Below are 54883 nucleotides of genomic sequence, written 5' to 3'. Positions count from 1 at the left end.
CTCGGCCCGCGCGTTCTGGGTCGTGTGTGCGGGGTGTGGCCTGGTCGCGTTCCTGGGCATCCAGGTCGTGTCCCAGACCCTGCCGGTGTCGCTCACCTTCGCGATCATGGGCGGCTACCTGCCGGTCGGGCTGGTGACCGGGCGTGCCCGGCGGCGTCAGGCCGAGTTCGCCGAGGTGTGGCCCGAGGCGGTCGACAACCTCGCCTCCGCGGTGCGGGCGGGGCTCTCGCTGCCAGAGGCGGTCGGAGGGCTCGCTGTCCGCGGGCCGGAGCCGCTGCGGCCGGCCTTCGCCCGCTTCGCCCTCGACTACCAGGTCTCCGGACGGTTCGGAGAGTCGCTGGACGGGCTCAAGCGGGTCCTCGCCGACCCCGTCGGTGACCGGGTCGTGGAGGGTCTCCGCATCGCCCGGGAGGTCGGGGGCGGCGACCTCGGCCGACTGCTGCGCAACCTCTCCGGCTACCTGCGCGACGAGGCCCGCACCCGATCCGAGCTCGAGTCCCGCCAGAGCTGGACGGTCAACGGCGCGAGGCTAGCCGTGGCGGCGCCCTGGCTGGTGCTGCTCGTGATGTCCTTCCAGTCCGAGGTCATCGGCCGCTACGCCTCTCCCGGCGGCGTCGTGGTGCTGGTGTTGGCCGCGCTCGCCTGCGTGGTCGCCTACCGCGTGATGATGCGGATCGGCCGGCTCCCGACCGAGCGGCGGATCCTGTCGTGAGCCCCGCCATGCTCGGCGCCCTGCTGGGCGCGGCCGTGGCCGGCGGGCTGCTGCTCGTGCTGGCTCGGGCGCGAGCCCTGCGTCGTACGTCGGTGCAGAGCCGGGTGCTTCCTTACCTCCGCGACCTCCCCAGCACCGCGCCCTCCGCTGCCGCGGTGTCCCAACCGGCCGGGCCCGGCGGCACGGCGGTCCGGGCGGTCTTCGGCCCGGTCCTACGGGCCGGCGCGGACGGCGTCGAGCGGGTGCTCGGGGGAGCCGCCAGCATCCGGCGCCGACTCGAGCGCGCCGGGATCGACCGGAGCGTGCACGAGTTCAGGATCGAACAGGTGCTGTGGGGCCTGGCCGGCTTCGCCGTGGCGGCCGGCTACGGCCTGCTCCGCGCGCTGACCTCCTCGGCCGACGCCTGGACCTCGCTCCTGCTGTGCGCCCTCGGCTTCGTCCTCGGCGTCCTGTCCCGCGACACCCACCTCACCAGCCAGGTCAAGCAACGCGAGCGAGCGATCGTGGCGGAGTTCCCGACCATCGCCGAGATGCTCGCGCTCGCGGTGGCCGCCGGCGAGGGCCCGGCGACGGCGCTGGACCGGGTGGTGCGCCGCAGCGGCGGCGAACTCTCCCGAGAGCTCGCCCGGGTGCTCGCCGCGATCCGCACCGGTGCGCCGGTCGCGGCGGCGTTCGACCAGCTCGCGGCCCGCACCGGGCTGCCGCTGGTGGCGCGGTTCGCCTCCGGAGTCGCCGTCGCGGTCGAGCGCGGCACGCCCCTGGCCGACGTCCTCCACGCGCAGGCGGCCGACGTCCGTGAGGCGGGTCGCCGCGAGCTGATCGAGTCGGCCGCGCGGAAAGAGGTGCTGATGATGGTCCCGGTGGTCTTCCTGGTCCTGCCCATCACCGTCCTCGTCGCCTTCTGGCCGGGCCTGATCGGCCTCAACATCGTCGCGCCCTGAGCGCGCATCAACACCCCTCTCGGAAAGGCACTCGCCATGGATCAGCTCACCCTCCACCTGCTGCGCCTCCGCTACGCGCTCACGCAACCGCGCCCGCGCGACGAGCGTGGCGACGTACCAGGCTGGGTGCTGGTGACGGTGATGACCGCATCGATCGTGGCGGCGCTCTATGCCCTGGCCAAGCCGCAGCTCACCTCGATGCTGCGCAGCGCGCTCAACTCGGTCCAGTGACGCCCAGGCGCCGTCGTGACGAGCGAGGCGCCGCCGTGGTCGACTTCGTCCTCGTCCTGCTGCTGTTGTTGCCGTTGTTCTTCGGACTGCTGCAGTTGGGCCTCGTGCTGCACGTGCGCAACACCCTCACCGCGGCGGCCTCGGAGGGCGCCAGGTACGGCGCGGCGTACGACCGCTCTCCGGCGGCAGGGGCGGCCCGCACCAGGGATCAGATCCGGGGCGCACTCGCGGGCAAGTACGCCCGCGAGGTCTCGGCCCGCCTCGAGGCGGTCGGCGGAGCCCCGACCGTGGTGGTGCGGGCGCGGGCCGAGGTGCCCACCCTCGGCTTCCTCGGACCCTCGGTCTCGCTCGAGGCGGAGGGGCATGCGACGCGGGAGGTGTTCCCGTGACCCGGCGGGGCGCCGACCAGCGGCGCATCGACGAGCGGGGGAGCGCGATGGTGGAGTTCACCTGGCTGGCCCTGCTCCTGATGGTGCCGCTGCTCTACCTGCTGCTCAGCGTGTTCGAGGTGCAACGCGGCTCGTTCGCGGTCAGTGACGGCACCCGGGCGGCAGCCCGGGCCTATTCGCTGGCCCCCTCGCCCGGTGCAGGGCAGGAACGGGCGCGGGCGGCGGTCCGGCAGGCCCTGGCCGATCAGGGGGTCGAGGGGGTGGCGCCCCGGATCCGCATCACGTGTACGCCGAGCGAGGCCTGCCTGCAACCGGGCTCGACCGTCACCGTCCGGGTCTCGGCCCGCGTGGCTCTCCCGCTGGCGCCGGCGGTGTTCGGGTCCGGGGCCCCGGGCGTGCGGGTCTCCGCGGTGCAGACGGTGCCGTTCGGCAGCTATCGTCCCGGCCGGGAGGCGACCGGATGACGCCGCGACGCCACGACGAGCGCGGGTCGGCCACTCCGCTGATCGTGGGGTTCGCCATGATCCTGCTGCTCCTGGTCGCCGTGGTGGTCGACGCCTCGGCGGCCTACCTTCAGCGGTCGGGGCTGAGCAGCATCGCCGACGGGGCCGCGCTGGCCGGCACCGAATCGGTCGACGTCGAGGACACCTACGTCTCCGGGCTCAGCTCCGATCCCCGGCTGGTGGCGGCGGAGGCCGAGGCGGCGGTGGCGGCGTACCTGCGCGAGGTGGGCGCCAGGGGCAGCCACCCCGGCCTGCGGGTCACCCGGCTGGAGGTGACCGAGGACCGGGTCACGGTCAGGATCTCGGCGCCGCTGCGTCTCCCGCTGGGGATGCCCGGGCTGGGGGATGCCAGCACGGTCGCCTCCACGGGGTCGGCCCAGCTCACCACCTACTGACCGCTCACCGACCCGTTCAGGACCCACCGGCACCGACGGCCTACCGTGGTGGGGGCTCACTCTCGGGAGGTCTCGGATGATGACGCGCGTGGCCGGCGTCCTGCTCGTGCTCGTGCTCGGCGCGCTTCCGCCGATCGCCCTGGCGCCCTCGGCGGAGGCGGCCGGTGACGCGGCGCAGCGGTACGGCGAGCGGGCCTTCCAGGTCAGCAACAACGTGCGGGCCCGGCACGGCCGGACGAGACTGCGCCACGACCGCTGCCTCCAGCGCGCCGCCGCCCGGCACGCGAGCTCGATGCGCACCCAGCGCCGGATGTTCCACCAGCCGCTCGGTCCGCTCCTGCGCGGCTGCGGTCTGCGCGGGGTGGGGGAGAACGTCGCGGTCGGCTATCCCACCGGCCGTGCGGTGGTGCGACGCGGCTGGATGCGATCGCCCGGCCACCGGCGCAACCTGCTGCGGCGGGAGTACCGCGTGCTGGCGGTGGCGGCGCGACGTACCCCCTCCGGGGCGTGGTACGCCTGCCAACTGTTGGGTCGGCGTGCCTGACGGGTAGCCTGAAGCTCGTGGCAGGCCCCGACTTCGACGCCGAGCTCAAGCAGCTCCAGGCGACCATGCACACCATCGAGCAGGTGCTCGACCTCGACGCGATGAAGGCCGAGGTCGCTGACCTCGAGCAGCAGGTCGCCGCGCCCGACCTCTGGGACGACCAGGACAACGCGCAGAAGGTCACCGGCCGGCTCTCCCTGCTGCAGAACGACATCGAGCGCTTCGAAAACCTCAACGGCCGCGTCGAGGACCTGGGCGTCTTGGTCGAGCTGGCCACCGAGGAGGGCGACGCCGACACCCTCGCAGAGGCCGGCACCGAGCTGGACCGGGTGCGGCAGGCGGTCGAGGCGCTCGAGGTGCGCACCCTCCTCTCCGGTGAGTACGACGCCCGCGAGGCGCTCGTGACCATCCGGGCCGGCGCCGGTGGCGTCGACGCGGCCGACTTCGCCGAGCAGTTGATGCGGATGTACACCCGCTGGGCCGAGCACCACAAGTACCCCGTCGAGGTCTTCGACACGTCCTACGCCGAGGAGGCCGGGATCAAGTCGGCCACCTTCGCCGTGCACGCGCCGTACGCCTACGGCACGCTGAGCGTCGAGGCGGGCACGCACCGGCTGGTGCGGATCAGCCCCTTCGACAACCAGGGCCGCCGGCAGACCTCCTTCGCCGCCGTCGAGGTGGTGCCGGTGCTCGAGCAGACCGACGAGATCGAGATCGACGAGAACGAGATCAAGGTCGACGTGTATCGCTCCTCCGGTCCCGGCGGACAGAGCGTCAACACCACCGACTCCGCCGTCCGGCTCACCCACCTGCCCACCGGCGTGGTGGTCTCCTGCCAGAACGAGAAGTCGCAGCTGCAGAACAAGGCAGCCGCGATGGTGGTCCTCAAGGCCAAGCTGCTCGCGCTGAAGAAGGCTGAGGAGGAGGCCCACCTCAAGGACCTCAAGGGCGATGTGGCGGCGAGCTGGGGCGACCAGATGCGCAACTACGTGCTCAACCCGTATCAGATCGTCAAGGACCTCCGCACCGGCTTCGAGACCGGCAACCCCACCTCGGTCTTCGACGGCGATCTGGACGGCTTCCTCGAGGCCGGCATCCGCTGGCGGCGGGGCGCGGAGAACGCCGACCAGAACTGATCCTTCCTGGGTCGGTGTCGGCGGACCCGTGTTCGTCCCTCGAGGGATGTCGCCGGGCTCGCCTCCAGGGTGGAGTCCCGCCGGGGGAGTGCGCGTTCGCGCGCACATCTTGACGAACGAGCCTCCGCGCCGCACCCGCCGGCGTCACTCCGGGTCGGTGCGGGGCGCGGTCGCCTGCATCACGGCCACGCACCAGCGCCCGGTGCGGTCGACCAGATCGGCGGGCGGCTCGGCGCGGGTGCCGGTGACCGAGCAGCTGAGCCAGGCGTCCCCGAGCAGACCGCGCATCGTCACGGTGGTGTGCTGCCGATCGGTGCGGCAGCTGGTGGTCACGGTGGGTTGTCCGAGACCGGGCACGCCGGCGACCGGTTCGCAGCCCGTGCCGGCGAGGGTGGAGCGCGCGAGAGCGCGGGCCTGCTGCCGGGTCACCGGCGGGGTGAACACCCAGGCGCGGGCCGACCGTGCGTCGTCGGCGGTCCACGTACAGGAGTACTCGTGCGCGACGTCCCTCACCCGTTCGCTCACCCGGGCGACGTCTCCGTCGCCGTACGACGCTGCGGTGAGCTCGCCCTCCAGCCCCTCCGGCGCCACCGCCGCGGCGATGTCGTCCTCGTCGAGGTGGTCGCAGAACTCGCCGCGCATCACGGTCACCGCGGCGGTGTCGATGTCGGCCAGGGGGGTGGCGAGCGGCTCCGGTGCAGGCGTGGGCGAGTCCTCGGGCAGGACCCAGCGCAGGCCGACGAACACCACCACCGCGGTGAGTGCGGCCGAGACCAGGAGCGCGAGCAGCACGCCACGACGTCGAGACACCCTCTGAGGTTAGGCCGTACCTGTCGAGTCGGTGGAGTCGTGGGCCACGGGCATGGAGTACGGCGCGGCCTGCCCTGGACCGTTCCTCGGGGAAGTGAGCCGCGCCCGCCCTTCGACTACGCTCGGCCCGGTGATTCGCTTCGAGAAGGTCACCAAGACGTATCCGGGCACCGGCCAGCCCGCCCTGGACCAGGTGTCGATCGACGTCGAGAAGGGCGAGTTCGTCTTCCTGGTCGGCCAGTCCGGCTCGGGCAAGTCGACCGCGCTGCGTCTGGTGCTGCGCGAGACCCGCCCCACCACCGGCCGGGTGTACGTCGCCGGCAAGGAGATCGACCGGCTGGCCGGCTGGAAGGTGCCGCAGCTGAGGCGCCAGATCGGCACCGTGTTCCAGGACTTCCGCCTGCTCACCACCAAGACCGTGGGTGAGAACGTCGCCTTCGCGATGCAGGTGACCGGGCACTCCAAGGGCGAGATCACCGACCGGGTGCCCCAGGTGCTGGACCTGGTGGGTCTCGACGACAAGGCCGACCGGATGCCGGACGAGCTCTCCGGCGGAGAGCAGCAGCGGGTCGCGATGGCGCGCGCGGTCGTCAACCGGCCGCAGATCCTGGTTGCCGACGAGCCCACCGGCAACCTCGACCCGCAGACCAGCGATGGCATCATGGCGCTGCTCGAACGGATCAACGGCACCGGCACCACCGTGCTGATGGCCACCCACGACGTGACCATCGTCGACCGGATGCGCAAGCGCGTGATCGAGCTCGAGGACGGCCGGGTGGTTCGCGACCAGGCCGAGGGCGCCTACGACTCGTCCAGCTGAGCACACCCCGGCCCGCCACCAGCCCGCGACCAGCCCGCGACCAGCCCGCGACCAGCAGAGAGTCCTCCCAGTCATGCAGTTGCGTTACGTCTTCACCGAACTCGGCCAGAGCCTGCGCCGCAACGTGTCGATGCACCTTGCCGTCATCCTCACCCTCTTCGTCTCGCTGACCCTGGTCGGGCTCGGCGTGCTGCTCAACGAGCAGGCCGAGAAGACCGAGCAACAGTTCGGCAGTGCCCTGGAGATCACCGTCTTCCTGTGCCGCGATGACGACAGCAACAATGCCTGCACCGGTGCGGCCACCGACGCCCAGAAGGACGCGATCCTCACCGTCCTCGAGGACAGCCCCGAGGTGGAGTCCGTCCGTTTCGAGAGCCAGGCCGAGGCCTTCGACCGGGCCGAGGACATGCTCGGCCCAGAGCAGTTCGAGGGGCCGGACGCGATCATCACCGAGAAGGACATGGCCGAGTCCTACTGGGTCACGCTGACCGATCCGAGGGAGGCCGACGTCGTCACCGAACAGGTGCAGGGGCTGGACGGCGTCTCCTACGTGCAGGACCTGCACGAGATCACCGGACCGCTGCTGGCCTCGATCGACGAGCTGACCTGGTTCTCGATCGGAGTGGCCGTGTTCTTGGTGATCGCCGCCCTGCTGCTGGTGGGCAACACCGTCCGGCTGGCGGCCTTCGCCCGGCGCAAGGAGATCGGCATCATGCGCCTGGTCGGCGCCTCGACGGCGTACATCGCCCTGCCCTTCCTTCTTGAGGCGCTGGTGACCGCGGTGCTCGGGGTCCTGCTCGCGATCGGGGCGCTGGCGGTGTTCTTGGAGTTCGAGGTGATCGGGCGGCTCAGCGACCGAGTTGACTTCCTGCCCTGGGTGGACTGGAGCGACTTCGGGAGTGTGGTGCTGATCGTGGCGGTCGTGGGTCCGATCATCACCGTGTTGCCCACCCTGCTGCTCACCCGCAAGTACCTCAAGGTCTGACCTGGGGGCCTGCGCTGCCCGACCCCTCGTGTGCCGCCTGGCCGGGGTGTCGGGCCGGGCCGTCCGGGCTCTCGACCGCTGTGGTGCTCCTGCCGGTTAACCGGTTGCCCGGCTTTGCGACAATGGGCGCATGCCGAAGGAGAAGGGGCGCACGGTCGTCGCGCAGAACAAGAAGGCGCGCCACGACTATCACATCGAGGACACCTACGAGGCCGGGCTGGTCCTGCAGGGCACCGAGGTGAAGTCGCTGCGCCTGGGTCGGGCGTCCTTGGTCGACGGGTTCGTCGACATCGAGCGCGGGGAGGCCTGGTTGCACGGTGTGCACATCCCCGAATACTCCCAGGGCACCTGGACCAACCACGCGGCTCGGCGCAAGCGCAAGCTGCTCCTCCACCGCGAGGAGATCGCCAAGATCGAACGGCGGGTCAGCGAGAAGGGGCTCACCGTCGTACCCCTCGCGCTCTACTTCAAGGACGGCCGGGCCAAGGTCGAGCTGGCCCTGGCCAAGGGCAAGAAGAGCTGGGACAAGCGTCAGGCGATCGCCGAGCGCACCGCCGACCGGGAGAAGGAGCAGGCCGTCGGGCGGTTCCTCAAGGGGATGCACGACTGAGCCGGAGCTGGTATCCAAGGCCTGACCAGATCCCCGGCAAAGGACCCAGATGACCGCCGACGCGCACACCGACCACGACCCTGCCCTCGAACCGGACCGGCCCGGGATCGCCGCCGAACCGGAGCAGGTACGAGCCTGGTGGCAGGCCCTCGAGCTGCCGGGTCTCTTCGACGTCCACGTCCACTTCATGGCACCGGCCATCCAGCGGGCGGTCTGGGCGGTCTTCGACTCTGCCGGCCCGAAGCTCGGTCGACCCTGGCCGATCCGCTACCGGCTCGAGGTGGACGAGCGGGTCGAACTGCTTCGCTCCTTCGGGCTCCGACGGTTCTCAGGCCTGCCCTACGCGCACAAGCCCGGGGTGGCCGCCTATCTCAACGACTGGGCCCGGGAGTTCGCCCAGCAGGTGCCCGAGTCGCTCTGGTCGGCCACCTTCTATCCGGAGGACGACGCACCCACCTACGTCGGCGAACTGGTGTCGGCCGGTGTCGAGGTGTTCAAGGTGCATGTGCAGGTGGGCGAGTTCCCCCTGGATGCGCCGGAGCTCGATCCGGTCTGGGGCATCCTCGCCGAGGCGGGCACCCCCGTGGTCATCCATGCGGGCTCGGGGCCGGTGCCCGGAGAGCACACCGGCCCGCGGTCCCTGGCCGCGGTGCTGGCGAAGCATCCCGCCCTCACCGCGATCGTCGCCCACCTCGGGGCACCCGAGTACGCCGAGTTCCTGGCGCTCGCCGCCCGGCACCCTCGGGTCCACCTCGACACCACGATGGTCTTCACCGAATTCTTCTCCGAGGGTGGCGGGTTCCCCGCCGACCTCCAGCCCCGGCTGGTCGACCTGCAGGACCGCATCCTGCTCGGCTCGGACTTCCCGGCGATCCCCTATCCCTACCTCCACCAACTCGAGTCGCTCGAACGGCTCGGCCTGGGCGAGGACTGGCTGCGAGCGGTCTGCTGGCACAACGGGGCGCGGCTCTTCGGGGCTGAACCGCGCGCGATCTGAGCGGACCCGCCCGCCTTCGTTTCTTCGGGATCGGGAGCCTCTTCGGCGGCTGTCGCTCGACGCCGCCGAACCCCTCGGCGTGCCCTCCGTGGGCCTCCGCTGCGGCCCTGAGCCGTGGACGGATCGACCGGGTCCTCAGCCCCGACCTGGAGGGGGACATCGGGAGCCTCTCCCAGCCGACGAGTCGGCCCGCGCCGTGGGGGAGCGGTGGCGCTCGGGAGGTGCGCGGCGGACCCGATGCGCGGAACGGAATACCGGTTCGTGTCCGCGGGTTGCACCCGGTACGCTTGGTCGCGTTGACAAATCAAGAGGGGCTGATCGGTTTCGACTTGGGACGTTAGTCCGAAGGGAAGCGGGTCGAGAAGCCAGCGTCATCTCGTAAACGATCGCTGGAAACACATAACTGCCAACGCTAAGCGCAGTTCCTTCGCTCTCGCCGCCTGAGCGGTGATCGAAGCGTCAGACAGAGCGTCCGTCTCCGGCTCTGATCCTGGCGTCGACTAGGAGACTTGCCGCGTCACTTCCGCCGGGAGGGTGACGCGGGACTCTTTCCCGGCTGAGCCTGTCGGTGACGCGTCCGTGCGAGCACCGGGGCTGAGAAAATCGCCAGCGCGGACTGCACCCGGAGAATACTTCGTTCGACGCTCGAGGACCGGGGTTCGATTCCCCGCAGCTCCACTCAACTCTGGGCGACGTGTGCCCGCGCTCTGCGCGGGCCACGTCGTCTCGTCATTTCTGTGCGCGCTGCGCGCGCGAGGTGCGGGGCCCCAACGCCACACCTCTGGTCGCGCGGGCCTCGTCGTCGGCTCACGAGTCATCCGCTTGACCTCAACCCAGGTTGAGAGTGTCGGATGGTGCGACGGAGGGCCGATCGGGCCCTTGGAGAGCGACCGACATGGATCGGGAAGGATGTTCCGGTGACCGCCGAGCCGACGCCGCTGACGCCGACCTCGACCGATGAGCCGCCCGGGTGGCGGCGCAACATCGTCTTGTTCCTGGGCGGTCAGACCGTCTCGCTGCTGGGCTCGATGCTGGTGCAGTACGCCGTGATGTGGCACCTGACGATCCAGACCCAGTCGGGGTCGGTCCTGATGTGGTCGATCGTCTTCGGCATGCTGCCGCAGGCGTTCGTCTCGATCTTCGGCGGTGTTTGGGCCGACCGGCATCACCGCAAACTGCTGGCGATGGGCGCCGATACCGCGATCGCCCTGGCCACCCTCGTGCTGGCACTGCTGATGGTGTCGGGGGTGGACGACCTGTGGATCATCTATGCCGCGCTGGCGGTGCGCTCGACGTTCGCGGGTATCCAGACCCCCGCCGTCTCCGCGATGCTCCCGCAGATCGTCCCCCAGCGGGTGCTGCTGCGGGTCAACGGTCTCAACCAGTCCATCCAGTCCGGGATGATGCTGCTGGCGCCTGCCCTCGCGGCCGCGATCTACGCCAGTCTCTCGATCACCGCCGTCTTCTTCGTCGACGTGGTCACCGCCCTGATCGGGGTCGGTCTGCTCTTCCTGGTGCCGGTGCCGCGGCCGCCTCGGCCGCAGGGTGAGGTCGCCGCCGCCGGCTACTTCGCCGACCTGGTGGGCGGGTTCCGCTACCTCGCCTCGCATGCGTCGGTGCGCTGGGTGGTCGGCCTGATGGCCGTGGTGATGGTGCTGCTGGGCGCTCCGTCGTACCTGTCGCCACTGGTGATCACCCGGGAGTTCGGCACCGAGGTCTGGAAGCTGACCGTCAACGAGGTGTGCTGGTCGGCGGGCATGCTCGGTGGCGGGCTGGCGCTGGCGATCTGGGGAGGCCGGGTCACCCAGCGGATCACCTTGGTCATCGCGACGATGGTCGCGAGCGGTCTGTTCACCGTGGGGCTCGGTCTGGCCGAGGGGCTGTGGGCCTTCTTCGCGTTCGGGCTGCTGATCGGGATCACCTTCGCGCCCCTCACCAGCACCACGATGACGATCCTGCAGGAGAGCGTGGAGCCGGAGATGCTCGGCCGGGTCTTCGGATTCGTGGGCATCGTGATGACCGTCGCGATGCCGCTGAGCATGGTGGTCTTCGGCCCACTGGCCGACGAGGTCGACGTGCGCCTGCTGCTGGTCGTCGCGGGCCTCCTCCTGCTCCTCGCGATCGCCGCGATCCTGGCCAGCCCCTCCGCTCGCCGGTCACTCGCAGCGGTGTCGCGTCCCGACCCGGACGCTGATCAGACCCGGGCCTGACCTGATCCGGCTCGATCGGCGATGCGCGCATCTGGGTCTCGGGACGCGGCGGTTCACCCCGAGAGGGTCGCGATGGCCAGGCTCCGGGTGGCCACGTAGCAGGTGACGGTGCGGTCCTCCTTGACGGCCGCCGTCAGGGTGACGGTGCCCCCGGCGTCCTGCTCGACCTCGACCTGCTCGGGGGAGGGGACCGCGCAGCCGACGTGGACCGTCTGGGCCCACCTCTCCTCTCCGCTGGACACACCGTGCTCGGCGACAGCGCTGAGGAAGGGCTTTTGGAGGGCGTCGGGCAGGGTCGCGGCGTACGACGCCTGCTCGGCCGAGGTGGTGACCCGGGTCGCCTGCTGTTCGGCGGCCCCACCTCCGCTGGCGGGGCCGGTGTCGGGGCCGGTGACCACCTCGATCTCCGGCGCCGCTGACGCCGAGGCGGTGGGACTGGTCGGGGTGCTGGTCGGGTCGACGGCGGTGGGCTCACCCTCCGAGCCGCAGCCGGCGACCAGAGCGACCAGGAGGGGCACCGGCACCAGGACGGTGGGGATCCTCTTCATGCCGATGGGACGCGTCCCGCGGCCGGTGGGTTCCCTCACCGCCGGACTCACTCCCGAACGGCGGTGTCCAGCGCCGCTGAGACGGTGGTCTCGCCTCCGACCAGGTTCCACTGGTGGCCGATGGTGTCGGGCCGGTCGAGCACCGCGGCGAGGACGACGGCGACGTCCGCGCGGGGAATCTCCCCGCGGGCGACGTCCGGGCCGAGCGAGACCAGCCCCGTGGCCGGGTCGTCGGTGAGCCGGCCGGGTCGGAGGATGGTCCAGTCGAGTCCGCTCTCACGCAGGGCGGTGTCGGAGTCGCGCTTGGCTGCGACGTAGGCCGCCCAGACCTCGCTGGTGTCGGCAGGCAGCGGGTCGTCGACGTTGATCGCCGAGATCTGCACGAACCGGCGGATGCCGCGGCTCCGGGCGGCTTCGATCGACTTCAGCGAACCCTCCAGATCGACAGTCCGCTTGCGTTCGACGCTGCCGTCCGGCCCGCCGCCGGCGGCGAACACCACCGCGTCGCAGCCGGCGAACGCCGCGGCGAACTCCTCGCCCCCCTGCTGCTCGATGTCGAGGTGACGCACCTCGGCCCCCGATGCCTCCAGTTCGGCCCGGTGGCCCTCCGAGCGGACCAGCGCCACCGGCTGATGTCCCGCTCGGGCCAGCAGCCGAGGCAGCAGGCGCGCGATCTTTCCGTGTCCTCCGACGATGGCGATACGCATGGGTCCCAACCTACGTCGGGACCAAGCCGGGCCGCCGCGCCCGCCCGGGCATCCAACGTTGGCCGGCTCGCCACCTCCAGGTCACGCCGGTGTCGAACGCCGCCGCCATCGTTCGAGGCGTGTGGACCACCACCGCCCACCGAGGCGCCAGCGCCTACGCACCGGAGAACACGCTCGCCGCCTTCGCGGTGGCGATCGCCCAGCGTGCCGACGCGCTCGAGTCGGACGTCCAACTGTCGCGTGACGGCGTCCCCGTGCTCCTGCACGACGCCACCCTGTCCCGCACCACCGACGTGGAACGGGTCTTCCCGGACCGAGCGCCCTGGAACGTCGGCGACTTCACCCTGGCGGAGATCAAACGGCTCGACGCCGGCTCCTGGTTCGGCGCGGAGTGGGTGGGGGAGCGGGTGCCGACCCTGGCCGAGCTGATCGGACAGGTGCGCCGTACCCGCACCGGAATCCTGATGGAACTCAAGTCGCCCGGGCTCCACCCCGGCCTCGAGCGGGCGGTGGCCGACACCTTCGCCGGCGTCCCCGGGTACCTGCCTTGGGCGCTTGCCCGCGGACGGCTCACGGTGCAGAGCTTCGACTGGAACGCGATGGCGATCTACGCGAGCCTCCAACCCGGCACGCCGGTCGGGCTGCTCGGCACCCCCGCCGTCGACGATCTGCCCGACCTGACCTGGGCGCGACAGATCAACCCGCACGCCAGTGCTCTGAGCAGTGAGTACGTCGCCGCCGTGCACCGGCACGGGCTGGCGGTCCACACCTGGACCCTCGACGATCCCGAACGCATGCACGCCGCCCTCGACCAGGGCGTCGACGGTGTGATCACCAATCGGCCCGACGTCCTCGGCCGTCTCCTCGCGGAGCGCGCCGGAGCGGGAACGCCCGCGGCCTGAGCCTGGGGCCACCGATCCTGCCCCTGCTGCGCGACGGCGACGATCGATGGACCCGGCTGAGCGCGTCGGCCTCGCTACGCTGAGCCGGTGACCTGTGTCTTCTGCGCGATCGCGGCCGGGGACGAACCGGCCGAGATCGTGCTCGAAGGGCCGGAGCTGGTGGCCTTCCTCGACCGCCGCCCGGTCTTCAAGGGCCATGTCCTGTTGGTGCCCCGGCAGCATGTGGTGACGCTCCCGGACCTCCCGCCGGGGCTCCGCGACGGCTTCCTCGCCGCCGGCCAGCAGCTCGCCTCCGCAATGGTGGAAGGGCTCGGCGCCCAGGGCAGCTTCGTCGCGGTCAACAACACCGTCAGCCAATCCGTGCCCCACCTGCATCTGCACGTCGTGCCGCGCACCAAGGGCGACGGGCTGCGCGGCTTCTTCTGGCCGCGACACAAGTACGCCGACGACGCCGAGATGGCCGTGTACACGAACCGGATTCGGACCGCTTTAGCGGGTCACTGAACGATTGTTCTAGAGTGACCGCGGTCGTAGTACCTACCACCAATCCCTGATCAGCGGAGGTCACACAATCATGGGTCGTTTCGACGGTCGCGTTGCAGTCATCACCGGTGCCGCCCGAGGCATCGGCTTCGGGGTCGCCACCCGGTTCGCCGAGGAGGGCGCGTCGGTCGCCATCATCGACCTCGACGAGCAGGCGGCCAGCGACGCCGCGGGCAAGCTGCCGGTCATCGGCGACGCCAAGGCGATCGGCATCGGGTGCAACGTCGGCGACGGTGCCTCGGTCGACGCCGCGATCGCGCGCGTCGTCAGCGAGCTCGGCGGTCTGCACATCCTGATGAACAACGCCGGGGTCACCCGCGACAACCTGCTGTTCAAGATGACCGAGGAGGACTGGGACCTCGTCATGAACGTCCACCTCAAGGGCGCCTTCTTGATGAGCAAGGCCGCGCAGGCCCACATGTCCGCGCAGAAGTACGGCAAGATCATCAACGTCTCCAGCACCTCGGCCACCGGCAACCGCGGGCAGGCCAACTACTCCACCGCCAAGGGTGGCATCCAGAGCTTCACCAAGACCCTGGGCATCGAGCTGGGCAAGTTCGGCATCAACGTGAACGCCATCGCCCCCGGATTCATCGCCACCGAGATGACCGACGCCACCGCCGCCCGCCTCGGCGTCGACGTGGAGACCTTCCGCGCCGGTGCCGCCGACCGCAACCCCGTCAAGCGGGTCGGCTTCCCCGAGGACATCGCCGCCGTCGCCGCCTTCCTGGCCAGCGACGAGTCCTCCTACGTCACCGGCCAGACCCTCTACGTCGACGGTGGCGCCACCCTGCTGTAACCAGTCGGCACGAGCGTGTCGCCGCTCGCTGGTGCGTGCAAAGGAAAGGATGCACCTGCGGCGGCGCCACGCTGCCGTGCTGGGCGGTCGGCACGAGCGTGTCGCCGCTCGCTGGTGCGTGCAAAGGAGAGGATGCACCTGCGGCGGCGCCACGCTGCCGTGCTGGGCGGTCGGCACCAGCGTGTCGCCGCTCACCAGTGTGCGCAGGACCTAGGTGGCGCTGAGTCAAGGGTTTGGCTCAGCTGGCTATCGTAAGGCGCGCTCGGCCGAGGGCCGGGCGCGCCTTCCTGTGTGTACCGCCATCGCGACGCACACTGAAGTGCGCCGCCCGGACTTGCCGGGACCTCCCCTCAGACGTCCGAAGATTCGATCGGAGCCTTCATCGTGCGCATCTCCCGCGCCCCTCACCGCACGTTCGCGCGAGCCGTGACCCCGCTGCTCGCCGCCGGCCTGCTGCTGTCCGCCTGCGGAGGCGACGACGACCCCGAACCCAAGGCCGACGACGGCGCCAGCGCCGCACCCAGCGAGCCCGACCACTGGCCCCTGACCGGCGTGGCACTGCCCGACGGCGAGAGTGCGGCCAAGTCCCACCCCGTGTACGTCGTCAAGGTGGAGAACACCGACGGCGGAGCCCCCCAGGTGGGCCTGAGCCAGTCCGACCTGGTCGTCGAGGAACTGGTCGAGGGCAACCTCACCCGGCTCGCCGCGTTCTACTACGAGAACCTGCCCCGCGAGGTGGAGGCGGTCCGCTCGATGCGCCCCTCCGACGCCGGGATCGTCGCCCCGGTCGATGGCACCATCGTCACCAGCGGCGCGGCGGGCTTCACGAAGGAGACCCTCGACGAGGCCGGCGTCAGCTACATCGAAGAGGGCGCCGACGGCTTCTCCCGAGACGACAGCCGCCCGGCGCCGTACAACGTGATCGCGGATCTGAAGACCATCTCCAAGTCGGCCGAGGGCGAGGACGCGCGGCCGGACGACTACTTCACCTGGTCGGACGCCGAGAAGTTCCCGGCCGGCAAGAAGGCCAAGAACTTCACCGCCGACTTCGGCGGGCACGCGTCGCAGTGGTCCTACGACGGCAAGGGGTACGTGCTGGAGAACGGCCACATGCCCGAGGACGATGCGTTCACCCCCGACACGGTCGCGGTGCTCAAGGTGCGCACCTCGCTGGCTCCGTACAAGGACCCGGGCGGGGCCGACGTGCCGATCTCGCACTTCGAGGGCAAGGGCAACGCCTGGGTCTTCCACGACGGCCGGATGGTCAAGGCCACCTGGGAGAAGTCCGCCGAGGACGCACCGGTCTCCTTCTCCCTGGCCGACGGCACCGAACTGGCCGTCCCGGTCGGCAAGGTCTGGCTGGAACTCCTCCCCAAGAACGCCGGCCAGGTCAGCCTCGGCCAGTGAATATCGGCGAGTGAGCTTCGGTCAGTGAGCCGCGGCCACCGTCCGCAGGCCCGCGAGCACCAGGCCCACCGCGGCCTCGACCCGGGCCGCCTCGGCGTCCGGGTCGGCCGCGTCGCCCACTGCCGAGCCCACTGAGGACAGCGCGCCGACGAAGAGTCGCGCGAAGGTGTCGGCGAGGCCGGGATCGAGGCCGCGACCGTCGTGCGCGAACACCTCTCCGACGATGTCGGAGACCACGGCATAGGCGGTCCGCTCCTCGCGCTCGCGATAGCGCTCGTAGCCGAGCACGGCGGGCCCGTCCTGCACGACGATCCGGAGGTAGTCCGGCGTGCGGACGATGTCCAGGAAGGTGCGCAGGCCGGCCTCGGCCCGCAGCCACGGGTCGCGCTCGGCGTCGATCACGCCCTGGATCCGCTGGGCCGCCCGCTCCTCCACGCGCGCGAAGACCGCCTCGAAGAGCGCCTGCTTGCCGGTGAAGTGGTGGTAGAGCGCCCCCTTGGTGACCTCGGCGCCCGCCACGATCGCCTCCAGCGACGTGCCGGCGTACCCGTGCAGGGCGAAGAGTCCCTGGGCGACGTCGACCAGGGACTGCTTGGTGGCGGCCGAGAAGTGTTGCCGACGCTCGCTCGCTGAGGTCACCCCGGTGAGTCTAATCTCGGAGGCATGGACGAGGTCCGGGCAGGAGCGCTGGTGGTGGCGACCCCGGGCCTGCTCGATCCGAACTTCGCCGACACCGTCGTCCTCATCCTCGACGCCGACGACGACGGCAGCCTCGGGGTGGTGCTCAACCGGCCGACCGAGGTCGCGGTGGGCGATGTGCTGGACGGCTGGGGGAGTGCGGTCGTCGGGCCGGGCGTGCTGTTCCAGGGCGGGCCGGTCGGCACCGAGGCGGCGCTCGCGGTCGCGCTCCTGCATGACCCCGCGGAGTTACCGGTCGGGTTCAAGCAGGTCGCCGACCGGCTGGGGCTGATCGATCTCGACACGCCCCAGGAGCTGGTCGACGGCTGGCTGGACGGCCTGCGCGTCTTCGCCGGGTACGCCGGGTGGGGAGCCGGGCAGTTGCAGTCGGAGATCGCGCGCGGCGACTGGTACGTCGTCCCATCGCAGCCCTACGACCCCTTCCGCGCCGACCCGGACGGGCTGCTTCGCGACGTCCTGCGCCGCCAGCCCGGCGAGCTCGCCTGGCGCTCGACCCGGCCGATCGACCCGGAACTCAACTGACCGGTGCTCGTCCCGCTGACGTAGGCTGACGCCATGGCTTTCCAGGGATTCGGCAATGGCGGCACCGCCGTGGACGAGGAGGTCCGCGAGCGGACGGTCCCCACCGAGGAAGGCGATCACGAGCGGTTCTCGCACTATGTGCCGAAGGAGAAGCTCACCGAGGCGATGGTGATGGGTACGCCGGTCGTCGCCCTGTGCGGCAAGGTCTGGGTGCCCAGCCGCGACGGCAGCAAGTTCCCGGTCTGCCCCGAGTGCAAAGAGGTCTGGGAGGGTCTCAACGACTCCTCCGGCGAGGGTGACTCGGGGAGCAACCCGGAGTGACCGGGCGGCCGACTGAGGCCGCTACCCCCGACGCACTGCCCCCGGCCTGGCCGGAGCGGGCAGCGTGGGGCACGGCCACGAAACTGCGTGCCTGGCAGCAGGCCGCGATGACCAGGTACTTCACCGAGCACCCCCGCGACTTCCTCGCGGTGGCCACCCCCGGCGCCGGCAAGACCACCTTCGCCCTGTCGGTGGCGGCCGAACTGCTGGGCCGCCGTCAGATCGACCGGGTCATCGTGGTGGCGCCCACCGAGCACCTCAAGACCCAGTGGGCCCAGGCGGCCTCCCGGGCCGGGATCCCGATCGACCCCACCTATTCGGCCGGTCAGGGCAAGACCTCGGCGGACTTCGTCGGCGTGGCCGTGACCTATGCGGGTGTGGCGGTCAACCCGCTGGCGATGCGGATCCGCACCGAGCGGTTCAAGACCCTGGTGATCCTCGACGAGGTGCACCACGCCGGCGACGCGCTCTCCTGGGGTGAGGGGGTCCGCGAGGCGTTCGACCCGGCCGCGCGGCGACTCGCCCTCACGGGTACGCCGTTCCGGTCCGACGTGAACCCGATCCCCTTCGTCACCTACGCCCCCGGCGACGACGGCATCCCCCGCTCGGTGGCCGACTACACCTACGGGTACGCGGACGCGCTCAAGGACCACGTGGTCCGCCCCGTGCTCTTCATGGCGTACTCCGGTGAGATGGCCTGGCGGACCCGCGCCGGCGACACCCTCTCCGCCTCGCTGGGGGCGCCGCTCACCAAGGATCTGTCCCAGCAGGCACTGCGGGCGGCACTGGACCCGAAGGGCTCCTGGATGCCGGCGGTGCTCGAGGCCGCCGACAAGCGGCTCTCGGAGGTACGCCGGCACGTCCCGGACGCCGGTGGTCTGGTGATCGCGACCGACCAGGACTCCGCGCGCGCCTACGCCAAGATGCTCAAGGGGCTCACCGGCACGGCCGCCACCGTGGTGCTCTCCGATGAGAAGGCCGCCTCGAAGAAGATCGACACCTTCGCCAAGAACGAGGACCGCTGGATGGTCGCGGTCCGGATGGTCTCCGAGGGAGTCGACGTCCCGAGGCTGGCGGTGGGGGTCTATGCCACCACGACCTCCACGCCGCTGTTCTTCGCGCAGGCGGTCGGTCGTTTCGTCCGGTCCCGCTCACGCGGCGAGACCGCCTCGGTCTTCCTGCCCTCGGTCGCGAACCTGCTCGGGTTCGCGAACGAGATGGAGGTCGCGCGCGACCACGTGCTGGGCAAGAAGGTCACCGACGAGAACGACCTCTTCGCCGAGGAGGACGGCCTGCTCGCCCAGGCCAACGCCAGTGAGGCGGCCAGCGCCGAGGAGGCCTTCGGTCCCTGGGAGGCGCTGGGTTCGGAGGCCCGGTTCGACCGGGTGCTCTTCGACGGCGGCGAGTTCGGCCATGAGGGCGAGGTGAAGGTCGGGTCGGAGGAGGAGATGGACTTCCTCGGCATCCCCGGCCTGCTGGACGCCGACCAGATGCGTGACCTGCTGCGTCAGCGGCAGAGCGACCGCGCCCGCAAGCAGAGGCCCGCGGCCGCAGCCCCGGAACGCACTGCGTCCGAGGCGGCCGCCGACTCCCTGGCCGACGTTTCCGCCCACGAGCAACTGGCGGTGCTACGTCGCGAACTCAACGGGCTGGTCGCCGCCTGGAACCACCGCACCGGCCAGCCGCACGGGGTCACCCACTCGGCGCTGCGCAAGGAGTGCGGCGGCCCCGCCGCGGCGGTCGCCAACGGCGACCAGTTGCGCGCCCGGATCGACCGGATCCGCGACTGGGCCGCTCGCCGTACCTCGTGACCCGCGCACCGGGACGGGGCGTCGGAGGACGTCCCATCCCGGTGCCGAGTCGGGTCGAGCGTGGCGGAGACACGCTCGCGCCGAGGGATCAGTCCAGGTCGGCGAGGGCGAGGTCCTCGGCCTCTTCGGCCGAGCGGGCCGTCGGGGCCTCGCCGTGCAGGGCGCGGGTGACGACGCGGTAGCCGCAGGCCAGCAGGACGACGCCGAGGGCGACGGAGGCGGCGCCGAACCAGAAGGGGGCGTGCAGGTCGACGTTCTCGGCCAGTTTGAGGGCGACGTAGGGGCCGACCGCGCCGCCGGTGAAGCGGACGAACGAGTACGCCGCCGAGGCGACCGGCCGCTCGACCGGGGCGGAGCCCATCACGGCCTCGGTGACCAGGGTGTTGGTGATGCCGAGCAGTGCGCCGGCGGCGACGATGCCGAGCACCACGACCGGTTCGTGCATCGCACCGAGCGCCATCATCGCCAGATCGAGCGCGAACAGCGCGAGGACGCCGACCAGGCAGGGCACGGTGCCGAACACCCGCTGCACCAGCGGGGCGACCCACACCGAGGTGATCGCGAGCAGGATGCCCCAGCCGAAGAAGGTCCAGCCGACCTGCATGATGTCGAAGCTGGGCAGGGCGAACGGGCCGGCCGCCATCAGGGTGAAGAAGCCGATGTTGTAGCAGATCGCGACCAGGGCGAGGATCAGCAGGGCGCGATGCCGAAGGGCCCGGAACGGATCGAGGATCGAGGTACGCCGGCCGGTCGCCGGGGTCTTCGGGAGCAGGAACGCGGTGGCCACCAGGGCGAGGCACATCAGGCCGGCCACGCCGAAGAAGGGGGCCCGCCAGGAGTGCTCACCGAGGAAACCGCCGACCAGCGGCCCGGCGGCGATGCCGAGACCCAGGGCGGCCTCGAAGAGGATGATCGCCTGGGCGACCGAGCCGGTCGCGGCGCTGACGATGGTCGACAGCGCGGTGGCGACGAACAGGGCGTTGCCCAGCCCCCAGCCCGCACGGAAGCCGATCACGGCGCCGACGGAGTCGGACATCCCGGCGAGGGCGGAGAAGACGATGATCAGCGCCAAGCCGGCCAGCAGGGTCCGCTTGGCACCGATCCGGCTGGAGATCACGCCGGTGATCAGCATGGACACGCCCATCACCGCCATGTAGCTGGTGAACAGCAGGGACACCTGGCTGGGGGTGGCCTCGAGTTCGGCCGCGATCTCCTTGAGGATCGGGTCGACCAGGCCGATCCCCATGAAGGCGATCACGCAGGCGAAGGCGACCGCCCAGACCGCGCGGGGCTGCTTGAGGATGGACTGTTTCGTCGCGGGGGAGGGCCCCGTGCTGGTGGCGGGGTCGGTGGCGCTGTCGCTCACTTGTTTCCTTTCTCGGTCCGGGTCTCGGCCGCCGTCGCGGCGGGCTGAGGCTCGATCAGGTCACGCAGGAGCGCCACGGTGGTGGCCAGCTCCTCGGCGGTGTGGTCGGTCGGGACCAGTCGCTCGCGCAGCAGCCGGGAGACACCGGCCCTGGTGGTGGCGAGGGACTCCCGGCCCTGGTCGGTCATCGTGATCAGGCTGCTGCGGGCGTCCTCGGGGTGCGGCGTCCTGCTCACCAGGCCGCGCTCGACGAGGTAGGCGATCTGCCCCGACATGGTCGGCTGGGAACAGCCGTCGAGCCGGGCGAGCGCGGTGATGCCCTGGGGCCCTTCGGCGTCCAGGATCGAGAGCACCCGGGAGCCGGCCGGCAGGTCGAGCTCCCGGCGTAGCAACCGGACCAGGCGGACGGCGTAGATCGCGAGGTCGCCGGTCGGGTCCGGCGTCGCGCCGCCCGTCGGGGAGGCGGAGCGGTCGGGCTCACTGGGCTGGGTCACCTCATCACTATGCATAGGTTCCCTATATAAAGTCCACCTGAGAGAATCGTGAAGGTGACCACATGGATCGCCTTCCTGCGCGCCATCAACCTCGGCAGCACCCGCAAGTTCCCGAAGGCCGACGTCATTGCGAGCGTCGAGCGCGCCGGCGGGGCCGAGGTGGCGACGTACCTCAACACCGGCAACGTTCGGGTCGACCTGGACACCGGGGAGCGGGCCGAGGCCGAAGCCCTGCTGGAGGAGTCCTTCGCCGCGGACCGCGGCTTCGAGGTGCCGACGGTCTGTTTCACCCCGGCGGAGCTGGCCGGGGTGGCCGAGGACGCGGAGCGGCTCGCCGCCGAGCTCGACTGGTCGGGGCGGCGCTACGTCTCACTGCTCAAGCGCGATCCCGAGCCCGAGGCGATCACCGCCTTCGAGGCACGCTGGAACGGCGCCGAGGTCGGCCGGATCCGCGGCCGCGGCGTCCACCTGCTGCTGGGCGAGGACTTCCACACCAGCAAGCTCACCAACGCACCGGTGGAGAAGGTGTTCGGCGTCTCCACCAACCGCAATGTGACCGTGATCGGCACCCTGGCCCAACGGTGGTGCGGCCGGTCCTGAGTCGGTTCGGCCCGCCCGGCAGCCGGGTGGGCCCGGGGCCGGATTCAGGCCCGGGCGAGATGACGCACGGCCGGGCTGGCGAGGGTCAGGACGCAGATCGTGACGTAGGCCAGGCCGGCGAGGAGGAGCACCTCGGACATGCCGTGGGCCGCGGCGAGCGGGCCCATCGCCAACTGGCCGATCGGGATGGCGACGAACGAGCCCAGTTGGTCATAGGAATAGGCCCGGGACAGCATGTCCTGCGGGACGTTCTCCTGCATCGCCAGGTGCCAGCCCAGGCTGAAGGTCTGGACGCCGAAGCCGGCCAGGAACGTACTGATGAGCAGCGGCCAGGTGGAGGGCCACAGCGCCAGGACGATCATCGGCAAGCCGTACAGGATGTTGCCCAGCACGCCCACCACCAGCGGACGCTGCAAGGACCAGCGCATGAAGATCAGGGTGGCGGCCAGGGCGCCGACAGCCTGGGCGGACAGGGCCAGGCCCCAGCCCCCCTCGCCGATCCCGGTCTGGGTCGCGCGTGCCGGACCGAGAGTGGTGATGCCGCCCTCGTGCAGGGCGTTGAGGATCGCGAAGGCGCCCACCATGAGCCACAGCCAGGTGGTGGCCCGGAAGTAGCGCCACCCGTCGCGCAGTTCGGCGACCATGCTGGCGCGCACCGCGGCGGGCGGCGGGATGCGCACGGGGATCAGCAGGGCGGCCGAGAGCAGCCAGGTGAGGGAGTCGACGGCGAGCGCCCAGCCGGGCCCGACCGTGACGACGAGCAGGGCCGCGAGGCTCGGCCCGAGGATCATCAGGGACGCCCGGGTCAGCGAGAGCAGCACGTTCGCCTGTTGCAGGAGTTGCCGCGGGACCAACTGCGGCACGAGTCCCATCAGCGCCGGCATCGCGGCTGCCGAGGCCACGCCGTTCAGCGCGGACAGAGCGACCAGGTGCCAGATCTCGGCGTTGCCGGTGAGCATCAGAAGCGCGATGCTGCCCTGGGTCAGGCCGGAGAGGATGTTGGAGGCCTGGATGACCCGGCGACGGCCGAAGCGGTCGGCGATCACACCGCCGGCGAGCAGCAGCGCCACCATCGGGACCATGTGCGCCGCCAGCACCGCGCCGAGGGCTCCGGGGGCGTCGGTCAGCGCGAGGACGCCGAACGCCAGGGCGACCGGTGCCATCGTGTGCCCGGCCTGGTTGACGGCGCGAGCGCCGAAGTACCAGGCGAAATGGGGTACGCGAAAGGGTGCCAACGCCGAGATCGATGCCACTCGCGGACCCTAACCGCAGTTACACCCGCGCGGGGCGGCCGTTGGCGGATCGTTATAGAGCTGGATCGGCTGCCTCTACGGCCGGAGCGGCTCGGGGACACGGGGGAGGGACACGGGGGACGGACACGGGGGACGGCCGGGCCGGCAGCCGCCCCGCCCGCGTCGGCCTCACCCGATCAGGACCCCCGCCGTGCGCATCTCCTCGACCGCGCGCTCGGTGGTCTCCTCGGCGACCCCGGCGCACAGGTCGAGTCGGAGGGTGGTCCGGAACCCCTCGCGGACGGCGTCGAGGGCGGTGGCGCGGACACAGTGGTCGGTGGCCAGACCGCACACGTCGAGGGCCTCGATCTCCCGGGCGCGCAGCCAGGCGGCCAGCCCGGTGCCCCCCTCATCGACCCCTTCGAAGCCGGAGTAGGCGGCGGTGTACTCGCCCTTCCGGAAGATCGCGTCGAACGGCTCCGGGTCCAGGTTGGGGTGGAACCGCTCGCCCTCCGTGCCGACCTGGCAGTGCACGGGCCAACTGGTGCGGTAGTCGGGCTCCCGGGCGAAGTGGTCGCCCGGGTCGATGTGGTGATCCTTGGTCGCCACGACGTGGTCGTAGGCAGGCACCTCAGGCGCGCCCGCGGACCACGCGTGGATGAGCGCGGCGATCGCGTGCGCCACCCCGGCCCCGCCTCGGACCGCCAGGGACCCGCCCTCGCAGAAGTCGTTCTGCACATCGACCACGATCAGTGCCCGCTTGGTCATTCCCCGAATGTAGTGGACGGCGGTGACGGCCCGACCCGGTCGGCGACCGTGTCCTAAGACTGCGAGCGGTCCGGACGGTCCGCTTCGTGGGCGACGCTGTGGAGGCGGTCAGGCGAAGACCGTGTCGATCGCCGGCTCGCCCCGGCTCATCGCGTGGATGGCGAGGGGGAGCTCGGCGCGGGCGGCCTGGTGCCGGGCCCTGGCGGCGTCGAGGGGCTCGCGGCCGACGACCTCGCCGGACCGGACCAGGGGGCTGAGCAGCGGCCGGTCATCCTCCTCGCCCACCGGGGGAGTGCCGACCCCGATGATCTCGGCCTCGGCGACACCGGCGGCCGAACGCCGGCGCAGCGCGAACTTGCGCCCACCGACGGAGGCCTTGTCCTTGCTCTTCTTGGCCACCGGCTCGAGTTCGCCGGAGGCGCCCTCGCGGGCGACCAGCTTGTAGACGAAGCCGGCGGCCGGGTGGCCACTGCCGGTGACCAGCTGGGTGCCCACGCCGTACCCGTCGACCGGCGCCGCGGCCAGGGCCGCGATGGCGTACTCGTCCAGGTCGCTGGTGACGATGATCCGGGTGTCGGTGTTGCCGAGGTCGTCGAGCTGGCGGCGCACCTGGACGGCGAGCGCGGCCAGGTCGCCGGAGTCGATCCGCACCGCGCCGAGCTCGGGACCCGCCACCTGGACCGCGAGCCGCACCGCCCCGGCGACGTCGTAGGTGTCGACCAGCAGGGTGGTGCCCCGACCCAGTGAGTCGACCTGCGCGCGGAACGCCTGCTCCTCGGTGTCGTGCAGCAGCGTGAAGCTGTGTGCGCTGGTGCCGGCGGTGGGGACGCCGTACCGGGCGCGGGCCGCGAGATTGGAGGTCGAGACGAAACCGGCGATGTACGCCGCGCGCGCGGCCGCCACCGCGGCCTGCTCGTGGGTGCGGCGCGACCCCATCTCGATGCACGGTCGTTCGCCGGCCGCGAGCGTCATCCGGGAGGCCGCCGAGGCGATCGCGGAGTCATGGTTGTAGATCGAGAGCAGCAGGGTCTCGAGCAGGACGGCCTCGGCGAAGGTGGACTCGACCACCAGCAGCGGTGAGTGCGGGAAGTACATCTCGCCCTCGGGATATCCCCAGATGTCGCCGGAGAACCGGTACTCGGCCAGCCGGTTCAGCGTCGGTCCGTCCAGCACCTCGGCCAGCACCGCCAGTTCGGCATCACCGAAGGTGAAGGATTCCAGTGCCTCGAGGGCGCGCCCGACACCCGCCACCACGCCGTACCTGCGGCCCTCGGGAAGCCTGCGGGGGAAGAGCTCGAAGACCGCCCGGCGGTCGGCCGTGCCTGCCGCGAGCGAGGCCTGGAGCATGGTGAGTTCGTAGTGGTCGGTCAGCAGCGCGGTGCTGTCGGCCGCTGGTCCGGACGGGGGGACGGTCACGGGGACAGTGTGGCAAGCCGCGTCGAGATGCGCTCGCAGCGGTGTGGAACCATGGGCGGCATGTCCGCTCCCAGCCCCACCGAGGTCGCTCCGACGGAGCAGGAGAGCCCGGTCACCGATCCGTTGGTGGCGTCGACCAGTCCGTGGGTGACGATCGTGTGGAACGACCCGGTCAACCTGATGTCCTATGTCACCTACGTCTTCCAGTCCTACTTCGGCTACGCCAAGAAGAAGGCGGAGAAGCTGATGCTGGAGGTCCACCGGGACGGGAAGTCCGCGGTGAGCTCGGGGAGCCGCGAGGAGATGGAGCGCGACGTCCAGGCCATGCACGAGTTCGGGCTGTGGGCCACGCTCGAGAAGCAGGGGAGCTGATGACGGGGTTCGCGCGGCACCGCCGGAGCAAGAGGGTCATCGCGACCTTCACCGGGTTCGAGGCCGACCTCCTGCGTTCCCTCGCCGGACAGCTGGTCGAGTTGCTCCGCAACGAGGCCGCCGTACCGGAGGAGCGTGACCCGCTCGAGGCGATGCTCGACTTCACCGGCCCCACCACCGAGCCGGAGGACCCGGTGCTCGCCCGGCTCTTCCCGAGCGCCTACCCGCACGACGACGAGGCGGCCGCGGAGTTCCGTCGCTTCACCGAGGGCACCCTGCGGGACGGGAAGGCGAGGGCGGCCAGCAGCATCATCGACGCCCTCGAGGAGGCCGGCCTTCCGGCCGAGCTCGACGACGACGGGTTGATGATCGACGTCGAGCTCCCCGAGGAGGAGGCCCAGGTGTGGCTGCGCTCCTTCACCGACCTCCGCCTGGCGCTGGCCACCAGGCTGGGCGTCGAGGAGGACGACGAGGCCCGCTGGGCGACGATGCCGGAGGACGACCCGCGCAACCAGGCACACGACATCTACGAGTGGATCGGCTACCTGCAGGAGACCCTGGTCCGGGCGCTGATGCGCTGAGCGCGCAGATCGGAGGGGCGGCCCGGGCCGGGTCCGCGCCGGACGACCGTACCCAGGTCCGTCCCGGGTCGCCCTCGCTCAGGCTGGTCCTGGCGCGCGCCGCAGGAGGTGCGTGACCAGTTCGCGGAGCTCGGCCTCGGCGGGTACCGACTGCTCGAAGACCACCCGGTAGAGCACGTACCCGGTCCAGCTCTCGAGGATCAGTGCGACGGGCAGGTCCGCGGGGAGTTCCCCGCGCTCGATCCCTCTGCGGAGCAGGGCGTCACCGGGCTCCTGGCGGGCGCGGAGGATGGCGTCGAGATCCCGGCGCCCCGCTTCGCCGCGTTCGGCCAGCGCCCCTGCCACGACGGTGGGGTCCCCGAGCAGGGTGAGGGTGTGCAACAGCTCGCTCACGTGCGCGAGGGCGTCCTCGACGACGTCGCCGGTGTCCGGTGCGGAGGACGGGGCGAGTCGATCCGCGACGGCCTCGGTGATCACCGCGGCGCGGTTGGGCCATCGTCGGTACACCGTCGTCTTGGCGACGCCGGCACGCGCGGCGATGTTCTCCATGCTGACCCTCTGGTAGCCCAGCTCGCCGACCAGGTCCCGCGCTGCGCGCAGAATGCGAGCGTCTGCGTCCGTGGATCGCGGGCGGCCGCGCGTCCCGCCCCGCGCCTGGGGTCGGTCCTGCGGTCGGTCCTGGGGTCGGTCCTGGGGTCGGTCCTGCGGTACGCCGCGCGGCTCGCCCGCCGACCCATCCCGGTCGCTACGGCGCTGGGTCGACCCCATCGGTACTCCCTCGTCTCGTCGGTCACAGTGCGGAATGACGATACGCTACGACGCGTTTCGAATATCGTCGCGAACGCGGCGTCAGAGACAGAGGAGGAGTCATGCAGGACCGTTTCACCGACAAGGTCGTTCTCATCACGGGCGGAGGATCGGGGCTGGGTCGCTCAGCCGCGCTCGCCGTGGCAGTCGAGGGAGCCAAGCTCGCCCTGGTCGACGTGAGCGAGGCGGGGCTGGCCGAGACCGCGGCCGCCGTCCGTGAGATCGCCCCCCAGGCCGAGGTGCGCGAGATCCTCGCCGACGTGAGCAAGGAGGAGGACGTCACCCGCTACGTCTCCGAGACGGTCTCCGCCTTCGGACGCGTCGACGCCTTCTTCAACAACGCCGGCATCGAGGGCAAGCAGAACCTCACCGAGGACTTCGGCAGCGAGGAGTTCGACAAGGTGGTGGCGATCAACCTCCGTGGGGTCTTCCTCGGTCTCAAGCACGTGCTGCCGCTGATGCGCGAGCAGGGCTCCGGCAGCGTGGTCAACACCGCGTCGGTCGGTGGGATCCGCGGCGTCGGCAACCAGTCCGGCTACGCCGCCGCCAAGCACGGCGTGGTCGGCCTGACCCGCAACTCCGGGATCGAATACGGCCGGTTCGGGGTCAGCGTCAAGGCGATCGCGCCCGGCGCCATCATGACTCCGATGGTGGAGGGCTCGCTCAAGCAGATCGACCCGGAGAACTGGGAGGAGGTCGGCCGCCAGTTTGTCAGCGTCAACCCGATGAACCGGTTCGGCAGGCCCGAGGAGGTGGGCCACCTGGCCGCCTTCCTGCTCTCCGACCAGGCCGGATTCATCAACGCAACGGTGATCCCCATCGACGGTGGTCAGTCCGAGAAGTACTGAGGCCCGCCGGCGCCTGCCCGGGGCTGTGACATCCCTCATGCCCCCTGGGATGTCCGGCCCCCGGGCATCGCCGTACCCGTCCGGCCCACCGCCTAGGCTGGGCGCGTGCTGACCATCGACCAGGCGACCTACGACGCGATCGTCGCGCACGCCAAGCGCGACCACCCCGACGAGGCCTGCGGCATCGTCGCCGGGCCCGAGGGCAGCGACCGGCCGGAGCGCTTCATCGAGATGGTCAACGCCGCCGGGAGTCCCACCTTCTACGAGTTCGACAGCACCGAGCTGCTCGAGCTGTACAAGCAGATGTGGGATCGCGACGAGGAGCCGGTGATCGTCTACCACTCCCACACCGCGACCGAGGCCTACCCGAGTCGCACCGACATCGGGCTGGCCAGCGAGCCGAACGCCCACTACGTCTTGGTGAGCACCCGGGAGCACGGGAATAACGACGGCCCGGTCGAGTTCAGGTCGTATCGGATCGTGGAGGGCGTGGTGACCGAGGAAGAGGTCGCCGTCGTCCCCGGGCTCGCAGCCTGACCCACCCCCGACCCCCAGCCCAACCAGTCACCGAGGAGAAGTCCCCCATGGCCATCGAGGTCCGCATCCCCACCATCCTCCGCACCTACACCGGCGGAGAGAAGGCCGTCACCGGCGCCGGGGACAACCTGAGCGCGCTGATCGACGACCTCGAGGCGAACCACCCGGGCCTCAAGGAGCGGCTGATCGAGAACGGCGACCTGCGCCGCTTCGTCAACGTCTACGTCAACGACGAGGACGTCCGCTTCATCGGCGGCCTCGAGGCCGAGCTCACCGACGGCGACCAGGTCGTCGTGCTCCCCGCCGTCGCCGGCGGCTGCTGACCTCCGCCCCCGGTTCCGCGCCGGCCTCGGCCGGCGCCGCCGGGGGACCGGCCGACCTCACCCCAGGATGCCGCGCTCGTACGCCGTGGCGACGGCCGCGGCACGATCGGTGACCCCGAGCTTCTCGTAGACGTGGCCGAGATGGGTCTTGACGGTGGCCTCGCTGACGAAGAGCTCCTGCGCGATCGCACGATTGGCGCGGCCGCGGGCGACCAGCACCAGCACCTCGCGCTCGCGGGCGCTGAGCTGGGCCGACCGGACGGGTCGGCGTACGTGGGTCGCCAGTCGGGTCGCGACCGTCGGCGAGAGCACGGTCTCACCCTGGGCGGTCGCCCGGACGGCGTCGACCAGCACCGCGGTGGGGGAGTCCTTGAGCAGGTAGCCGGTCGCGCCGGCCTCGATCGCTGCGACCGTGTCGGAATCGGTGTCGTAGGTGGTGAGCACCAGCACGGCGGCGCGCAGACCCCGGCGCTGGAGTTCCCGGACGGCGTCGACCCCCGAACCGCCCGGCATGCGCAGATCCATCACCACCACGTCGGGGTCGAGGGCAGCGCTCGCGGTCACCGCGGCGGGGCCGCTGTCCGCCTGGCCGACCACCTCGAAGTCGGCCACCGCGGAGAGGATGCCGACCACGCCGTCGCGCACGATCGGGTGGTCGTCCACCACCAGGATCCGGATCATGCCGCGCCCCTGTCCAGGGCCGGCAGGCGGAGGGAGACCGCGGTGCCGCCGCCCGGCTCGGCCTCCACGTCGAGCGCGCCGGCGAGACGCTCGGCCCGCTGGCGCATCCCGCGCAGGCCGAAGGAGGCCGGGGGTGCCTGCTGGTCCGGGTCGAAGCCGACCCCGTCGTCGCGGACGTCCACGATCACCGACTCGTCGTCGTAGGACAGGGTGACCCCCACCCGATCGGCGGCCGCATGCTTGGCCACGTTCGACAGGGCCTCCTGGGTGACCCGCAGAACCGTGGCCTCGACCTCGGGATGCAGCGGCCGCACGACGCCGGTGACGACGACCTCGGCGCGGGCCGGCTGCTCGGCGTCCCAGGAGCCAACCAGCCCGGTGATCGCCTCGGCCAGACCACTGCCGGTCAGCGGGGCGGGGGAGAGGTCGAGCATGGAGCGCCGGGCCTCGGTGAGCGCGTCTCGGGTGAGCTCGGTGGCCCGGGCGATCCGGCGACCGGAGTCGGGTTCGTCCTGAGCCGCCTGGAGCTGGGCCAGCGCGGCGGCCAGGGACTGGGCGATCCCGTCATGGATCTCCCGCGCCAGCCGCTGCCGCTCCTCCTGTACGCCGGCCGCCCGGGCCTGCGCGACGACGGTCTCCTGGAGCGCGGCGTTCTCCGCGGCGGCCTGCTCCAGTTCGGTGTTGAGTCGCTCCAGTTCGGCGATCATCTCGCCGCGCCGGTCGCTCGTCTCGGCGATGTGGACCGCCCACCTGCTCATCGTCGCCGAGAGACCGAAGTTGACCCCCACGAGGATCACGAAGAGAGCGACGTGACCCACCGATCCGAACGGAACACCGCCGGACTGGCCGAGCGCCAAGATGACCGAGGTCGCCCCGAGCGCGCCCCAGACCGCCCGTCCGCGGAAGTGGTCCTCGGCGTCGATGAAGCCGATCCAGGCGAAGATGCAGAACAGCGGGTTGAGCAGGGTCAGCAGCAGGGCCAGTGCGGTGCGCCCGAGGTAGAACGCGACGCCCTGGGCCCGGCTCGCGCCGTGCCGGTGGATCCAGGTGCCCCAGGCCAGACACGCGAAGGTCACGGCGAGGACGACGAGCTGGGCGATCAGGCGCCACGCCGGCGACGTGGCGCCGGTGTAGGGGCCGGTCAAGAGTGCGACCAGCGTGGCGACCGCGAGCACGACGTAGGGGATGTGGGCGAACAATCGCCCCCACCGCTCCTCGAACGACTCTGTCGGGCTGATCGCGGGGCTCATCGGCATCAGCCTCTCACTCCCAGCGGAAGGCGCGCACCGCGATGAGTGAGAGCGCGGCGGTCCACGCGGCCATCACCCCGAGGTGGATCAGGTCGGGGACCTCGCCCAGGACGGCCTGGTTGAGGGCCTCGGCGGCCGCGCCCATCGGGAAGAACGACACGATCGTCTGGAGGGCGTCGGGCATCGCCTGCACCGGCAGATACACACCAGCGGTGAACATGAACGAGAACATCACCGCCATGCTGAGCACGTTCGCGACCGTTGCGTTGGGTGCCACCGCGCTGATGACGGCGCCGACCGCCATCATCGAGGCCAGCGCGAGCAGGTAGACCAACGCGTAGCCCACCGGAGCCTCAGGCAGGGGCGTACCGAAGGCGACCCGGCCGACGAGCAGGCAGAGCAGGGCGGCCAGGCTGACCACCGCGGCGTGCACGACGACCTGGGCCAGGATCACCCGGCTCGGCCCGAGCGGGGTGGTGCGCAACCGGCGGAGCACCTTGCGCTGCCGGTAGCTGATCAGGAACTCCGGCATCGCCTGGGCGCCCGAGAAGATCATCGAGAGCAGCACCACGACCTGGACGTACAACTCGATCACGCTCTGCCCGCCGAGGTTGGGGTCGGGCTCCCGGAAGGAGGGGATCAGCCCGAGGCCGGCGAGCAGGATGCTGGGGAAGGCGAGCATCCAGAACACGGCGACGGGCTCGCGGGAGAACAGCCTCGCCTCGTTGCGGATGATCGCGGTGGTGGGGGAGCTCATCGGATCTCCTCGACGTCGTCGGTGGACTCGGCCGCGGCGGCGGTGGCGGTCGCGGTGGCGGTGAGGTCCAGGTACGCCGTGTCGAGATTGCCCTCGACCACCCGCAGGTCGCGCGGGCGGACCCCCTGGCGGTGCAGTTCGTCGATGACCTGCACGGCTGCGTCCTCGGTGCCCTGCACGACGATCCGGCCGACCTCGCTGCGCACCTCGCTCACCGTCGCGAGTTCGCGAAGCGCCTGGAGATCGACGGCGACCTCGGCCCGGAAGGTGGTGACGGTGGCCGAGCTGGTGGCTCGGATCAGCGCGTCGGGCGTGTCCAGGGCCGCGATCCGGCCGTGCTGGACGATCGCGATCCGGTCGCACAGCTCCTGGGCCTCATCCATCGCGTGGGTCACCAGCAGCACGGTGACGCCCCGGGTGCGCAGGTCGCGGACGATCTGCCAGACCTCGCGGCGGGCACGCGGATCCAGGCCGGTGCTGAGCTCGTCGAGGACCGCCACCCGGGGGTTGCCGACCAGTGCCAGCCCGATCGAGAGCCGCTGCTGCTGACCGCCGCTCAGCTTTCCGAATCGCCGGTCGACGTGCTCACCGAGACCGAGGTTGTCGGCGAGTCCGGGCCAGGGCACCGGATCGTCGTACAGGGCCGACCACAACTCGAACGCCTCGGAGACCGTGATCTTCTCGGGCAGCTGCGCCTCCTGGAGCTGGATGCCCAGCACCTTGGTCAGGGCGGCGCGGTCGGTCCACGGATCGATGCCGTGGACGCGGACGCGACCGGCGTCGCCACGGCGCAGTCCGGCGATGGCCTCGACGGTGGTCGTCTTCCCGGCACCGTTGGGACCGAGGATGCCGAAGACCTCGCCCTGTCGGACGGTGAAGGAGACGTCCTGGACGGCGACCTTCTCGCCGTACCTCTTGTGCAGTGCGGTGACCTCGACGGCCGCGGTGGTGGTGTGCATACCTCGACCCTGCCAAGCGGCGGCGTCCCGCACATCGGACAGCAGGCTCGAAGGGCCATCCTCCGATCGGTGGATGCGACACTGATCCCATGCGTTTCGACAACCTGCTCGCCTCCGTCGGAGGTACGCCGCTGGTGGGCCTGCCCCGGCTCTCTCCGGGACCCCAGCCGAACGGCTCCGAGGTGCGGCTGTGGGCGAAACTCGAGGATCGCAACCCCACCGGGTCGATCAAGGACCGTCCGGCGCTGCGGATGGTCGAGCAGGCCGAGAAGGACGGCACCCTGCGGCCGGGTTGCACGATCTTGGAGCCCACCTCGGGCAACACCGGGATCTCGCTGGCGATGGCGGCCAAGCTCAAGGGCTACCGGATCGTGTGCGTGATGCCGGAGAACACCTCCGAAGAACGCCGCCAGCTGCTCCGGATGTGGGGTGCCGAGATCGTCTCCTCGCCCGCGGCCGGCGGGTCCAACGAGGCGGTCCGGGTCGCCAAGAGGCTGGCCGTCGAGCACCCCGACTGGGTGATGCTCTACCAGTACGGCAACGACGCCAACGCGCTGGCACACGAGGAGGGCACCGGGCCCGAGCTGCTCGCCGACCTGCCCTCGATCACCCACTTCGTCGCCGGCCTCGGCACCACCGGCACGCTGATGGGCGTCTCCCGGTTCTTCCGCCGGGCCAAGCCGGAGGTCAGCATCGTGGCCGCCGAGCCCCGCTACGGCGAGCTGGTCTACGGACTGCGCAACCTGGACGAGGGCTTCGTGCCCGAGCTGTACGACGCCGAGCTGATCGACCGGCGCTTCTCGGTGGGGCCGCGCGACGCCGTACGTCGGGTGCGGGAGCTGCTCGAGCTCGAGGGGATCTTCGCCGGCATCTCCACCGGCGCGATCCTGCATGCGGCACTGGGCCAGGCGGCCAAGGCGGTCAAGGCCGGTGAGTCCGCCGACATCGCCTTCGTGGTCGCCGACGGCGGCTGGAAGTACCTCTCCACCGGCGCCTACGAGGGCACCATCGACGACGCCGAGGACCGCCTCGAGGGCCAGCTCTGGGCCTGACCCGGCTTCCCCCGCGGAGGCGGCCGCGCAGATCGGGGATCCGCGTCGGGTTCAGCGGTGGACGTCGAGCCGCTGGTCGTGGTTGAACTCGCTGCCACGGACCGAGCGGAGGTCGAGGAAGTCGGCGGCCAGGTCGGCGAGCATGGCGTTGCGGATCGGCTGGCGGCCGCGGTAGTCGGACTGGCGGCGACCGGGCCTGCGGAACTCCGGGTTGATCCGATACAGGTCGGCCCGGCGGATCGAGCGTCCCCACACCAGGAACGGGATGCGGTAGTTGCCCATCCGATCGGCGTCGTGCGCACGCCGTCCCGGGGCGAAGCCATGGTCGGCGGTGAGGATGACCCGGACCTGACGGCGGAGACGTGGTCCGCTGTGGACGGCGCGCAGCATCCGGCCCACCTGAGCGTCGGCCTCACGGACGGCGGCGAGGTACTTCGGTGACATCCCACCGTGGGCGTGCCCGGCCGCGTCCGGAAGGGAGAGATGGACGAAGGTGAAGGCACGTCGCGCGGGACGGAGGTCCGCGATCGCGGCGGTGACCAGATCGGCGTTGTCGTGGTCCACCACGAACCGGCCGATGGGCCAACTGCGGTCGAAGAGGGAGAACTTGTCCTTGGCCGCGAACAGGGCGGTGCGGCCACCGGCCCCGTGGACCCGGCTGAAGATCGAACCCACCCGGTGCCCGGCCGCGCGGTGCACCGTGCTCCCGGGGCGATCGTGGTTCCAGGTGACCCCGTGCCCGCCACGGTCGGCGTCGACCCGGCGGCCGGTGAGCATCCCGGTGTGGTTGGGGAGGGTCACGTACGTCTCGCGGGCGGTGCGGGCGTTGAGGGTGCCGGCACCGTGGCCGAGCATCCGGTGCAGCGCGGGAGCCCCGCCGCGGCCCAACCGCCGGATCGCCTGCACGCTCAGCCCGTCGACCGACACGGCCAGGACACGCACGCGCGGACCCGAGCGGCCCGTTCCCGAACCGGACGAACGCGGCGCATCGATCCGCGGCACCCCGGCAGAGGCGGATCCGGCGCCCTCGGCCTGCTGGCTCGACCGTGCGCCGCCCTGCGGGGCGCCGGGGGCGGAAGGGGAATCCGCATCGGCGCACCCGGCGGAGGCCAGCGAGGCCACAGTGGTCAGGGCGATGGCTGCGGTCGTCGTACGTCGGGGGCGAACGGCCATGGACCCGACGCTACCGCCGCCCTCGCCGGCCGGACCAGGACTCCGGGCGGTCCGGCACGGACGGGCGGCGGGCAGCACGTGACGACGGTCTCGCGTCATGTCGGTCACCTCGGGATGCGCCGGTAGGGCCGCCTTCCCTAGCCTGGGTTCCGTGGAATCCCCCGGCCTGCCACCTCGTGCCGACCTCGACGTCGACGCACCGATCGGCATCTTCGACTCCGGCTTCGGCGGCCTGACCGTGGCCCGGTCGGTGATCGACCAACTGCCGCACGAGTCGGTGCTCTACGTCGGTGACACCGCGCGGGCGCCGTACGGCCCCAAGCCGATCGCCGAGGTGCGCGAGTACGCCCTGGAGTGCCTCGACCATCTGGTCGAGCAGGGGGTCAAGGCCCTGGTGATCGCCTGCAACTCCGCCTCGGCGGCGATGCTGCGCGACGCCCGCGAGCGGTACGACGTCCCGGTGGTCGAGGTGATCCTGCCGGCGACCCGGCGCGCGGTGGCGGCCAGTCGGACCGGCCGGATCGGGGTGATCTGCACGCATGCCACCGCGGAGTCGATGGCCTACGACGACGCGTTCGCGGCCGCTCCGCACGTCGAGCTGAGCACCCGGGTGTGTGCCCGCTTCGTCGATTTCGTGGAGGCGGGCATCACCGGCGGTGACGAACTGCTCGCCTCCGCGCACGAATACCTCGACCCGCTGACCACCGCGGGAGTCGACACGCTGATCCTCGGTTGCACCCACTACCCGTTGCTCACCGGCGTCATCTCCTATGTGATGGGAGACAACGTCACCCTGGTGAGCAGTGCCGAGGAGTCGGCCAAGGAGGTCTACCGGATGCTGGCAGCGACCGGACGGATGCGGGAGAGCGGTGAGCCGTCCTACCGGTTCTGGACGACGGGGGCGCCGGAGGCCTTCGAGACGATCGGCCGGCGGTTCCTCGGCCAGGAGATGGTGGCCGCCTCCCAGTTCGCCGGGGGGCTGGCATGAGCGCCGACCCGCGCGGCTGCTCGCCCGCCACGGATCGGGGATCCCGATGAGACTCACCGTGGTCGGCTGCTCCGGCTCCTACCCTGGTCCCCAGTCGCCGGCGTCGTGCTATCTGCTCCAGGCCGACGGGGTCGACGCCGAGGGACGCAGTCGCACCTGGTCGCTGGTGCTCGACATGGGCAACGGCGCGCTCGGCCTGCTCCAGCGTTACATCGACCCACTCGCCGTCGACGCCGTCCTGCTCAGCCATCTGCATGCCGACCACTGCGTCGACATGACCAGCTACTACGTGCTGCGCAAGTACCACCCCTCCGGCACCCAGCCCAGGATCCCCGTGTGGGGACCGCAGGGCACCGCCGGCCGGCTGGCCAACGCCTACGACCTCCCACGTCGCCCGGGGATGCGGGAGGAGTTCGAGTTCCACCGCTACGACGAGCAGGGGACCGGTTCGTTCACCCTCGGCCCGTTCGAGATCACCGCGGCCGAGGTGGACCACCCAGTGCCGGCGTACGGCCTGCGGATCAGCGCGGAGGGCCGCACCCTGGCCTACAGCGGTGACACCGGTCCCACCCCCGCGCTGCTCGATCTGGCCAAGGGGGCCGATCTGTTCCTGGTCGAGGCCTCCTTCCGGGAGGGCGACGACAACCCGCCCAGCCTGCACCTCACCGGTGCCGAGGCCGGGCAGTACGCCACCGAGGCGGTCTCCAAGCGGGTCGTGGTCACCCACGTGCCGCCGTGGCACGACGCCGCCGAGATCCTCGCCGAGGCTAAACAGACCTACTCCGGACCCATCGAGCTGGCCCGGAGCGGGGCCGTCTACGAGATCTGAGGTAGCTCGCGCGAGCCGACCAGCGCGCGGCAGCGAGGCGTGGCGGCCGGTGCACGATCTCCCTGGAACGCACCGGCGAAGCGCCGACACCCGCGTGCCGACGGAATCAGAGCAGCCCGGCGTCGTGCACGCAGATCGCGATCTGCACGCGGTTGGTCGTGCCGAGCTTCTCGAACAGCCGGGAGACGTGCGCCTTGACGGTGGGCACCGACAGGTAGAGGCGGGCCGCGATCTCGGCGTTGGAGAGCCCCTCGCCGACCGCGAGGGCGACCTCGCGTTCCCGGTCGGTCAGGGCGGCCAGCCGGGATTGCGCCGACCGGAGCCGGTCGTCGGTGTCCGGGTCGTGCCGCACCCGTCCGATCAGCGCACGGGTGGCGGAGGGGGAGAGCATCGGGTCACCGGCGGCCACCGTGCGGATCGCCTCGACGATTTCGGCGGGCGAGGTGTCCTTGAGCAGGAACCCGTCGGCGCCGGCCGCGACCGCGCTGACGACGTGCTCATCCGCGTCGAAGGTGGTCAGCACGATGATCCTCGGCGGGGAGGGCTCGCGCTGCAGTCGGCGGGTCGCCTCGAGCCCGTTGAGCCGGGGCATCCGGATGTCCATCAGCACCACGTCGGGCCGCACCCGGGGGATGAGCGTCATCGCCTCGGCCCCGTCGGGGGCCTCGCCGACCACCTGTAGGTCGGGCTGGCCACCCAACATCAGTCCGAGGGCCGACCGCACCAGCGGATCGTCGTCCACCACCACCACCCGCGTGGGTCGCTGTTCGCTCACGACGCCCACGGTATCCAGGCACGCAGGATGAACAGGTCACCGTGCCGCCCGTGATCCAAGGAGCCGCCGGCAAGGGTGGCCCGCTCGGTGAGGCCGATCAGCCCGAGCCCGGCACCCGGCGTACCCGAGTGGAAACCGAGCGGGTTGCGTATCTCCAGCTGGACGCCGTCCTCGGGCGAACCCGTCAGACTCACCGTGACGCGGCTCCCCGGGGCATGCTTGCGAGCATTGGTGAGCCCCTCCTGCACCAGGCGGTACAGCGTCCGACCGGTGGGGTCCGGGAGGTCCGGGGCGACCCGGTCGACCACGTCGACACTCATGCCGGCGGTGCGGGCCTCCTCGATCAGCCGGTCGAGGTCGGCGTAGGTCGGCTGCGGGGCGAGTTCGCCGTGGTCGTCGCGGAGGACGCCGAGCACGGTGCGCAGATCGGTGAGGGCCTCGTGCGACTTCTGCCGGACCAGCCCGATGCCGTGCCGCAGTTCATCGGCGGAGAGGTCCTCGCGGAACTCCATCGCGCCCGCCTGGACGGCGATCTGCGAGATCCGGTGGGCCAGTACGTCGTGCATCTCGCGAGCGATCCGACGCCGCTCGGTGGCCCGTGCCTGCGCCACGCGGAGCCCCTGCTCCGCCTCGGCGGTCTCGGCACGGTGCCGGAGCGTCCAGACCAGTTCGCGGCGGGAGCCGATGAACATGCCCCAGCCGATCATCGCGGCGGTGAGAAGGGCGTTGAACAGCATGTCGAACCAGACGGGATCGTCGGCGTCCCTCGGCTGGATCCAGTAGAACGCGGTGCCCGAGAGGAAGGAGACCGCGGCGGCGAGGACGAGCTCGCGGCTCCTGCGCCGGGTGGCCACCGAGACCGTCGCGAGTACGGCGGGCCCGGACGCGATCGGGCTGAAGATCGACAGGAGGTTGACACCCACCGCCACCACGAGGGGGTGGGTGCGCCGCCACCGGAGCACGCCGTAGGAGGCCACCCCCGTCACCGCTCCCACCCAGAACCACAGCGGGTGGCGCTCGGCCTGGTAGAACGCCAGTTCGATCGTCGCCAGGATGGAGATGGCGACACACCCGCCGAGCCGGCCGAGGGCACCCCACCAGCGGATCGGCGGCTGGTAGTCGGGCACCGTGGACACGGCTCGACCCTAGTGTCCTCGGTAGGCGGCGAGGGAGAGTCCCGGGACGGCCGCCACCCCCTACCGAAGTCGGAGAGGATCCACACCTGGGTCCGATGCCCGGAGCCATCGGGTCGGTCAGGATGGATGCATGATCAAAGTCGAAGGAGTGACGAAGGTCTACGGCGGCTTCACCGCCGTCGACGACGTGAGCTTCGTGTGCCAGCCCGGCCGGGTGACCGGGTTCCTGGGGCCGAACGGCGCGGGCAAGTCCACCGCGATGCGGATGATGGTCGGGTTGACCCCGACCACCCGGGGCCGCATCACGATCGGCGGCCACGCCTACACCGACATCCCGAACCCCGCCCGGCACGTCGGCGTCCTGCTGGACGCGTCGGCCCAGCACAAGGGGCGCAGCGGTCGCGAGATCCTCAACCTCGCGGCCATCACTCTCGGTCTGCCCAGCTCGCGGGTCGACGAGATGCTGGACCTGGTCTCACTCTCGCCGAAGGAGTCCAAGCGCCGACTGAAGAACTACTCACTCGGCATGATGCAGCGCCTCGGCATCGCTCACGCCCTCCTCGGCGACCCGGAGGTGCTCATCCTCGACGAGCCGGCCAACGGGCTCGACCCGGCCGGCATCCGGTGGATGCGCGACCTGCTCAAGTCCTACGCCGACCGTGGCGGCACCGTGCTGCTCTCCTCGCACCTGCTCAACGAGGTGGAGCTGATCGCCGACGAGATCATCCTGATCGGCCGGGGCCGGATCGTCGCCCAGGGCACCAAGAAGGAGCTCCTCTCCCGAGACGGTCAGGAGACGGCGTACGTCACCGCCGTGGACAACGCCGCCTTCGCCGCGGAGCTGGCCCGGCGCGGCTTCCCGGTGGAGATCGCCGGTGACGGCCTGGCGGTCGGCACCAGCCCGCTCGAGGTCGGCCGGGCCGCCGCGGAGAGCCAGACCGTGCTCACCGACCTGCGCAGCGCCAGCACCGGTCTCGAGGACCTCTTCCTCGAGCTCACCGCCGACACCCAGCGCGAGAGCGCCGTCGCCGTCCAGCCCGCACCGGCCACCGTCGGGACGTCCAACGAGGGAGTCGCCTGATGTCCACCACCGCCTCCGCCCCGCTCCACATCGACACCACGCCGACGGCGCCCATCCCGTTCCTCCGGCTGGTCCGGGTCGAGTGGCGCAAGATGATCGACACCCGTGGTGGGCGCTGGCTGCTCGCCATCACCGCGGCGCTCGTGCTGCTGGCCTTCGGGCTGACCCTCCTGGTGGTCGGCCTGGACGACGCGGTCGTGAGCGCCGGCGTCTTCGCCCAGGTGATGGCCGTCCCCCTCTCCCTGCTGCTCCCGGTGCTGGCGATCCTGATCGTCACCAGCGAGTGGAGCCAGCGCACCACGATGGTGACCTTCGCCTTCGAGCCGCACCGGTTGCGCGTCGTGCTCGCCAAACTGGTGGCGGTCGTGTGCCTCGCGCTGGTCACCCTCGTGCTCGCTCTCGCCCTGGGAGCGCTCGGCACCGTGGTCGGTGCCGAGATGATCGGCGGCGAGCCGATCTGGGATCTCGGCTGGAACGACGTGGCCTGGCTGACCGGCCTCCAGTTGGTCTACCTGGTGATGGGCTTCGCGCTCGCCCTGCTCTTCTTGAACACGCCGAGCACCGTCGCGGTCTACTACGTGGCCTCGCTGCTCCTCCCGTACATGGTGTGGGGCATCCTGTTCAGCCTCTTCGACTGGGCCCAGACGCTGCTCCCGTTCCTCGACATCACCTACGCGGTGACGCCGTTCCAGACCGGCAATGACGTGATGGGACAACCCGTCGACACCGGGTTCTTGGAGGTGCTCCAGTTGCTCAGCGCGCTGACCATCTGGGTCTTCGGTCCGCTCGTGCTGGGCACCCTTCGGGTGCTGCGCTCCGAGGTGAAGTAGCTCCCGACCGGCTCGTACGGCGCCACCCCGACCCCGGGGTGGCGCCGTTCTTGCTTAGGCTGGCGTCATGACGATTCCTGCTGCCGGACGTGCCGACGGGCGCGCCGACGACGAGCTCCGCCCGATCAAGATCACCCGCAACTGGCTCGACCACGCCGCCGGTTCGGTGCTGGTGGAGTTCGGCCGTACCCGCGTGTTGTGCGCCGCCTCGGCCTCCGAGGGCGTGCCGCGCTGGCGCAAGGGATCTGGGCTGGGCTGGGTCACCGCGGAGTACGCCATGCTGCCGGCCGCCACCAACGAGCGCTCCCAGCGCGAGTCGGTCAAGGGCAGGATCGGCGGCCGCACCCACGAGATCTCCCGGCTGGTCGGGCGGTCGCTGCGCGCGGTGATCGACTACCAGGCGCTCGGCGAGAACACCATCCAGCTGGACTGCGACGTGCTCCAGGCCGACGGCGGCACCCGCACCGCGGCCATCACCGGGGCCTACGTCGCCCTCGCCGACGCGGTCGCGCACCTGCGGTCGACCGGCGCGATCACGGGCGAGCCGCTCACCGGCTCCGTGGCCGCCGTCTCGGTCGGCATCATCGACGGAACGCCGCGGCTTGACCTGCCCTACGAGGAGGACGTGCGAGCCGAGACCGACATGAACATCGTGATGACCGGCGCCGGTTCGTTCGTGGAGGTGCAGGGCACCGCCGAGGGCGTCCCGTTCGACCGGTCCGAGCTCGACGCGCTGCTCTCGCTGGGGGAGAAGGGCTGCGCCGACCTCACCGTGCTGCAGCAGGCCGCACTGGCCGAGACCGCCGCGAGCTGACCGCACCATGGCCTCCATCCACGTCGCCTCCCGCAACGCCAAGAAGATCCACGAGATGGAGCGGATCCTGGCCGAGCACCTGCCGGCGGTCCAGGTCGTCGGGCTCGACGACGTCCCCCACTACGACGAACCGGTCGAGGATGCCGCCACCTTCGAGGGCAACGCGCTGATCAAGGCCCGGGCCGGATACGCGGCGACGGGTCTCCCCACCGTGGCCGACGACTCCGGTCTGTGCGTCGACGCGCTGAACGGCATGCCGGGGGTGCTCTCGGCCCGCTGGTCGGGTCGCCGCCGCGACGCGGCGAGCGGCGTGGAGGTGAGCGGTGTGGTGGTGAGCGGCGAGGCGGACGAGGCACGCGCCGGCCAGGACGAGCGCAACAACCGGCTCCTGCTCGACCAGCTCGCCGACGTGCCCGACCAGCGCCGCGGTGCCCACTTCACCTGCGCGATCGCGTTCGTGCACGGGCCGTCGGAACGCGACGCGATCCTGGTCGAGGGTCGGATGCCCGGGCAGGTGATCCGGGAGACCCGCGGCGAGGGCGGCTTCGGCTACGACGTCCTCTTCGTCGCCGACGCCCTGCCCACCGGCACCACCGCCGAGCTCACCCGCGACCAGAAGGACGCGATCAGCCACCGCGGTCATGCCCTGCGCGAGATCGCCCCCCTGATCGCGGGTGTGCTGGGCGGGTGAGACCGCCGCGGACGTTTCCCCGGTGAACCGGGGAAAGGTGCGCTTCCAGGCCGAAAACCGCCCAACAAGTGCACCTTTCCCCTGGGTCGTGTGTCGCGTGGGACACCAGAGACAGCCGGCCGAGGCCACCAGTAGCCTCCCGAGCATGGCGTTGTACCCGGAGGCGAAGAAGGCGGTGGCCCAGGCGGCGGGCGAGCCGGAGGTGTGGAAGGTGGACATCGAGTCCGCTCGCGCCGCCGCCCGGCTACAGGCGCGTAGCGAGGCGAGGGAACACGTCGCGGAGGTCCGTGACCTGGAAGCGGCCGGGGTGCCGGTGCGGCTCTTCGTGCCCGAGCACTCCCGGCCCGGCGTCGTCGTACACCTGCACGGAGGCGGGTTCGTCTTCAACGACGTGGAGGTGCACGACGCGGCCGCGCGCAAGCTCGCCAATCGCACCAGGCTGCGGGTGCTCTCGGTGGACTACCGCAGGCCGCCGGAGCACCCCTTCCCGGCGGCCCCGGACGACGTCGACGCGGTGCTGGGGTGGCTGGCCGAGGACGCCGAACTGGGCGGGATGGCGACCCACGTCCACGGCGACAGTGCCGGCGGCAACCTCGCCCTGGTCGCCGCGCTGCGCAACCCGGACAGGTTCGCCGGCCTGGTGCTGATCTATCCCTTCCTCGATCCCGAGCAGGGCTTCGACTCCTACCGCACGGCGGCGGACGGCTTCGACCCCGCGGAGGCCGCCTGGTACTGGCAGCAGTACGCCGCCAACGAGGCCGACCTCCGCGACCCCGACCTTGCCCCGCTGCTCTCGGACCGGCTGCACACCCTGCCGCCGACCCTGGTGGTGACCGCCGAGCACGACCCGCTGCGGGACGAGGGCGAGCACCTCGCCGCCCTGCTCGCGGAGGCCGGCGTACCCGTCCTCGGCACCCGCATCCTGGGCAACGTGCACGGCTTCTGGCGGCACGGCGAGGTGTTCCCGGCAGCGGAGAACGTGCTCGCGCAGACCGCCGCGTTCCTCGCCGCCCACCCCCGGGTGGAACACTGACCCTCATGCGCGTGCACCTCGGCTGCGACCATGCCGGCCTCGACCTCAAGAGCCACCTCATCGACCGCCTCACCGAGCTCGGTCACGAGCCGGTCGACCACGGTCCGTTCGTCTACGACGCCCTCGACGACTACCCCGTGTTCTGCATCCGCGCCGCCGAGGCCGTGGCACGGGAGCGCGCCGCCGGGCTCGACAGCCTCGGTGTCGTGATCGGCGGCTCCGGCAACGGCGAGCAGATGGCGGCCAACAAGGTGGCGGGCATCCGCTGCGCCCTGGTCCATTCCGACGACACCGCCCGGCTCGCCCGGGAGCACAACGACGCCCAGGTGGTCGCGGTGGGCGGCCGGATGCACAGCCTGGAGGACATGACCCGCTTCGTGGAGCTGTTCCTGGCCGAGCCGTTCCCCGGCGACGGGCGGCACGTACGCCGGATCGGCCAGCTCGAGCACTACGAGCGGACCGGGGAGCGACCGCCGCTGCCCGCCTCGGCCGCCGGCCTCGGACCCGCCGAGGACCAGGACCCCGCCGCAGACCAGGATGCCTGAGGGCCACACCCTCCACCGGCTGGCCCTGGACCTGACCAGCGCGTTCGCGGGGCAGCAGGTGCGGGTGGGCAGCCCACAGGGGCGATTCGAGGACGAGGCGCTCCTGCTCGACGGCGAGGAGGTGGGCGGTGCCCAGGCGTGGGGCAAGCAGCTGTTCGTGCAGTTCCCGGCGGAGCGGTACGTCCACATCCACCTCGGCCTGATCGGGAAGTTCCAGATCACGACCGGCGCCGCCGACCTACCCCCACCTGTCGGCCAGGTACGTCTCCGGCTCGTCGGCCGGCGACCCGACGGCTGGGCGTACGCCGACCTGCGCGGCGCCACCGCCTGCGACCTGTGGGGGCCGGACCAGGTGGCGGCATGCGTGGCCAAACTGGGGCCGGACCCGCTCCGCCCCGAGGCCGACCCCGACCGGGCCTGGGCCAGGATCCGCCGGAGCGACCGGTCCATCGGCGCCCTGCTGATGGACCAGAAGGTGTTGGCCGGCGTCGGCAACGTCTACCGTGCCGAGCTGCTCTTCCGCCATCGCATCGACCCGCAACGGCCGGGGAGCAGCCTGCGCCGTACCCAGTGGAGCGCGATGTGGGAGGACCTGGTCGCGCTGATGGCCGAGGGCGTGCGGCTCGATCGGATCGACACCGTGCGGCCCGAGCACACGCCCGAGCAGATGGGTCGGCCCCCGAGGGTCGACGACCACGGGGGAGAGGTCTACGTGTACCGGCGGGCCGGGCTGCCCTGCCACGTCTGCGGTCGGGAGATCCGGACCCGCATCCTCGAGGGGCGCAACCTGTTCTGGTGCCCGGGGTGTCAACGCACCTACCGCAGCCGGGCCGGGGCGACGAGGGCTTTACAGTAGGAGCCCGAACGCCAACCGGACACGAGCGAGCATGACGAACCAGACCGTGCGCACCCAGCGTCCCCGCCTGCGCAGGCGCCTGGCCGCCCCGGAGACCCGCGTGATCGGCTGGCTGGCGCTGTTCGGGCTCGCGATCCTGGTCGCCGTCCTGCTCGCACCCGGCGCCGTGCCCGTCGGCTGCTTCGCGGTGCCTCTGCTGCTGGGCAGCATGACCCTGGGACCGCGGGTGCTGCCGTGGTACGTCGTCTACATCATGGCTCTGCTGCTCGTCTCTGTGGTCGTGGTGACCGCTCGGGATCTCGCGATCAGCGAGCTCACCATGGGTGCGATCGGGGTCGTGTTCCTGTTGGGCGTGATCGTGCTGATGGTGTCCTTCCGCCGGGTCAGGCTCGGGGTGGCGGGCATCATCGGGGAGTCGATGTTCGTGGAACTGCGCGACCGGATCCTCGACCAGGGAGCTGTCCCGGACCTGCCCCGTGGGTGGCAGGCACACTCCGCCCTCGCCTCGGCGGGAGGCACCCTGTTCGCCGGCGACTTCGTCGTGGCGTCCTGCCCGGCCCCCGGTCGGTTCGAACTCGCCCTCGTCGACGTGTCGGGCAAGGGGCAGGACGCCGGCACCCGGGCGCTGCAGCTCTCCGGCGCCTTCGGGGCGCTGCTGGGTGCGCTCCCGGCCGACCGCTTCCTGCCCGCGGCCAACGACTATCTCAACCGGCAGGGGTGGGACGAGGGGTTCGCCACCGCCGTCCACCTGTCGGTGGATCTGTGCAGCTCCCGCTTCGAGGTGCGTACGGCGGGCCACCCGCCGGCCGTCCTGCTCGGCCCGGCCGGCTCGTGGCGGGTGTTGGAGACCGAGGGGCCGGTCCTGGGCGTGATCCCCGAGGCCGAGTTCGGCGTCGTCCGCGGCTGCCTCGCCCCGGGCGACACCCTCCTGCTCTACACCGACGGGATGGTGGAGGCGCCCGGCACCGACATCGACGCCGGGATCTCCCGGATGTCGGAGCGGGCGGTGTCCGCGCTGTCGGGGGACCTCGACGGGGCGGCCGCCCGGCTCGTCGACGACCTCGGCTCCCGTGAGGACGACCGCGCCCTGGTGCTCCTGAGCCGCGAGTGAGCCGGGTGCCTGAAGCGGGGTGCCGGGCGGGGCGGGTTGTCGGATCGGCCGGTGGGTGTGGCACCATACGACCGGCCGGTGACGGCCACGCGGATGTAGCTCAATGGTAGAGCCCCAGTCTTCCAAACTGGCTACGCGGGTTCGATTCCCGTCATCCGCTCCAGACCTCCCTCCTCGGGCCTCTCGCTCGGGTGATCCCGCCGCCCCGAGCCCGGCCGCGGTCTCCCGGATCCGGGCGGCCACAGGCCCGCGGTCCTCCCGTGATGTCCCAGGGGGCGCCTCGGTTACGCCCCCGCCGGGGTGCTCAACTACTCTGTGCCGGTGGAGAGATCGGTGTGCCGGCGCGTCCGGCCCTCATCCTCCGCACCAAGCCGGCCCCCATCTCGATGAGGGCCTCGTTTGGCGGGGCGTAGCGTAGTGGCTAGCGCGCCTGCTTTGGGAGCAGGAGATCGCAGGTTCGAGTCCTGTCGCCCCGACGGATCGTGGTGTCGGTCCACCCGGACCTTCACCCATGCACCACCTACCCGATGAACAACGACAGGAGAAACCCTGTGAAGAGCGCCGTCGAGACCTTGAACCCCACCCGGGTCAAGCTGACCGTCGAGGTGCCCTTCGAGGAGCTCAAGCCGAGCCTCGACGCGGCGTACAAGCAGATCGCCCAGCAGATCAACGTCCCCGGGTTCCGCCGGGGCAAGGTCCCGCCGCTGGTGATCGACAGGCAGGTCGGCCGCGGCGCGGTGCTCGACCAGGCCGTCAACGACGTCCTCCCGCAGAAGTACATGGAGGCGCTCCAGGAGAACGACCTCGAGCCCCTGGCCCAGCCGGAGGTCGAGCTGACCAAGCTGGAGGACAACCAGGTCCTCGAGTTCACCGCCGAGGTCGACGTCAAGCCCGAGATCACCCTCCCCGACTACGAGGGGCTGGAGGCCGAGGTCGAGGACGCCGAGGTCACCGACGAGGACTTCGACGAGCAGATCACGGCGATGCGCGAGCGCTTCGGCACCCTGAGTGACGTGGAGCGGGCCGCGCAGGACGGCGACTTCGTCGTCATCGACCTGGTCGCCACCAAGGACGGCGAGACCGTCGAGGGCGCCGAGGTCTCCGGGATGAGCTACCAGGTCGGTCGGGGCGGCATGCTCGACGGCCTGGACGAGGCGATCACCGGGCTCTCCGCCGGCGAGGAGAAGGTCTTCACCAGCCAGCTGGTGGGTGGCGACCTGGTCGGTCAGGACGTCGAGGTCACCGTGCGGATCTCGCAGGTCCAGGAGCAGGAGCTTCCCGAGTACGACGACGAGTTCGCCCAGCTCGCCAGCGAGTTCGACACGGTCGAGGAGCTCGCCGCCGACGTGCGTGAGCGGCTCGCGAACGGCAAGCGCCTGGAGCAGGCGGCCGCCGCCCGCGACGCCGTCCTCGAGGTGCTGCTCGACAAGGTCGAGATCCCGCTCCCCGAGGCGATGGTCACCTCCGAGCTGAACGCCCGCCGGGAGAACATCGAGCAGCAGCTCGTCATGGCCGGGATGACGATGGAGAAGTACCTCGAGGACGAGGGCCAGACCGTCGACGAGTTCGAGGCAGACCTCCAGCGCCGGGTCAGTGACGCGGTCGCCGCACAGTTCATCCTCGACGCGATCGCGAAGAAGGACGAGCTCGGCATCGACCAGCAGGAGCTCACCCAGCACATGCTGCGCCGTGCGCAGCAGTCGGGTCAGGACCCGCAGGAGTTCATCAACCACATGTTCGAGCACAACCACGTGCCCGAGCTGGTCCAGGAGATCCTGCGCGGCAAGGCGCTGGCCTCGATCGTCGAGTCCGCGGTGATCAAGGACGCCTCGGGCAACGTCGTGGACCTGAAGAACCTGCAGCCCGACGGCAGCATCGGTGAGCCCGAGGCGACCGACGCTGCGGAGACCGAGAACGCCGAGGAGTCCGAGGAGTCCGAGGAGTCCGAGGAGTCCGAGGAGAAGGCCGAGGCCTGATCCGCTCCCTCCACGTCACGACGCCGCCCCCGCACGAACATCGTGCGGGGGCGGCGTCGTGACGTGGGCCACCCGGGGAGGGCGGGCGGCGGCAGCGGAGGGCCGGTCCTGTCTGCTGTCGGCGAACAGCACCGCAAGACCCGTGGAACTGTCCGTCCTTCCGGCTAGTGTCGGCGTCGTGACTCAGTACTCCAGCCTCCCCGACAACGCAGGGCCGGCTCGTTCCGGGACGGGGCCGTCCATGAGCGGTGACTCCGGGATCAACCTGCTCGACGACAACATCTACAACCGGCTGCTGCGGGAGCGCATCGTCTTCCTCGGCTCCGAGGTCCGCGATCAGAACGCGAACGCCATCTGTGCGCAGCTGCTGCTGCTCTCGGCGGAGGACCCCGAGGCCGACATCTTCCTCCACATCAACAGCCCCGGCGGCTCGGTGGATGCGGGCATGGCGATCTACGACACGATGAACTACATCCCCAACGACGTCGCCACCGTCGGGATGGGGCTGGCCGCCTCGATGGGCCAGTTCCTCCTCTGCGCCGGAGCCAAGGGCAAGCGCTACGCCCTCCCGCACGCGCGGATCATGATGCACCAGCCGTCCTCGGGCATGGGTGGTTCCGCCTCCGACATCAAGATCCAGGCCCAGCAGTCGCTCCACATCAAGAACGTGCTGCTCAACCTGATCGCCACGCACACCGGTCAGAGCCTGGAGCAGGTCACCACCGACGCCGACCGTGACCGCTGGTTCACCGCCGACGAGGCGAAGGAGTACGGCCTGGTCGACCAGGTCATCGCCAGCGCCCGCGAGGCTTCCGCCGAGGGCCGTCCGGCCCACAAGAAGGACTGAGCATGAGCTACTACATCCCGCAGTGGGAAGAGCGCACCTCCTACGGCGTGCGCCGGATCGACCCCTACGCCAAGCTGTTCGAGGAGCGCATCATCTACCTCGGCACGCCGATCAGCGACGATGTCGCCAACGCGGTGATCGCGCAACTGCTGTGCCTGCAGTCGATGAATCCCGACCAGGACATCAGCATCTACATCAACAGCCCCGGCGGCTCATTCACCGCCTGCACGGCGATCTACGACACGATGCAGTTCATCAAGCCCGACGTCCAGACGGTGTGCATGGGCCAGGCCGCCTCGGCCGCGGCCATCCTGCTCGGCGCGGGCACCCGGGGCAAGCGGATGGCCCTGCCCAACAGCCGGATCCTGATCCACCAGCCCTACACCGAGGGCACCTTCGGGCAGACCTCCGACATCGAGATCCAGGCCAACGAGATCCTGCGGATGCGCGAGCTGCTGGAGAAGATGATCGCCGACCACACCGGCCGTTCGCTCGAGGAGGTCAGCTCCGACATCGAGCGCGACAAGATCCTCACCGCCCAGCAGGCGGTCGAGTACGGCATCGTGGACTCCGTGCTCGGCAGCCTCAAGACGCCGGCGATCGCCTGACGTCATGCGTGATCGCTCCCCGTGTCCGTCCTGCCCGCCGGGCCGGGCACGGGGTAGCGTCAGCGAGGTCGACCGGTCCGTGCCGAGGACGATCGACCACCCCCAAGTTCGACCCAGTGGTGAAATGGCCGGTGACGACCGGCACTCGAGAGGATGACCGCCCGTGGCACGCATCGGTGACGGAGGCGACCTGCTGAAGTGCTCCTTCTGTGGGAAGAGCCAGAAGCAGGTCAAGAAGCTGATCGCCGGCCCAGGCGTCTACATCTGCGACGAGTGCATCGACCTGTGCAACGAGATCATCGAGGAGGAGCTCGCCGAGGGCACGGAGGTCGGTCTCGACGAGCTGCCCAAGCCGCGTGAGATCTTCGACTTCCTCAACTCCTACGTGATCGGCCAGGAGCAGGCCAAGAAGTCGCTCGCGGTGGCCGTCTACAACCACTACAAGCGCGTCCAGGCCGGCCTGCAGCCGCTCTCGGGCAAGCACACCAAGGACGAGCAGGTCGAGGTCGCCAAGTCCAACATCTTGGTCATCGGCCCCACCGGCTGCGGCAAGACCTATCTGGCCCAGACCCTGGCCCGCATGCTGAACGTCCCCTTCGCGATCGCCGACGCCACCGCGCTCACCGAGGCCGGCTACGTCGGCGAGGACGTCGAGAACATCCTGCTCAAGCTGATCCAGGCCGCCGACTACGACGTCAAGAAGGCCGAGACCGGCATCATCTACATCGACGAGATCGACAAGGTGGCCCGCAAGGCCGAGAACCCGTCGATCACCCGCGACGTCTCCGGTGAGGGCGTCCAGCAGGCCCTGCTGAAGATCATCGAGGGCACCACTGCCTCGGTGCCGCCGCAGGGCGGCCGCAAGCACCCGCACCAGGAGTTCATCCAGATCGACACGACGAACATCCTCTTCGTCGTGGGCGGTGCCTTCGCCGGACTCGAGCACATCATCGAGCAGCGGGTCGGCAAGAAGACCCTGGGGTTCACCGCCGAGGTGCGCGGCCAGGCGGAGAAGGACGCCGAGGACCTGCTCGAGAAGGTCCGTCCGGAGGACCTCACGAAGTTCGGCCTGATTCCCGAGTTCATCGGGCGGTTGCCGCTGATCGCCAGCGTCAACAAGCTCGACCGTGAGGCACTCGTCCAGATCCTCACCGAGCCGCGCAACGCGTTGGTCAAGCAGTATCAGAAGCTCTTCGACCTCGATGAGGTCGAGCTGGTCTTCACCGACGACGCGGTCGCCGCCATCGCCGAGAAGGCCCTGGAGCGCGGCACCGGCGCTCGGGGTCTCCGCGCGATCATCGAGGAGGTCCTCCTCCACGTGATGTACGACGTCCCCTCCCGGGGTGACGTCGCCAAGGTCATCGTCACCGGCGAGGCCGTCACCGGCGAGGCAACCCCCACCCTGGAGCCACGCGCCGTGGAGACCAAGAAGAAGAAGTCCGCCTGAGCCACGTCTGACGCCAACGGGCCGCCCTCCTGCATCGGAGGGCGGCCCGTTTGTCTTGCGCCGTCGAGTTGGTCGTGCCGGACGGTTGAGTTGGTCGTGCCGGACGGTTGAGTTGGTCGTGCCGGACGGTCGAGTTGGGCAATTCGGACACCCTGCCGCGGCCCCAGAGGTGATGGACCGCGGGGACGGAGTCGATCGTCCATGGGGACCGACTCGATCGTCCATGGGGACCGACTCGCTCGTCCGCGAGGACCGACTCAACCGTCCACGAGGACCGACTCAACCGGCCACGGGGCCCGACTCAACGGAAGAGGGGCCCCGGGGGCGGGCGGTGAGGGGTCAGTCGGTCACTGGAGCGATCTCGGCCTCGGCGGAGAGCTCGCCGGCCGCGGGGTCCACGGTGAAGACGAGGTCGCCTTCGATCACGCCAGTACGACGCAGGTCGTCGGCGGCGATGCGGGCACCCTCCACCAGGGGCTCCGGGCCGGTGATGACCACCCGGCCGAGCGGGGTGCGCATCTTCACCTTGGCGGCCGACTTGGCGCCGCGGATGCCGGACAGGGCAGCGGCGACGGCGTCCAGGGGGGCCGGGTCGGCGGCGGCGGCGGAGCCCAGCTCCAGTTCGGTGGGCCAGCTGCTGCGGTGGATCGAGCCCTCCTGCCACCACGACCAGACCTCTTCGGTGACGTAGGGCAGGGACGGTGCGAGCAGGCGCAGCTGTGCGTGCAGCGCGATCGCGAGGGTGGCCTTGGCCGACGCGGTGCCGGAGCGTGCCGCGGAGTCCTCCTCGTCGGGCTGGGCGTAGGCCCGCTCCTTGACCAGTTCGAGGTAGTCGTCGCAGAAGTCCCAGAAGAACTTCTCGGTGGTCTCCAGCGCGGTGGTGTAGTCGTAGGCCTCGAACGCCTCGGTGGCGCGGGTGATGACGGTGCACAGCCGGCCGAGCAGGGCACAGTCGATCGGCTCGGACACCTCGAACGGGTTGATCTCGGTCGCCTGCACCCGGTCGAGCACGAACTTGGAGGCGTTGAGCACCTTCATCGCCAGTCGGCGGCCGACCTTCATCTGGGTCTCGTCGAACGGCGAGTCGAGGCCGGGGCGGGCCATCGCGGCACGCCAGCGGACGGCGTCCGCGCCGAACTTGTCGAGGGTCTCGGTCGGGACGACGACGTTGCCCTTCGACTTCGACATCTTCTTCCGGTCGGGGTCGAGGATGAACCCGGAGATCATCGCGTGCGACCACGGGACCGCACCGTTCTCCAGCCTCGCCCGGGCCACCCGGCTGAACAGCCAGGTTCGGATGATGTCGTGCGCGTTGGTGCACAGGTCCATCGGGAAGACCCGCTCGAACAGGTCGGGGTCGGTCTCCCACCCGCCGGCGATCTGCGGGGTCAGCGAGGAGGTGGCCCAGGTGTCCATCACATCGGGGTCACCGATGAAGCCACCGGCCTGACCGCGCTGCTCCTCGGTGTACCCCTCGGGCGCGTCGGTGGACGGGTCGATCGGCAGCTGCGCCTCGGTGGGCAGCAGCGGCTGGTCGTAGTCGGGCTCGCCGTCGGCGTCCAGGCGATACCAGACCGGGAACGGGATGCCGAAGAAGCGCTGGCGGGAGATCAGCCAGTCACCGTTCAGGCCGCCCACCCAGTTGTCGTAGCGGTGCCGCATGTGCTCGGGCACCCAGGTGATGGACTCGCCGTCCTGGATCAGGGCGTTGCGCAGGTCGGCATCGCGGCCGCCGTTGGTGATGTACCACTGCCGGGTGGCGACGATCTCGAGCGGCTTGTCGCCCTTCTCGTAGAAGTTGGCCATCCGCTGGGTCGGCTTGGGCTCGCCGTCGAGGTCGCCGGACTCCTTCAGCTTGGCGACCATCGTCTCGCGGGCGCTGTGCACGGTCTTGCCCTGCAGTTCCTCGTACGCCGCGGCAGCCGCCTCACCGGAGAGCCACTCCGGCGTCTCCCGGCTGAACCGCCCGTCGCGGCCGATCACGGTGCGGACCGGGAGCTGGAGCTCGCGCCACCACTGGACGTCGGTGAGGTCGCCGAAGGTGCAGCACATCGCGATGCCCGCGCCCTTGTCCATCTCGGCGGCGGGGTGGGCCAGCACCGGGATCTGGACACCGAAGATCGGCGAGGTGACGGTGGTGCCGAACAGATCGGCGTACCGCTCGTCGTCGGGGTGGGCGATCAGGGCGACCACGCTGGCGATCAGTTCGGGACGGGTGGTCTCGATGTGCACCGGGGTGCCGTCCGGCCGGTGGAACGCGACCCGGTGGTAGGCGCCGGCGTACTCACGCGCCTCGAGCTCGGCCTGGGCGACGGCGGTCTGGAAGGTGACATCCCACAGGGTGGGGGCCTCCTGCAGGTAGGCCTCGCCGCGGGCCAGGTTGCGCAGGAACGCGCGCTGGGAGGCGACCCGGGCCTTGGCACCGATGGTGGTGTAGTGCTGCGCCCAGTCGACCGAGAGCCCCAGGGTGCGCCACAGCGCCTCGAAGGCCTGCTCGTCCTGGGTCACCAACTGCTCACACAGTTCGATGAAGTTGGGGCGGCTGATCGGCGTCTGCCGCTTGCCGTCCGGCTTCTCCGGCGGGGTGAAGTCGGGGTCGTAGGGCAGGGTCGGGTCGCATCGGACCCCGAAGTAGTTCTGCACCCGCCGCTCGGTCGGCAGGCCGTTGTCGTCCCACCCCATCGGGTAGAAGATCGTCTTGCCCCGCATCCGCTGGAAACGGGCGATCAGGTCGGTGTGGGTGTAGGAGAACACGTGGCCGACGTGCAGGCTGCCGCTCACCGTGGGCGGGGGCGTGTCGATCGCGTAGACGTTCTCACGGGGCTGGGTGCGGTCGAAGGCGTAGGTGTCGTCAGCCTTCCACTGCGCGCTCCACTTACCCTCGAGACCCTCGAGCGCGGGCTTCTCGGGTACGACGACGGCGCGTGGTGCGCTCGTCGTGTCGGTGCCCCCGGGCGCCTGCGTGCTGTTCTGGATCTCCGTCATGGACGAAATCCTAGGCGTCGGGGGCCCCGGCCCCGAAACCGGTTGTGATTCCGGCCGCCGGACCACTGCCGCCTAGACTTGCCCGGCGATGACCGAGTCCGATGCACCGATGCAGTCCCCCCGTCCGGCCGAGACCCTGGCGGAGGTCGAGGACGCGCTGTTGTCCCGTTGGCCGGAGACCCGGCTGGAGGCGTCCCTGGACCGGATCCGTGCCTTCACCGAGCTGCTCGGCGATCCGCAGGCGGCCTACCCCGTCATCCATCTCACCGGCACCAACGGCAAGACCTCGACCAGTCGGATGATCGACTCCCTGCTGCGCACCCTCGAGCTGCGCACCGGTCGCTTCACCAGTCCGCACGTGGAGAAGATCAGCGAGCGGATCAGCGTCGACGGCGAGCCGCTGAGCGACGAGGAGTTCGTGCGCGCGTTCAACGACGTGGCGCCGTACACCCATCTTGTCGACGCCGACCAGCCGTACCCGTTGTCCTTCTTCGAGACGGTGGTCGGCATGGCCTATGCCGCCTTCGCCGAGGCGCCGGTCGACGTCGCGGTCGTCGAGGTGGGCATGGGCGGCTCGTGGGATGCCACCAACGTGATGGATGCCAAGGTCGCGGTGGTGACTCCCATCGCGGTCGACCACAGCAGCTACCTCGGTACGACGCCGGCTGCGATCGCGACCGAGAAGTCCGGGATCATCAAGCCCGGCGCGGTCGCGGTGCTGGCCCAGCAGGAGCCCGAGGCGGCCGAGGTGCTGCTGGCGCGTGCCACCGAGGTGGGGGCCACCGTGGCCCGGGAGGGGGTCGAGTTCGGCGTGGTCTCCCGTACCCCCGCGGTCGGCGGCCAACTGGTCTCGCTGCAGGGGCTGCGTGGTCGCTACGACGACCTGTTCCTGCCGCTGTACGGCGCCCACCAGGCCCAGAACGCAGTCCTCGCGCTCGCCGCCGTCGAGGCGTTCGTGGGCGGCGGGGAGCCGCTCGGGGACGACCTCGTCCGGGCGGCCTTCGCCGAGGCCACCTCGCCCGGTCGCCTCGAGGTCGTCCGGCGCTCGCCGACCATCGTGCTCGACGCCGCGCACAACCCGCACGGGGCGGCGGCCGCCGTGGCGGCACTGGACGACTCGTTCTCCTTCCGCCCGCTCGTCGGCGTGCTGAGCGTGATGGGGGACAAGGACGCCGAGGGGTTGCTCGCCGCGTTCGAGCCCGCCCTGGACATGCTGGTGGTGACCCGCAACTCCACCGACCGGGCCATGCACGCCGAGCGGCTCGGCGAGCTCGCCACCGAGATCTACGGAGAGGACCGGGTGCGCGTGGTTCCTGGGCTCGCCGAGGCGATCGAGGCGGCCGTGACCCTGGCCGAGGAGGGCACCACCGACTCGATCGGCTCGGGTGCCGTGCTGGTCACCGGATCGGTGGTCACCGTCGGTGAGGCGCGAGTGTTGCTGGGCGGTGCGAAGTGAGCGCAGAACGCGAGAAGTCGCCGCGGCGCGGCATGTGCGCCGCCGTCCTGGCGCTGGAGGCGATCACCGTCGGCCTGGCCACCCCGGTGCTGATCTCGATCGAGAACGTCGGGGTGG

Annotated in this window: 61 protein-coding genes, 2 tRNA genes and 1 other RNA gene (2 of these 64 running past the window's edge); 46 read left to right on the top strand and 18 right to left on the bottom strand. The window is 70.9% G+C overall.

What is annotated here, in order from left to right; translation table 11 throughout:
* The 8 genes from G515_RS0103925 to prfB all read left to right on the top strand — a co-directional run.
* Positions 1-712, top strand: partial view of a type II secretion system F family protein gene (locus G515_RS0103925; protein ID WP_028659100.1) — the 3' portion only. Its footprint begins 152 nt before the window's first position; only the last 712 of its 864 coding nucleotides appear in the window; its start codon lies off the left edge, out of view; it ends in the stop codon at positions 710-712.
* Positions 709-1653: a type II secretion system F family protein gene (locus tag G515_RS0103920; RefSeq protein ID WP_028659099.1), complete on the top strand. Its 945-nt coding sequence runs from the start codon at positions 709-711 to the stop codon at positions 1651-1653. Before G515_RS0103925 ends, G515_RS0103920 begins: the two co-directional genes overlap by 4 nt.
* 36 nt (positions 1654-1689) lie before the next feature.
* The gene (locus G515_RS0103915; protein ID WP_028659098.1) at positions 1690-1884 is read left to right on the top strand and encodes a hypothetical protein; all 195 of its coding nucleotides are present in this window, start codon (positions 1690-1692) and stop codon (positions 1882-1884) included.
* On the top strand, positions 1881-2273 hold the full coding sequence (locus G515_RS0103910; protein WP_028659097.1) for a TadE/TadG family type IV pilus assembly protein: 393 nt from the start codon (positions 1881-1883) through the stop codon (positions 2271-2273). The genes G515_RS0103915 and G515_RS0103910 overlap by 4 nt, the downstream gene beginning before the upstream one ends.
* Positions 2270-2737: a hypothetical protein gene (locus G515_RS0103905; protein WP_028659096.1), complete on the top strand. Its 468-nt coding sequence runs from the start codon at positions 2270-2272 to the stop codon at positions 2735-2737. Before G515_RS0103910 ends, G515_RS0103905 begins: the two co-directional genes overlap by 4 nt.
* Positions 2734-3171, top strand: coding sequence for a pilus assembly protein TadG-related protein (locus tag G515_RS0103900; protein ID WP_028659095.1), 438 nt, complete (start codon positions 2734-2736; stop codon positions 3169-3171). Before G515_RS0103905 ends, G515_RS0103900 begins: the two co-directional genes overlap by 4 nt.
* A gap of 76 nt (positions 3172-3247) precedes the next feature.
* Positions 3248-3715 (top strand): CAP domain-containing protein, encoded by a 468-nt coding sequence (locus G515_RS0103895; protein ID WP_028659094.1) that lies wholly within the window; start codon positions 3248-3250, stop codon positions 3713-3715.
* A 17-nt stretch (positions 3716-3732) separates the two neighbouring features.
* Positions 3733-4851, top strand: coding sequence for a peptide chain release factor 2 (gene prfB / locus G515_RS0103890; protein ID WP_028659093.1), 1119 nt, complete (start codon positions 3733-3735; stop codon positions 4849-4851).
* A gap of 144 nt (positions 4852-4995) precedes the next feature.
* Here prfB and G515_RS0103885 read toward each other — a convergent pair whose 3' ends face one another.
* Complete coding sequence (locus G515_RS0103885) at positions 4996-5661, bottom strand: hypothetical protein (RefSeq protein WP_157570978.1); 666 nt, start codon at positions 5659-5661, stop codon at positions 4996-4998.
* A gap of 130 nt (positions 5662-5791) precedes the next feature.
* Between G515_RS0103885 and ftsE the strand changes: the two genes are divergently transcribed.
* From ftsE to G515_RS0103860, 6 genes are all read left to right on the top strand, one after another.
* Positions 5792-6481: a cell division ATP-binding protein FtsE gene (ftsE, locus tag G515_RS0103880; RefSeq protein ID WP_028659091.1), complete on the top strand. Its 690-nt coding sequence runs from the start codon at positions 5792-5794 to the stop codon at positions 6479-6481.
* A 73-nt stretch (positions 6482-6554) separates the two neighbouring features.
* Positions 6555-7466 carry a permease-like cell division protein FtsX gene (gene ftsX, locus G515_RS0103875; protein ID WP_036553854.1) on the top strand — a complete coding sequence of 304 codons (912 nt, stop codon included), beginning with the start codon at positions 6555-6557 and terminating at the stop codon, positions 7464-7466.
* Positions 7467-7596: 130 nt separating this feature from the next.
* Positions 7597-8076: an SsrA-binding protein SmpB gene (gene smpB, locus G515_RS0103870; protein ID WP_028659089.1), complete on the top strand. Its 480-nt coding sequence runs from the start codon at positions 7597-7599 to the stop codon at positions 8074-8076.
* A 49-nt stretch (positions 8077-8125) separates the two neighbouring features.
* Positions 8126-9073, top strand: coding sequence for an amidohydrolase family protein (locus G515_RS19380; protein WP_051217825.1), 948 nt, complete (start codon positions 8126-8128; stop codon positions 9071-9073).
* Positions 9074-9383: 310 nt separating this feature from the next.
* Positions 9384-9754: a transfer-messenger RNA gene (ssrA, locus tag G515_RS22970) on the top strand.
* A 236-nt stretch (positions 9755-9990) separates the two neighbouring features.
* Positions 9991-11283: an MFS transporter gene (locus G515_RS0103860; RefSeq protein WP_051217821.1), complete on the top strand. Its 1293-nt coding sequence runs from the start codon at positions 9991-9993 to the stop codon at positions 11281-11283.
* 53 nt (positions 11284-11336) lie between these two features.
* On the opposite strand, the gene G515_RS0103855 is transcribed toward G515_RS0103860, so the two are convergent.
* Positions 11337-11870 (bottom strand): hypothetical protein, encoded by a 534-nt coding sequence (locus G515_RS0103855; RefSeq protein ID WP_157570977.1) that lies wholly within the window; start codon positions 11868-11870, stop codon positions 11337-11339.
* A gap of 8 nt (positions 11871-11878) precedes the next feature.
* Positions 11879-12538: an SDR family oxidoreductase gene (locus G515_RS0103850; protein ID WP_028659086.1), complete on the bottom strand. Its 660-nt coding sequence runs from the start codon at positions 12536-12538 to the stop codon at positions 11879-11881.
* A 119-nt stretch (positions 12539-12657) separates the two neighbouring features.
* Between G515_RS0103850 and G515_RS19375 the strand changes: the two genes are divergently transcribed.
* The 4 genes from G515_RS19375 (at position 12658) to G515_RS0103830 (ending at position 16189) form a co-directional block, all read left to right on the top strand.
* The gene (locus G515_RS19375; protein ID WP_245565188.1) at positions 12658-13440 is read left to right on the top strand and encodes a glycerophosphodiester phosphodiesterase; all 783 of its coding nucleotides are present in this window, start codon (positions 12658-12660) and stop codon (positions 13438-13440) included.
* An 87-nt stretch (positions 13441-13527) separates the two neighbouring features.
* Positions 13528-13944, top strand: coding sequence for an HIT family protein (locus G515_RS0103840; RefSeq protein ID WP_028659085.1), 417 nt, complete (start codon positions 13528-13530; stop codon positions 13942-13944).
* 70 nt (positions 13945-14014) lie between these two features.
* The gene (locus tag G515_RS0103835; RefSeq protein WP_028659084.1) at positions 14015-14782 is read left to right on the top strand and encodes an SDR family NAD(P)-dependent oxidoreductase; all 768 of its coding nucleotides are present in this window, start codon (positions 14015-14017) and stop codon (positions 14780-14782) included.
* Between the two features lie 384 nt (positions 14783-15166).
* The gene (locus tag G515_RS0103830) at positions 15167-16189 is read left to right on the top strand and encodes a DUF3048 domain-containing protein (RefSeq protein WP_028659083.1); all 1023 of its coding nucleotides are present in this window, start codon (positions 15167-15169) and stop codon (positions 16187-16189) included.
* Positions 16190-16210: 21 nt separating this feature from the next.
* On the opposite strand, the gene G515_RS0103825 is transcribed toward G515_RS0103830, so the two are convergent.
* Positions 16211-16828: a TetR/AcrR family transcriptional regulator gene (locus tag G515_RS0103825; RefSeq protein WP_036553851.1), complete on the bottom strand. Its 618-nt coding sequence runs from the start codon at positions 16826-16828 to the stop codon at positions 16211-16213.
* Positions 16829-16852: 24 nt separating this feature from the next.
* Between G515_RS0103825 and G515_RS0103820 the strand changes: the two genes are divergently transcribed.
* From G515_RS0103820 to G515_RS0103810, 3 genes are all read left to right on the top strand, one after another.
* The gene (locus tag G515_RS0103820) at positions 16853-17410 is read left to right on the top strand and encodes a YqgE/AlgH family protein (RefSeq protein ID WP_028659163.1); all 558 of its coding nucleotides are present in this window, start codon (positions 16853-16855) and stop codon (positions 17408-17410) included.
* A gap of 33 nt (positions 17411-17443) precedes the next feature.
* Positions 17444-17731 carry a DUF3039 domain-containing protein gene (locus tag G515_RS0103815; RefSeq protein ID WP_028659081.1) on the top strand — a complete coding sequence of 96 codons (288 nt, stop codon included), beginning with the start codon at positions 17444-17446 and terminating at the stop codon, positions 17729-17731.
* Positions 17732-17838: 107 nt separating this feature from the next.
* On the top strand, positions 17839-19542 hold the full coding sequence (locus tag G515_RS0103810; RefSeq protein WP_245565186.1) for a DEAD/DEAH box helicase: 1704 nt from the start codon (positions 17839-17841) through the stop codon (positions 19540-19542).
* 88 nt (positions 19543-19630) lie between these two features.
* Here the strand turns inward: G515_RS0103810 and G515_RS0103805 are convergent, their stop codons facing one another.
* Together G515_RS0103805 and G515_RS19370 are read right to left on the bottom strand one after the other, a co-directional pair.
* Positions 19631-20908, bottom strand: coding sequence for an MFS transporter (locus G515_RS0103805; protein WP_051217817.1), 1278 nt, complete (start codon positions 20906-20908; stop codon positions 19631-19633).
* A complete protein-coding gene (locus G515_RS19370) occupies positions 20905-21402 on the bottom strand; it encodes a MarR family winged helix-turn-helix transcriptional regulator (RefSeq protein WP_211220927.1) in 498 nt (165 codons plus the stop codon). The genes G515_RS0103805 and G515_RS19370 overlap by 4 nt, the downstream gene beginning before the upstream one ends.
* A gap of 54 nt (positions 21403-21456) precedes the next feature.
* Here G515_RS19370 and G515_RS0103795 point away from each other — a divergent pair, with 54 nt between their 5' ends.
* On the top strand, positions 21457-22002 hold the full coding sequence (locus G515_RS0103795) for a DUF1697 domain-containing protein (RefSeq protein ID WP_028659078.1): 546 nt from the start codon (positions 21457-21459) through the stop codon (positions 22000-22002).
* 44 nt (positions 22003-22046) lie between these two features.
* On the opposite strand, the gene G515_RS0103790 is transcribed toward G515_RS0103795, so the two are convergent.
* The 3 genes from G515_RS0103790 to G515_RS0103780 all read right to left on the bottom strand — a co-directional run bounded on the left by G515_RS0103790 (position 22047) and on the right by G515_RS0103780 (position 25418).
* Positions 22047-23255, bottom strand: a complete 1209-nt coding sequence (locus G515_RS0103790; protein WP_051217815.1) for an MFS transporter — start codon at positions 23253-23255, stop codon at positions 22047-22049.
* A 168-nt stretch (positions 23256-23423) separates the two neighbouring features.
* Positions 23424-24002, bottom strand: coding sequence for a nicotinamidase (locus G515_RS0103785; protein WP_028659076.1), 579 nt, complete (start codon positions 24000-24002; stop codon positions 23424-23426).
* A 108-nt stretch (positions 24003-24110) separates the two neighbouring features.
* Positions 24111-25418 carry a nicotinate phosphoribosyltransferase gene (locus tag G515_RS0103780; RefSeq protein WP_028659075.1) on the bottom strand — a complete coding sequence of 436 codons (1308 nt, stop codon included), beginning with the start codon at positions 25416-25418 and terminating at the stop codon, positions 24111-24113.
* A 60-nt stretch (positions 25419-25478) separates the two neighbouring features.
* Here G515_RS0103780 and clpS point away from each other — a divergent pair, with 60 nt between their 5' ends.
* Both clpS and G515_RS0103770 read left to right on the top strand, forming a co-directional pair.
* Complete coding sequence (gene clpS / locus G515_RS0103775; protein ID WP_211220926.1) at positions 25479-25790, top strand: ATP-dependent Clp protease adapter ClpS; 312 nt, start codon at positions 25479-25481, stop codon at positions 25788-25790.
* Positions 25790-26371 (top strand): DUF2017 domain-containing protein, encoded by a 582-nt coding sequence (locus G515_RS0103770; RefSeq protein WP_028659073.1) that lies wholly within the window; start codon positions 25790-25792, stop codon positions 26369-26371. The genes clpS and G515_RS0103770 overlap by 1 nt, the downstream gene beginning before the upstream one ends.
* Before the next feature lie 78 nt (positions 26372-26449).
* On the opposite strand, the gene G515_RS19365 is transcribed toward G515_RS0103770, so the two are convergent.
* On the bottom strand, positions 26450-27139 hold the full coding sequence (locus G515_RS19365) for a TetR/AcrR family transcriptional regulator (RefSeq protein WP_084653018.1): 690 nt from the start codon (positions 27137-27139) through the stop codon (positions 26450-26452).
* Between the two features lie 101 nt (positions 27140-27240).
* Here G515_RS19365 and G515_RS0103760 point away from each other — a divergent pair, with 101 nt between their 5' ends.
* The 3 genes from G515_RS0103760 to G515_RS0103750 all read left to right on the top strand — a co-directional run bounded on the left by G515_RS0103760 (position 27241) and on the right by G515_RS0103750 (position 28886).
* Entirely contained in the window at positions 27241-28026 is a 786-nt protein-coding gene (locus G515_RS0103760; protein ID WP_028659072.1) for an SDR family oxidoreductase, read from the top strand.
* Between the two features lie 105 nt (positions 28027-28131).
* Complete coding sequence (locus G515_RS0103755; RefSeq protein WP_028659071.1) at positions 28132-28563, top strand: M67 family metallopeptidase; 432 nt, start codon at positions 28132-28134, stop codon at positions 28561-28563.
* Between the two features lie 47 nt (positions 28564-28610).
* The gene (locus G515_RS0103750; RefSeq protein ID WP_028659070.1) at positions 28611-28886 is read left to right on the top strand and encodes a MoaD family protein; all 276 of its coding nucleotides are present in this window, start codon (positions 28611-28613) and stop codon (positions 28884-28886) included.
* 57 nt (positions 28887-28943) lie between these two features.
* Here the strand turns inward: G515_RS0103750 and G515_RS0103745 are convergent, their stop codons facing one another.
* Genes G515_RS0103745 through G515_RS19360 form a run of 4 tightly spaced genes read right to left on the bottom strand, consistent with a single transcriptional unit; the run spans position 28944 to position 32533 of the window.
* Positions 28944-29567, bottom strand: a complete 624-nt coding sequence (locus G515_RS0103745; protein WP_028659069.1) for a response regulator — start codon at positions 29565-29567, stop codon at positions 28944-28946.
* On the bottom strand, positions 29564-30817 hold the full coding sequence (locus tag G515_RS0103740; RefSeq protein WP_157570976.1) for a sensor histidine kinase: 1254 nt from the start codon (positions 30815-30817) through the stop codon (positions 29564-29566). The genes G515_RS0103745 and G515_RS0103740 overlap by 4 nt, the downstream gene beginning before the upstream one ends.
* Positions 30818-30830: 13 nt before the next feature.
* The gene (locus tag G515_RS0103735) at positions 30831-31574 is read right to left on the bottom strand and encodes an ABC transporter permease (RefSeq protein WP_028659067.1); all 744 of its coding nucleotides are present in this window, start codon (positions 31572-31574) and stop codon (positions 30831-30833) included.
* On the bottom strand, positions 31571-32533 hold the full coding sequence (locus G515_RS19360) for an ABC transporter ATP-binding protein (protein ID WP_051217813.1): 963 nt from the start codon (positions 32531-32533) through the stop codon (positions 31571-31573). Before G515_RS19360 ends, G515_RS0103735 begins: the two co-directional genes overlap by 4 nt.
* Positions 32534-32622: 89 nt before the next feature.
* Between G515_RS19360 and G515_RS0103725 the strand changes: the two genes are divergently transcribed.
* Entirely contained in the window at positions 32623-33585 is a 963-nt protein-coding gene (locus G515_RS0103725; protein WP_028659066.1) for a PLP-dependent cysteine synthase family protein, read from the top strand.
* Positions 33586-33636: 51 nt separating this feature from the next.
* On the opposite strand, the gene G515_RS0103720 is transcribed toward G515_RS0103725, so the two are convergent.
* Entirely contained in the window at positions 33637-34758 is a 1122-nt protein-coding gene (locus G515_RS0103720) for an alkaline phosphatase family protein (RefSeq protein ID WP_169570418.1), read from the bottom strand.
* A gap of 151 nt (positions 34759-34909) precedes the next feature.
* Between G515_RS0103720 and murI the strand changes: the two genes are divergently transcribed.
* Together murI and G515_RS0103710 are read left to right on the top strand one after the other, a co-directional pair.
* Positions 34910-35746: a glutamate racemase gene (gene murI, locus G515_RS0103715; protein ID WP_051217811.1), complete on the top strand. Its 837-nt coding sequence runs from the start codon at positions 34910-34912 to the stop codon at positions 35744-35746.
* 46 nt (positions 35747-35792) lie between these two features.
* Positions 35793-36575 (top strand): MBL fold metallo-hydrolase, encoded by a 783-nt coding sequence (locus tag G515_RS0103710; protein WP_028659063.1) that lies wholly within the window; start codon positions 35793-35795, stop codon positions 36573-36575.
* A 106-nt stretch (positions 36576-36681) separates the two neighbouring features.
* Here the strand turns inward: G515_RS0103710 and G515_RS0103705 are convergent, their stop codons facing one another.
* Entirely contained in the window at positions 36682-37278 is a 597-nt protein-coding gene (locus G515_RS0103705) for a response regulator (protein WP_245565208.1), read from the bottom strand.
* Positions 37279-37346: 68 nt separating this feature from the next.
* Complete coding sequence (locus G515_RS0103700) at positions 37347-38486, bottom strand: sensor histidine kinase (RefSeq protein WP_028659061.1); 1140 nt, start codon at positions 38484-38486, stop codon at positions 37347-37349.
* Positions 38487-38616: 130 nt separating this feature from the next.
* Here G515_RS0103700 and G515_RS19355 point away from each other — a divergent pair, with 130 nt between their 5' ends.
* The 14 genes from G515_RS19355 (at position 38617) to clpX (ending at position 50325) form a co-directional block, all read left to right on the top strand.
* The gene (locus G515_RS19355; RefSeq protein ID WP_051217807.1) at positions 38617-39567 is read left to right on the top strand and encodes an ABC transporter ATP-binding protein; all 951 of its coding nucleotides are present in this window, start codon (positions 38617-38619) and stop codon (positions 39565-39567) included.
* A complete protein-coding gene (locus tag G515_RS0103690) occupies positions 39567-40397 on the top strand; it encodes a hypothetical protein (protein ID WP_051217805.1) in 831 nt (276 codons plus the stop codon). Before G515_RS19355 ends, G515_RS0103690 begins: the two co-directional genes overlap by 1 nt.
* 67 nt (positions 40398-40464) lie before the next feature.
* The gene (gene rph / locus G515_RS0103685) at positions 40465-41211 is read left to right on the top strand and encodes a ribonuclease PH (RefSeq protein WP_036553847.1); all 747 of its coding nucleotides are present in this window, start codon (positions 40465-40467) and stop codon (positions 41209-41211) included.
* Between the two features lie 7 nt (positions 41212-41218).
* Positions 41219-41902 (top strand): non-canonical purine NTP pyrophosphatase, encoded by a 684-nt coding sequence (locus G515_RS0103680; RefSeq protein ID WP_028659058.1) that lies wholly within the window; start codon positions 41219-41221, stop codon positions 41900-41902.
* Between the two features lie 145 nt (positions 41903-42047).
* Positions 42048-42935 (top strand): alpha/beta hydrolase, encoded by an 888-nt coding sequence (locus G515_RS0103675; RefSeq protein ID WP_028659057.1) that lies wholly within the window; start codon positions 42048-42050, stop codon positions 42933-42935.
* A gap of 5 nt (positions 42936-42940) precedes the next feature.
* Positions 42941-43480 (top strand): ribose-5-phosphate isomerase, encoded by a 540-nt coding sequence (locus G515_RS0103670; protein WP_028659056.1) that lies wholly within the window; start codon positions 42941-42943, stop codon positions 43478-43480.
* Positions 43473-44336 carry an Fpg/Nei family DNA glycosylase gene (locus tag G515_RS0103665; protein WP_028659055.1) on the top strand — a complete coding sequence of 288 codons (864 nt, stop codon included), beginning with the start codon at positions 43473-43475 and terminating at the stop codon, positions 44334-44336. Before G515_RS0103670 ends, G515_RS0103665 begins: the two co-directional genes overlap by 8 nt.
* A 31-nt stretch (positions 44337-44367) precedes the next feature.
* On the top strand, positions 44368-45447 hold the full coding sequence (locus tag G515_RS0103660; protein ID WP_028659054.1) for a PP2C family protein-serine/threonine phosphatase: 1080 nt from the start codon (positions 44368-44370) through the stop codon (positions 45445-45447).
* Positions 45448-45536: 89 nt separating this feature from the next.
* Positions 45537-45610: transfer RNA gene (locus tag G515_RS0103655), tRNA-Gly, on the top strand.
* A 240-nt stretch (positions 45611-45850) separates the two neighbouring features.
* Positions 45851-45923: transfer RNA gene (locus G515_RS0103650), tRNA-Pro, on the top strand.
* Positions 45924-45998: 75 nt separating this feature from the next.
* Positions 45999-47423: a trigger factor gene (tig, locus tag G515_RS0103645; protein WP_028659053.1), complete on the top strand. Its 1425-nt coding sequence runs from the start codon at positions 45999-46001 to the stop codon at positions 47421-47423.
* 241 nt (positions 47424-47664) lie between these two features.
* A complete protein-coding gene (locus G515_RS0103640; protein ID WP_028659052.1) occupies positions 47665-48270 on the top strand; it encodes an ATP-dependent Clp protease proteolytic subunit in 606 nt (201 codons plus the stop codon).
* 2 nt (positions 48271-48272) lie between these two features.
* Positions 48273-48878 carry an ATP-dependent Clp protease proteolytic subunit gene (locus tag G515_RS0103635; RefSeq protein WP_028659051.1) on the top strand — a complete coding sequence of 202 codons (606 nt, stop codon included), beginning with the start codon at positions 48273-48275 and terminating at the stop codon, positions 48876-48878.
* Positions 48879-49041: 163 nt separating this feature from the next.
* Complete coding sequence (gene clpX / locus G515_RS0103630; RefSeq protein WP_028659050.1) at positions 49042-50325, top strand: ATP-dependent Clp protease ATP-binding subunit ClpX; 1284 nt, start codon at positions 49042-49044, stop codon at positions 50323-50325.
* 339 nt (positions 50326-50664) lie between these two features.
* Here clpX and valS read toward each other — a convergent pair whose 3' ends face one another.
* Positions 50665-53310 (bottom strand): valine--tRNA ligase, encoded by a 2646-nt coding sequence (gene valS, locus G515_RS0103625; RefSeq protein ID WP_028659049.1) that lies wholly within the window; start codon positions 53308-53310, stop codon positions 50665-50667.
* A gap of 88 nt (positions 53311-53398) precedes the next feature.
* Here valS and folC point away from each other — a divergent pair, with 88 nt between their 5' ends.
* Complete coding sequence (gene folC, locus G515_RS0103620; RefSeq protein WP_028659048.1) at positions 53399-54766, top strand: bifunctional tetrahydrofolate synthase/dihydrofolate synthase; 1368 nt, start codon at positions 53399-53401, stop codon at positions 54764-54766.
* Positions 54763-54883: the 5' portion of a DUF4233 domain-containing protein gene (locus G515_RS0103615; RefSeq protein ID WP_245565182.1), read on the top strand. The gene runs 287 nt beyond the window's last position; 121 of the gene's 408 nt are visible here — the first part of the coding sequence; it begins with the start codon at positions 54763-54765; its stop codon lies beyond the right edge, outside the window. Before folC ends, G515_RS0103615 begins: the two co-directional genes overlap by 4 nt.

The sequence above is a fragment of the Nocardioides insulae DSM 17944 genome (assembly GCF_000422825.1).
Lineage (GTDB): Bacteria > Actinomycetota > Actinomycetes > Propionibacteriales > Nocardioidaceae > Nocardioides > Nocardioides insulae.
The sequence above is the reverse complement of the archived record's forward strand: the minus strand, read 5'-3'. Positions and strand labels throughout refer to the sequence as shown.

Coding starts and splice junctions, on each gene's coding strand:
- G515_RS0103895 (WP_028659094.1), top strand. CDS start 3,248: ATGATGACGCGCGTGGCCGGCGTCCTGCTCGTGCTCGTGCTCGGCGCG.
- G515_RS0103760 (WP_028659072.1), top strand. CDS start 27,241: ATGCAGGACCGTTTCACCGACAAGGTCGTTCTCATCACGGGCGGAGGA.
- G515_RS0103835 (WP_028659084.1), top strand. CDS start 14,015: ATGGGTCGTTTCGACGGTCGCGTTGCAGTCATCACCGGTGCCGCCCGA.
- smpB (WP_028659089.1), top strand. CDS start 7,597: ATGCCGAAGGAGAAGGGGCGCACGGTCGTCGCGCAGAACAAGAAGGCG.
- ftsX (WP_036553854.1), top strand. CDS start 6,555: ATGCAGTTGCGTTACGTCTTCACCGAACTCGGCCAGAGCCTGCGCCGC.
- G515_RS0103705 (WP_245565208.1), bottom strand. CDS start 37,278: ATGTTGGGTGGCCAGCCCGACCTACAGGTGGTCGGCGAGGCCCCCGAC.
- G515_RS19365 (WP_084653018.1), bottom strand. CDS start 27,139: ATGGGGTCGACCCAGCGCCGTAGCGACCGGGATGGGTCGGCGGGCGAG.
- clpS (WP_211220926.1), top strand. CDS start 25,479: ATGTCCGCTCCCAGCCCCACCGAGGTCGCTCCGACGGAGCAGGAGAGC.
- G515_RS0103815 (WP_028659081.1), top strand. CDS start 17,444: ATGGCTTTCCAGGGATTCGGCAATGGCGGCACCGCCGTGGACGAGGAG.
- valS (WP_028659049.1), bottom strand. CDS start 53,310: ATGACGGAGATCCAGAACAGCACGCAGGCGCCCGGGGGCACCGACACG.
- G515_RS19355 (WP_051217807.1), top strand. CDS start 38,617: ATGATCAAAGTCGAAGGAGTGACGAAGGTCTACGGCGGCTTCACCGCC.
- G515_RS0103785 (WP_028659076.1), bottom strand. CDS start 24,002: ATGACCAAGCGGGCACTGATCGTGGTCGATGTGCAGAACGACTTCTGC.
- G515_RS0103900 (WP_028659095.1), top strand. CDS start 2,734: ATGACGCCGCGACGCCACGACGAGCGCGGGTCGGCCACTCCGCTGATC.
- G515_RS0103665 (WP_028659055.1), top strand. CDS start 43,473: ATGCCTGAGGGCCACACCCTCCACCGGCTGGCCCTGGACCTGACCAGC.
- G515_RS19360 (WP_051217813.1), bottom strand. CDS start 32,533: ATGCACACCACCACCGCGGCCGTCGAGGTCACCGCACTGCACAAGAGG.
- G515_RS0103745 (WP_028659069.1), bottom strand. CDS start 29,567: ATGATCCGGATCCTGGTGGTGGACGACCACCCGATCGTGCGCGACGGC.
- G515_RS0103810 (WP_245565186.1), top strand. CDS start 17,839: ATGACCAGGTACTTCACCGAGCACCCCCGCGACTTCCTCGCGGTGGCC.
- rph (WP_036553847.1), top strand. CDS start 40,465: ATGACGATTCCTGCTGCCGGACGTGCCGACGGGCGCGCCGACGACGAG.
- G515_RS19380 (WP_051217825.1), top strand. CDS start 8,126: ATGACCGCCGACGCGCACACCGACCACGACCCTGCCCTCGAACCGGAC.
- folC (WP_028659048.1), top strand. CDS start 53,399: ATGACCGAGTCCGATGCACCGATGCAGTCCCCCCGTCCGGCCGAGACC.
- G515_RS0103660 (WP_028659054.1), top strand. CDS start 44,368: ATGACGAACCAGACCGTGCGCACCCAGCGTCCCCGCCTGCGCAGGCGC.
- G515_RS0103675 (WP_028659057.1), top strand. CDS start 42,048: ATGGCGTTGTACCCGGAGGCGAAGAAGGCGGTGGCCCAGGCGGCGGGC.
- G515_RS0103735 (WP_028659067.1), bottom strand. CDS start 31,574: ATGAGCTCCCCCACCACCGCGATCATCCGCAACGAGGCGAGGCTGTTC.
- G515_RS0103725 (WP_028659066.1), top strand. CDS start 32,623: ATGCGTTTCGACAACCTGCTCGCCTCCGTCGGAGGTACGCCGCTGGTG.
- G515_RS0103770 (WP_028659073.1), top strand. CDS start 25,790: ATGACGGGGTTCGCGCGGCACCGCCGGAGCAAGAGGGTCATCGCGACC.
- G515_RS0103680 (WP_028659058.1), top strand. CDS start 41,219: ATGGCCTCCATCCACGTCGCCTCCCGCAACGCCAAGAAGATCCACGAG.
- G515_RS0103640 (WP_028659052.1), top strand. CDS start 47,665: ATGAGCGGTGACTCCGGGATCAACCTGCTCGACGACAACATCTACAAC.
- G515_RS0103740 (WP_157570976.1), bottom strand. CDS start 30,817: ATGAGCCCCGCGATCAGCCCGACAGAGTCGTTCGAGGAGCGGTGGGGG.
- G515_RS0103820 (WP_028659163.1), top strand. CDS start 16,853: ATGGACGAGGTCCGGGCAGGAGCGCTGGTGGTGGCGACCCCGGGCCTG.
- G515_RS0103720 (WP_169570418.1), bottom strand. CDS start 34,758: ATGGCCGTTCGCCCCCGACGTACGACGACCGCAGCCATCGCCCTGACC.
- G515_RS0103750 (WP_028659070.1), top strand. CDS start 28,611: ATGGCCATCGAGGTCCGCATCCCCACCATCCTCCGCACCTACACCGGC.
- G515_RS0103690 (WP_051217805.1), top strand. CDS start 39,567: ATGTCCACCACCGCCTCCGCCCCGCTCCACATCGACACCACGCCGACG.
- G515_RS0103670 (WP_028659056.1), top strand. CDS start 42,941: ATGCGCGTGCACCTCGGCTGCGACCATGCCGGCCTCGACCTCAAGAGC.
- G515_RS0103850 (WP_028659086.1), bottom strand. CDS start 12,538: ATGCGTATCGCCATCGTCGGAGGACACGGAAAGATCGCGCGCCTGCTG.
- G515_RS0103710 (WP_028659063.1), top strand. CDS start 35,793: ATGAGACTCACCGTGGTCGGCTGCTCCGGCTCCTACCCTGGTCCCCAG.
- G515_RS0103635 (WP_028659051.1), top strand. CDS start 48,273: ATGAGCTACTACATCCCGCAGTGGGAAGAGCGCACCTCCTACGGCGTG.
- G515_RS0103915 (WP_028659098.1), top strand. CDS start 1,690: ATGGATCAGCTCACCCTCCACCTGCTGCGCCTCCGCTACGCGCTCACG.